The organism is Micromonospora marina (assembly GCF_900091565.1).
Classification (GTDB): Bacteria; Actinomycetota; Actinomycetes; order Mycobacteriales; family Micromonosporaceae; genus Micromonospora; species Micromonospora marina.
Genome location: NZ_FMCV01000008.1, coordinates 57,672 through 113,686, shown reverse-complemented (window position 1 = coordinate 113,686; position 56,015 = coordinate 57,672). Strand labels below are relative to the sequence as shown.

Genomic DNA, 56,015 nt, shown 5'->3' with positions numbered 1-56,015 from the left:
CTTCGACACGTACGTGACCGGCAGGTTGCCCGGCGCGCTGGCGCGCAGCCCCGGGTTGGCCATGTAGCGGTTCACCGAGTCGTCGGCGACCAGGTGCCGGGGCGGGTTCGCGCCGCACTCCTTGAGCGCCCGCATGAACCCGTCGAACTCCGACCAGCGGCCGGCGAAGAAGAGCATCCCGGGGTAGCCGCACTCCTGGGTGAGCCGCCGTCCACTGCGCCACTCGTCGAGCCGGGTGATCCGGTCGCCGAAGCGTTCCCGCAGGCCGTCGACGAGGGTGGCGACGTAGAGGTCGTCGGTGAGCGAGCTGCGGTCGCCGGTGGTCCAGTAGACGTGCGCCTCCCCCACCCGCAGCACCTGCCGGGCATACGCCTCGACCATCCGGGCCTGGTCCCGGTTCGGCGCCGACATGGCCAGGTAGAGGCTGGAGTTGGCGTCCATCCGGTCGGCCGACAGCGTGGGGGCGAGCACCGGCAGGCCGACCCGGTTGAGTTCGCGCAGTGCCGCCGCCGTACTGGTGCGGCTGTCCACCAGCCCGACCACGCCCAGCACCGTGGGGTCGTCGCGGGCCAGCCCCTCCAGCATCCGTACCGCGTCGCCGGCGTGCCGCATCTGCCGCCCGGCGTTCGCCACCACGATGTGCAGCAGCGCCGCGTCGTCCGCCGCCGCCGACTCCTGCAGCAGGGCGTACTGGGCGGTGGCCATGCCCTCCAGTTCCTCCCGCTCGGAGACGTAGGACTCCTCGTCCGCCCGGGTCCGGTTACCGGTGAGGCTGCCCAGGTAGACAAGCGTCAGGTAGGGGCGGCGGTGGTCGCTGCGCCGCCACACCTCCTCGGCGGCCCGGTTCTGGGCGAAGATGCGGCGCTGTACGGCGCGCAGCCGGTCCTGCCCGGGCTCGCTGTTGAAGACCTGCCCGGCGGTGTCGCTGTAGCCGACGCACTCCCCGCCCACGAGCCGGACGGAGACCCGGTCGGCGGGCCAGGGGCGGCAGTCCGGCGCCCACCGTCCGTGCGCCCACACGCCCAGCCCGGCGACGAGCGCCAGAGCCACCGCGGCGGGCAGGAACCGCCGCGCCCACCAGGGCGGGTCGGGCGCGACCAGGGCCGGCGGGACGCCTCCCACCGGGACGTCGACGTCCCGGTCGTCCGCCTCCAGCAGCATCAGCCAGGCGCCGGGGCGGCGCAGCCGGCGGTTCTCCGGCAGCGCCTCGGCCCACTCCTCGTACACCTCCTCGGCCTGGGTGAGCGGCCGGGCCGCGGCCGGTTCCGGCGGCGGGTCGGCGGCGACCGCGACGACGAGCAGCGGGTCGTTGCGGCCGGTCTCGTTGCGCACCTCGTCGACGAGCCGGACCAGCGTGTGCCCGACGTTGTCCGGGCGGGCGCCGTCGAGCACCAGCATCGGATAGGCGGTGCGGCGCCAGTCTCCCGGCCGCCAGAACCGCCGCCGGTACGCCAGGCGCAGGTCCTCCAGGAACGCGTGCAGCAGCAGCTTCTCCACCTGGGCCGGGTGTTCGCCGTCGCGCCACCCGGCGGTGAGCCGCTCGGCGAAGCCGAGGAACGTCACCGACTGCCGGGGCGCCAGGTACTGCTGACGCATGAACCAGCGGTACTGCCGGCCCACGAGCGGCACCCGGCCGGACACGGCGATCCGGAACACCACGCTGGGCACGGCCCGCCACAGCAGCCAGAGCAGCAGATGCACCGCGGTGCCGAGGCCGGAGTCGCCGCCGACCTGGGGGTCGTCCCCGGCCCGCCGTCCCCGCCAGTCCCGCAGGCGGCGCACCAGCGCGGCCCGGCCGCTGTCGGCGGCGTCCAGGTCCACGGCGAGCGTCTGGTGCATCAGCCAGTCGGCCAGCGGGTAGTGCCGGAACCGCAGCCGGGGAGCGCCAAACGCCTCCACCGAGAGCTGCCGGTGCAACTCGCGCAGGACGGCCGCGACGTCGTCGCCGGCGGGCCGGCCGGCCAGGTCCAGCACTGCGTGCGGCACCCGCCGCCCGGCCCGGCGCGCCGCGAACCGCCGCAGCAGGGCCGCTGTCGCACCGTCGGCGGCGGGCCGGACCAGCCAGAGCAGCGGCAGCCGGCGGTCGCCGCGGCGTGGGCGGCGCAGCAGCCGGGCCAGCAGGGTGAGAAGTTCCGGGCCGCCGGACGGGAGTTGCTCGCGGACCGGCCGCGGCCGGGTCACCGGTTCGCGCATCGTCACCTCCGGGTGGCACAGGGTGTCACACCATTGTCGACGCTCGATGCAACCGCAGGAGGGCCCCGCTCGACGGGTGCCGAGCGGGGCCCTCCTCGTCGTACGGATCAGCCGATCGCGGCGGTCAGCGCGGCCAGGTAGCCGTAGCGGTAGCCGCTGGCGTTCGGGTGGTACGCCTCGATGACGCCGCTGACGTCACGGATCCACGGATCGGCGGCGCACACGCCGTGGCCGGTGAAGACCGTCCGCGCGTCGACGAACGTACCGCCGGCCGCGCCGGCCCGGCCGGCGATGACGCCGTTGAGCGTGTCGGCGGCCTGGTTGAGGATGGTGCGCTTGTAGCTGCTCATCGCGAACAGTCCGCAGTAGCCGGTCTCGAACAGCCGCGGGTAGCCGAGCACCACCAGCCGGGCGTTCGGCGCCCGGTTGCGGATCGCGGTGTACGTGGCGTCGAGGCGGGCCGGCAGCGTCGTGGTGGCGAACGCCTTGGACTCGTTGACCGCGCTCTCGCAGCTGGACGTGCTGCCGAAGCGGCAACTGGTCATCACGTCGGCGAAGCCGGCGTCGTTGCCGCCGATGGTGATGGTGACGAGCGTGGTGCTGCTGCTGAGCTGGCCGACCTGGTTGTTCAGCACGTCGGCGGTGACCGCGCCGCCGCAGGCCGGGAACTTGAAGCTGGTGACCGAGTGGGCGGCGGCCCACAGCGGGGCGTACGACTTCTGGCTGCGCAGACAGGTGGACAGGTCGTACGGGCCGGCGCCGACACCGGAGGAGTAGGAGTCGCCGAGGGCGACGTAGTTGACGGTGGCCGCCCGGGCGACGCCGGGCAGGAGCACGGCGCCGAGGACGGCCGCCAGGACGGCGGCGAGCACGGTACGGACGCGACGGGGCATGGTAGAGCCTCCACGGGGCAGGGGTGGTGGAGCCCGTTGACCGCGCGCGTGGCCGAGGGATCGGTGCTGTTACTGGTCGGTAATGCTATCGAAACATTCACCGAAATAGAACAGGTGAGTTCGGCGAGCCGGGGAAGATTCGTTCACATGCGTCGACCCGGTTGCCGGTGACGCCGCAGCGCGTCCCGCCGTGCGACCGCCGCCGCCGTGCGGACGGCGATGTTAAGAAGGGCCCCCTCCTCTACCGGAGGCGTTAAGAGGGGGCCCTTCCTTCAGCGCGCGGCGAGTGGCTGGCGGGCCGGGTCGACCGGGGCGGGCAGCTCGCCCACCCCACCGAGGTACGCGTGGATCGCCGCCGCGGCGGCGCGTCCCTCCGCGATCGCCCACACGATCAGCGACGCGCCCCGGTGCATGTCACCGGCGACGAAGACGCCGTCGGCGGCCTGCCAGTCCCCACGGGCGTCGACCGCGCCCCGGCCGTTGCGGGTCACCCCGAACTGGGCCAGCAGCGGCTGTTCCTCGGTGCCCTCGAAGCCGATGGCGAGCAGCACCAGGTCGGCCGGGATCTCCCGCTCGGAGCCGGGCAGCGGCGTGACGATGCGGCGACCGTCCACCTTCTTCACTGTCACCTCGGCGATCCGGACCGCGCGGACCTGGCCGGTGCCGTCGTCCACGAACTCCTGCACGGCGACCGCGAAGACCCGCTCGCCGCCCTCCTCGTGCGCCGGGTAGTTGCGCAGCAGCCACGGCCAGGTCGGCCACGGGTCGCGGGCCGCGTCGCGCTCCGTGGGCGGCTGCGGGTAGAGGTCGAGCTGGTGTACGCCGGCCGCGCCCTGCCGGTGCGCCACACCGAGGCAGTCCGCGGCGGTGTCGCCACCGCCGATGATCACCACGTGCTTGCCGGCGGCGTCGATCGGCGTACCGTCGGGCAGCGCGGCGAGGGCGGGCCGCCCGTCCCCGGCGGCGGCCACCACGCGGTTCGCGGCGACCAGGTGCGACATCGCCTGGTGCACGCCGCGCAGTTCCCGGCCCGGCGTCTCCGGGGTGTCCCGGCCCTGCAACGCGCCGCAGGCCAGCAGCACCGCGTCGTGCTCGGCGCGGATCTGCTCGGCGGTCACGTCGACGCCGACGTGCACACCGGTCCGGAAGCGCACGCCCTCGGCGGTGAGCTGGGCCAGCCGCTTGTCGATGTGCTGCTTCTCCAGCTTGAAGTCGGGGATGCCGTAGCGGAGCAGGCCGCCGATCGCGTCGTCGCGCTCGTACACGGTGACCGTGTGACCGGCACGGGCGAGCTGCTGCGCGGCCGCCAGCCCGGCCGGACCGGAACCGACCACCGCCACCGACCGGCCGGTCGGCGTGGAGGCGGGCCGGGGTCGCAGGCCGTCGCGGGCCACCGCCGCGTCGGCGATCTCCACCTCGACCTGCTTGATGGTGACCGGCTGCTGGCCGCCCAGGCCGAGCACGCAGGCCGCCTCGCACGGCGCCGGGCAGAGCCGGCCGGTGAACTCGGGGAAGTTGTTTGTGGCGTGCAGCGACTCCACCGCCGCGTCCCAGTTGCCGGTGCGGACCAGGTCGTTCCAGTCCGGAATCCGATTTCCAAGAGGGCACCCGGCGGTGTCGCTGTGGCAGAACGGGATGCCGCAGTCCATGCACCGGGTGGCCTGCTCGCGGATCAGCTCCTCGCCGGCCGGCGGGTACACCTCACGCCAGTCGGAGATGCGCACCGGCACCGGACGGCGGGCCGGCAGCCGCCGGTCGTAGCGGAGGAAACCGTTCGGGTCAGGCACGAGCCACCTCCTGGGCGACCACCCGGGGCGCGGGTGGCAAGGACGCGGTCGGCTGAGCCGCCGGGGCGGCTGTCGCCGCCAGTGCACTCATCACCGCGTCGTCGACGTCTCGGCCGGCGGCTTCGGCGGCCCGCATGATCTCCATGACCCGGCGGTAGTCCCGGGGCACCACGGCGGTGAACTCCTCCACCGCCTGCGGCCAGCGCTTGAGCAGGTCCTCGGCGACCGCCGAGTCCGTCTCGGCGAAGTGCCGCTGGACCAGCTCGTGCAGCCGGTCGCGTTCCTCGTCGCGCAGCGGCGACAGGTCGACCAGCTCGGCGTTGACGAGCCGCTGGTCGAGCCGGTGCACGAACGCGGTGCCACCGGACATGCCGGCGGCGAAGTTGCGCCCGGTCGGCCCGAGCACCACGACGGTGCCGCCGGTCATGTACTCGCACCCGTGGTCGCCGAGGCCCTCGACCACGGCCACGGCGCCGGAGTTGCGGACCGCGAACCGCTCGCCCACCCGGCCGCGCAGGAACACCTCGCCGCCGGTGGCGCCGTACAGGATGGTGTTCCCGGCGATGATCTGGTCCTCGGCGCGGCGGCCCGGCTCGGCGTCGACGCCGACGAACGGCGCGGCGGCGTCCGGCCGGACCACGATCCGGCCGCCGGACAGTCCCTTACCGACGTAGTCGTTGGCGTCGCCGTACAGGCGCAGCGTGACACCGCGCGGCAGGAACGCGCCGAACGACTGGCCGGCGGTGCCGCGCAGCAGGAACTCGACGGTGTCGTCGGGCAGGCCGTCGCCGCCGAAGCGGCGGGTCACCTCGCCGCCGAGCATCGCGCCGACGCTGCGGTGCTCGTTGCGGACCTCGACCTCGACCCGGACCGGGGTACGGTCGCGCAGCGCCGGACCGGCCAGCTCGATGAGCCGGTTGTCAAGCGCCGCGTCGAGGCCGTGGTCCTGGGCGCGTACGCCCCGGCGGGCCGCGCCCTCCGGCAGCTCCGGCAGGTGCAGCACGCGGCTCAGGTCGAGCCCGTGGCCCTTCCAGTGGTCGATCGCGCCGGCCACGTCGAGCAGCTCGGTGTGGCCGATCGCCTCGTCGATGCTGCGGAAGCCCAGCTCGGCCAGGTAACCACGGACCTCCTCGGCGAGGAAGAGGAAGAAGTTCTCCACGAACTCGGGGCGGCCGGTGAAGCGTTCGCGCAGCACCGGGTTCTGGGTGGCGATGCCGACCGGACAGGTGTCCAGGTGGCACACCCGCATCATCACGCAGCCCTCGACGATCAGCGGCGCGGTGGCGAAGCCGAACTCCTCGGCGCCGAGCAGCGCCGCGATCAGCACGTCCCGGCCGGTCTTGAGCTGGCCGTCGACCTGCACCGTCACCCGGTCGCGCAGCTTGTTGAGCAGCAGCGTCTGCTGCGCCTCGGCCAGGCCCAGCTCCCACGGCGTACCGGCGTGCTTGAGCGAGTTGAGCGGGGACGCGCCGGTGCCGCCGTCGTGCCCGGAGATCAGGATGACGTCGGCCTTGAGCTTGGCCACGCCCGCCGCGACGGTGCCCACGCCCACCTCGCTGACCAGCTTGACGTGCACCCGGGCGGCCGGGTTGACGCACTTCAGGTCGTGGACGAGCTGGGCCAGGTCCTCGATGGAGTAGATGTCGTGGTGCGGCGGCGGGGAGATGAGGCCGACACCCGGGGTGGCGTGCCGGGTCCGGGCGATCCACGGCCAGACCTTGTTGCCCGGCAGCTGACCACCCTCGCCGGGCTTCGCGCCCTGCGCCATCTTGATCTGGAGGTCGTCGGCGTTGACGAGGTATTCGCTGGTCACGCCGAACCGGCCGCTGGCGATCTGCTTGACCGCGGAGCGCCGCGCCGGGTCGTGCAGCCGCTCGACGTCCTCCCCGCCCTCGCCGGTGTTGGACTTGCCGCCGAGCCGGTTCATCGCGACGGCGAGCGTCTCGTGCGCCTCCGCCGAGATCGACCCGTACGACATGGCGCCGGTGGCGAACCGCTTGACGATCTCGGTGGCCGGCTCGACCTCGTCCAGCGGCACCGGCGGGCGTGCACCGGTGCGCAGCGTGAACAGCCCGCGCAGCGAGCCGGCCTGCGCGGCCAGCTCGTCGACCTTGGCGGTGTACTGCCGGAACACGTCGTACTGGCGGCTGCGGGTGGCGTGCTGGAGCAGGAAGACCGTCTCCGGGTTGAACAGGTGCAGCTCGCCCTCGCGGCGCCACTGGTACTCGCCGCCGACCTCCAGCCGGTCCGTGGCCTGCGCGCCCGGCGCCGGCCAGGCCCGCGTGTGCCGGGCCGCCACCTCGGCGTGGATCTCGTTCAGTCCGATGCCGCCGATGGTGCTCGGCGTGCCGCGGAAGTATCTGTCGACCAGGCGGGTGTCCAGGCCGACGGCCTCGAAGACCTGCGCGCCGCAGTACGACGACACGGTCGAGATGCCCATCTTGGACATGATCTTCAGGACGCCCTTGCCGAGCGCCTTGACGTAGTTGCGGACGGCCTTCACCCGGTCCACGCCGGTCAGTACGCCGGTGGAGATCATGTCCTCCACCGACTCGAAGGCCAGGTACGGGTTGACCGCCGCCGCGCCGTACCCGATCAGCACGGCCGCGTGGTGCACCTCGCGGCAGTCGCCGGACTCGACGACCAGCGCCACCTGGGTACGGGTCTGCTCGCGGACCAGGTGCTGGTGCACCGCGGCGGTGAGCAGCAGCGACGGGATCGGCGCCAGGTCGGCGTTGGAGTCCCGGTCGGAGAGCACCAGGATGCGGACGCCGTCCTCGATCGCCTCGGAGACGTGCCGGCAGATCTCGGTCAGCCGCGTCTTGATGCCGGCGCCGCCGTCGCGCAGGCGGTAGAGCCCGGAGACCCGGACCGCCTTGAAGCCGGGCAGGTCGCCGTCCTCGTCGATGGACAGGATCTTGGCCAGCTCGTCGTTGTCGATCACCGGGTACGGCAGCACGATCTGCCGGCAGCTCGCCGGGCCCGGGTCGAGCAGGTTGCCCTCCGGCCCGATGGTGGACGCCAGGCTGGTCACCAGCTCCTCCCGGATGGCGTCCAGCGGCGGGTTGGTGACCTGCGCGAAGAGCTGATGGAAGTAGTCGTAGAGCAGCCGCGGCCGGGTGGACAGCGGGGCGATCGGCGTGTCCGTGCCCATCGAGCCGATCGGCTCGGCGCCGCTGCGGGCCATCGGGCCGAGCAGGATCTTCAGCTCCTCCTCGGTGTAGCCGAACGTCTGCTGGCGGCGGCGTACCGAGTCGTGGGTGTAGACGATGTGCTCGCGCGGCGGCAGGTCGTCCAGTTCGATCAGGCCGGCGTGCAGCCACTCCTGGTACGGCTGCTCGGCCGCCAGCTCCGTCTTGATCTCGTCGTCGGAGACGATCCGGCCGTTGACGGTGTCGACGAGGAACATCTTGCCCGGCTGGAGGCGGCCCTTGGCGACCACCGTGGCCGGGTCCAGGTCGAGCACGCCCGCCTCGCTGCCGAGCACCACCAGGCCGTCGGTGGTGTGCCACCAGCGGCCCGGGCGCAGGCCGTTGCGGTCCAGCACCGCGCCGACGACCTCGCCGTCGGTGAACGCGACCGACGCCGGGCCGTCCCACGGCTCCATCAGGCTGGCGTGGAATCGGTAGAACGCGCGCTTGTCGGCGCGCATGTCCGGGTCGTTCTCCCACGCTTCGGGGATCATCATGAGCACCGCGTGCGGCAGGCTCCGCCCGGCCAGGTGCAGCAGTTCGAGCACCGCGTCGAAGTTGGCCGAGTCGGACGCGGCGGGCGTGCAGACCGGGAAGACCCGGCGGATGTTGCCGGGGATGCTCGGACTCCGGAGCAGGGCCTCGCGGGCCTGCATCCAGTTCCGGTTGCCGCGGATCGTGTTGATCTCGCCGTTGTGCGCGATGAACCGGTACGGGTGCGCCAGCGGCCAGGACGGGAACGTGTTCGTGGAGAAGCGCGAGTGCACCAGCGCGATGGCGCTGACCACCCGCTCGTCGGTCAGCTCCGGGTAGAACGCCGGGAGCTGGTCCGGGGTGAGCATGCCCTTCCACACCATGGTGCGGCCGGACAGCGACGGGAAGTACGCCGGCACGCCCCGCTCGGCGGTCTCCCGCTCGACCTGCTTGCGCAGGCAGAACGCCACCCGGTCCAGGTCGAGCCCGGTCAGCGGGGAGCCGGCCGGGCCGTCCGGCGAGCCGGTCAGCCGGTTCGCGGCCACGAACAGTTGCCGGACCCGGGGCATCGCCGCGAGCGCGGTCTCGCCCAGGCCGGACGGGTCGGTCGGCACCTCCCGCCAGCCGAGCACGTCGGCGCCCTCGACCAGCGCGTACTTGTCGATCACCTGGCGGGCGCGGGCCTCGGCCGCGTCGTCGTCGGGCAGGAACACCAGGCCGGTGGCGTACTGGCCGGCCGGGGGCAGCGGGAAGTCGACGGTGGCGCGCAGGAACGCGTCCGGCACCTGGATCATGATCCCGGCGCCGTCCCCGGTGTTGTGCTCCGCGCCCCGGGCGCCCCGGTGGTCCAGCCGGCACAGCGCCCCGAGGCCGTTCGCGACGACCTGGTGCGAGCGCCGTCCGTGCAGGTCGGCCACGAAGGCCACGCCGCAGGCGTCGTGCTCGTACGCGGGGTCGTAGAGCCCGGTCGTCTGTGGGGCCGGCTGCGGGCTGTGAGGGTACGGAAAGGCCACCGGGCCTCCTGTCGTCACTCAGGTTCGATCATGATGGGGACGACGTCGGCCCTCTGCGGTTTATTGAGTCTACGTTAGGGCTTCCGGCGCAAGGCCAGTTCAGATTGATCACACTTCCAGATGCTGGGACGTGTAGTCTCGCGCGGTGGATCTCGCACGTGCTGACACACTCGACCGGTTGGAGCGGTTCTACGACGCGGTGCCCCGCGACGGGGCCCGGACCGAGGATTACGGCGCCCTGGTGCTGTTCGTCCGGGACGGGGCGGGCTGGCCGTTCTACGCCCGGCCCCGGCTCGACGCCACCGAGGCGCCCACGCTGGCCGACGTGACGGCGGTCCGCGAACGGCAACGGGAGCTGGGCCTGCCGGAAACGTTCGAGTGGGTGCACGAGCACCAGCCCGACCTGCTGGCGGTGGCCCGCTCGGCCGGACTCAGCGTGCTGGAGGCGCCGCTGATGCTGCTGGAGCCGGAGCGGCTGCCCGAGCCGGGGATGTTCAGCGCCGTACCGGTGCGGGTGCTGGACCCCGCCGGCCCCGGCTTCGCGGCGGACATCGCGCTGCGGCGGGCCGTCGCGGCGGTCGGCTTCGCCAACGGCGGCACCGCGCGCGGCGAAGCCGGACCGGCCGAGCGGGACGCCGCCCTCGCCCAGCTGGACGTGGCCGCGCTGGAGGAGGAGGCGACCCGGGTCGCCGACGGGCGGCGCATCTCGGTGCTCGCCGAGACGCCCGACGAGGGCGCGCTCGCCAGCGGAATGGCGATGCGGGTGGACGACGTGGCGGAGATCGCCGGCGTGGCCACGCTGCCCACCGCCCGGCAGCGCGGGCTCGGCGCGGCGGTGACCGCCACCCTCGCCCGGGAGCTGCGCGCCGCCGGTACCGACCTGATCTTCCTGAGCGCCGGCAGCGAGGACATCGCCCGCGTCTACCTGCGGGTCGGGTTCCGCCGGGTGGGTACCGCCTGCATCGCCGAGCCCACCGCCGTCATCTGAGCACCCGCCCGGCCCGCGTGGTCCCCGAGCCCGCACCACCGGGGCCGGGCCGCCGAGAGGCCGGCTCGCGGCGGCACGGTCAGGACGGCGGCTGCCAGGCGGCAGCCGCCGCGGCGGCGGTGTTGCGCAGCCGCGGGCTGATCGTGCCCAGCGCGGCGTCCCGGGCGCGCAGCGCCAGCCGGCCCCGGGCCTGGAGGACCGCCGACATCCGCCGGGTCTGCCGGACCATCGTGGCCGCGCGGGGGCGGCGCAACCTGTCGTACCCGGCCACCGCGTCCGGCAGCCGCGACTCCCGCAGCAGCCCGGCCAGCGTCGCCGCGTCCTCGAACGCCAGGCAGGCGCCCTGCCCGAGGTGCGGCGGCATGGCGTGCGCGGCGTCGCCGAGCAGCACCACGCCGCCCGGGCCGGCCGGGAAGCCGTACGCCTTGGGCAGCGGGCGCAGCTCGCGGATCTCCTGCTGCACCACGTCCTCCGGGTCGGTCGCCTCCAGCAGCGTGCCGATCGGGGCGGGCCAGCCCGCGAACCAGCGTTTGAGCAGCGCGAGCTGGATCTCCGGCGGTTCCGGGCGGGGCGCGCCGGCGGCCGTGGCGACCCAGTAGACGCCGCCCCGGCGGGACGCGCCCGCCGTGCCCCGCTCGCCGAGCGAGGCGGCCAGGAAGCGGTACCCGGCACCGAGCGTCTCGCCGTGCACCGGCTGGTCGTCGGGCAGTTGCGGGGCCCGGTACCAGGGGATGACCGCCCGCCAGGCGGCGCACCCGGAACTGACCACTGCGGTCTCCGGGGCGAGGTGCCGGCGGACCTCGCTGTCCGTGCCGTCGGCGGCCACCACCAGGTCCGCCTCGTAGGTGTGCCGGCCGTCGCCCACCGCCGGGCGCTCACCCGACACCGCGCGTACGGTCCGCACCGTCACGCCGGTCCGCAGTTCGACCCGGTCGCCCAAGCCGGCGATGAGCGCGTCGTGCAGGTCCTCCCGGTGCACCACCACCGGCATCCGCTCGGCCGGCATGGACCGGGCCTGCACCAGCCAGTGGCCGTCCGGGCGGCGCACGCCGCCGTCGGGCAGCGGGGTGGCGATCGCGTCCAGCCCGTCGCCCAGTCCGAGAGCGCGCAGCGCGCGTACCCCGTTGGGCCAGAGCACCACGGCGGTCGGCTCCGGACGGACCCGGTCGGCGCGTTCCAGCAGCGTGACCTGCCAGCCCGACCGGGCCAGCACACCGGCCGCCGCCATTCCGCCGAGGCCGGCGCCGACCACCACCGCGCTGCGCATGACTCCCCCGCTCAGCTGTCCCGGTCCGCCGGGCGCCCGCCGCCGTCGGCCCGGCCGGCGTTCGTGCGCTCCGCGTCCGCCCGCTCCGGATCGGTGTCGTCGCCGTCCGCCCGGTCGGCGTTCGCGCTGTCGCCGCCGTCCGCGCCGCCCGTCGCGTCGCCGTCGGCGGCGGACTCGGCCCGCGCCGGTTCGTCGTCGGCCGGGGGCAGCACACCGGTCGTCCGGTACGCGTCGAACTGCTCCTCGCTCACCACCCGGTATCCCTCGGGCGCGGCCGGCCGGGCGGTGGCCTCCCGGGCGGAGAGGTCGACCTGGGACACGTCGCCCGCCGGGGCCGCCGCGGGGGCCGGCTCGCCCACCGGCACCAGGTATTCGCGGGGTCCGCGGACCCGGACGAAGTAGGCGAGCGCGCCGAGGAAGACCAGCGCGGCCGTCCAGACGTTGAGGCGTACGCCGAGGATCAGGTTCGCCTCGTCGGTGCGCATCAGCTCGATCCAGAACCGGCCCGCCGTGTAGCCCATCACGTAGAGCGCGAACGCCCGGCCGCGGCCGAGCCGCAGCCTGCGGTCGAGGAACAGCACCAGCGCGGCGACACCCACGTTCCAGAGCGCCTCGTAGAGGAACGTCGGGTGGTAGAGCCCGGGCTGGAGCACCGGGTTGCCGGCGTCGTCGCGCAGCGCGTGACCCGGGTTGTCCGGGTCCATGACGTGCACCTCCAGGCCCCACGGCAGCGTGGTCCGCCCGCCGTACAGCTCGTTGTTGAACCAGTTGCCCAGGCGGCCGACGGCCTGCGCCAGGGGCAGCCCCGGCGCCAGCGCGTCGGCGACGACGGCGAACGGGATGCCGAGCTGCCGCGCGGCAAGCCACGCGCCGACCGCGCCACCGGCCACCGCACCCCAGATGCCGAGGCCGCCCTCCCAGATGTAGAGCGCCTTGATCGGCTCACCACCGGCGCCGAAGTATTTCTCCGGCGAGGTGATCACGTGGTAGATCCGCGCGCCGACGATGCCCGCGGGCACGGCCCAGACGGCGATGTCCAGCACCGCGCCCGGCGCCACACCGCGCCGACGCAGCCGGTACTCGGTGACCACGCAGGCCACCACGATGCCGAGGATGATGCAGAGCGCGTACGCCCGGATCGGAACCGGACCGAGCTGCCAGACAGCGGTGCTGGGGCTGGGCATGGCCGCCAGTGGGGTCATCGGGGCGAGGGTCACGGGTGCACACGGTACCGGTGCGGACCGTGTGTGCGGCACCCCGGGCCGCCTGCCGCGCGGGTGGGATGACTTCTGGTTTGCACGGTCGTAGGCTCTTTGTCCATGAGCCCGCTCACCTGGGCTGTCGCCGCCGTCGTCACCGACGGGTCCGGCCGGCTGCTGCTGTGCCGCCGGTCCGCGGGGGCCCGCCGCTGGGGGTTGCCGGGCGGGCGGCTGCGCCACGACGAGAGCCCGGCGGACGCCGTCGTCCGGGCGGTCCGCGCGGAGACCGGCTGGGCGGTGACGCCGGCCGACCTGGTGGGCCTCTACCGGGTCACCGATCCGCAGGCGCCCGCGCCGCCGGCCGGGCGGTGCGGCGGGCGGCCGGACGTGCTGGTGCACGTGTTCCGCGCCGCGCCGGCCGGCGCCGATCCGCCGGGTGAGCCGGTGGCCGGCTGTCTGGCGGAGTGGTGGCCCGCGGACGGGCTGCCCGGCGCGCTCACCCCCACGACGCGCGCGGCGGTCGCGGACGCGCTCGCCGGGCGCTCCGGCGTGCTGCGCCGCACCACCGCCGCCGACGCGTTCACGCCACCCGGCGACGGACCGCCCGGCGACGGGCGGCCCGCCCCGCCCGGCCAGCGCGCATCCGAGCAGGCCGACAGCAGTAGCCGCTGACCACCCGCTCGCGCATGATCGGCACCAGTTCGGCGAAGTGGCGGTCCTGGCGTCCATGACCACGCCAGGTCGGCGGAATGGAGTCGATCAAGCAGGTGGCCCCGGTGCGGCCGGGGCTGGACAGCGCAGCCTCGGCGAACCGGCCGTCAGCGGGCGGGGTTGCGGACGCCGTCGGCCAACTCGGCGCTGAGCTTGCGCAGCGCGGTCAGGCCGGCCGCCTGGTCCGGAGCGTCCAGCACGCAACGGACCAGCGCGCTGCCCACGATCACCGCGTCCGCGTACCCGGCGACGGTGGCGGCCTGCGCGCCGGTGCCCACGCCCAGCCCCACGCCGACCGGGATGTCGGTGACCTCGCGCAGCCGGGAGACCAGGACCGGTGCCGCCTCGGAGGTCTGCGCGCGGGCGCCGGTGACCCCCATGATCGCGGTGGCGTAGACGAAGCCGCGGCAGTGCTCGACAGTCATCCGCAGCCGCGCGTCGGTCGAGGACGGCGAAACCAGGAACGTGCGGTCCAGGCCGTGCGCGTCGGAGGCGGCCAGCCACTCGGCGGCCTCGTCCGGGATCAGGTCGGGCGTGATCAGGCCGGTGCCACCGGCGGCGGCCATGTCGCGGGCGAACGCGTCCACGCCGTACTGCTCGATGGGGTTCCAGTAGGTCATGGTGACCACGCTCGCCCCGGTCGCGGCGACCGCCTCGACGACGCGCAGCGCGTCGGCGACGCGGACGCCGCCGGCGAGCGCGATGTCGCTCGCCTTCTGGATCACCGGGCCGTCCATCACCGGGTCGGAGTACGGGATCTCCACCTCGATGACGTCCACGCCCGCCTCGACCATGGCCTTCATGGCGGCGATGCTGCCCTCGACGGTCGGGAAGCCCGCCGGCATGCAGCCGACCAGCACCGCCCGCCCGTCCGCCCGCGCCTTGTCGAAGGCGACCCCGATGCGGCTCACGCTGTCACTCCTTGTCGAGGATGCCGAAGTACGCGCCGGCGGTGTGCACGTCCTTGTCGCCCCGGCCGGACAGGTTGACCACGATCACCGGTTCCCGGCCCAGCTCCTCGGCGAGCCGGGGGGCGATCGCACGGGCGCCGGCGAGCGCGTGTGCGCTCTCGATCGCCGGGATCACGCCCTCGGTGCGGCAGAGCAACTCGAACGCGGCCATCGCGTCGGCGTCGTCCACCGGCAGGTAGGTGGCCCGGCCGGTGTCGTGCAGCCAGGCGTGCTCCGGGCCGACGCCCGGGTAGTCCAGGCCGGCCGAGATCGAGTGCGACTCGATGGTCTGCCCGTCGGCGTCCTGGAGGACGTACGTGCGGGTGCCGTGCAGCACGCCGGACGAGCCGCCGGTGATGCTGGCGGCGTGCCGGCCGGTGCCGACACCCTCACCGCCGGCCTCGAAGCCGTAGAGCCGGACCCCGGCGTCGGGCACGAACGCGTGGAAGATGCCCAGCGCGTTGGAGCCGCCGCCGACGCAGGCCGCCACCGCGTCCGGCAGCGCGCCGGTCAGGTCCAGGCACTGCCGGCGCGCCTCCTCGCCGATGCCGCGCACGAAGTCGCGGACCATCTCCGGGAACGGGTGCGGTCCGGCGGCGGTGCCGATCAGGTAGTGGGTGTCCTCGACGTTGGCGACCCAGTCCCGCATCGCCTCGTTCATCGCGTCCTTGAGCGTGCGCGAGCCGGTCGTCACCGGGACGACTGTGGCGCCGAGCATCCGCATCCGGGCCACGTTCAGCGCCTGCCGCTCGGTGTCCACCTGGCCCATGTAGACGACGCATTCCAGGTCGAACAGGGCGGCGGCGGTGGCGGTGGCGACGCCGTGCTGACCGGCGCCGGTCTCCGCGATGACCCGCCGCTTGCCCATCCGCTTGGTGAGCAGCGCCTGGCCCAGCACGTTGCGGACCTTGTGCGCGCCGGTGTGGTTGAGGTCCTCCCGCTTGAGCAGGATCCGCGCGCCGACCCGCGCGGAGAACCGCCGGGCCTCGTAGAGCAGCGAGGGCGTACCGGCGTAGTCGCGCAGCAGCGCGTCGAACTCGGCGAGGAAGTCCTCGTCGCCCATCGCCTTCCGGTACGCCGCGTCCAGCTCGTCGAGCGCGGCGACGAGCGCCTCGGGGACGAACCGGCCGCCGAACCGGCCGAAGTGACCGGCGGCGTCGGGAACCTGGCCGGTTGCGGGTGCGGCGCTCATCGCGGGCGTCCTCTCGGATCGGGTGCCCGGCGGCTCAGCGCACCGGGCGGGGCGTGGCCGGGTGGTTACCGGCGTTGACCAGCTCGGCGACCGCTTCGCGCGGGCTCTTCTGGGTGACCAGGCCCTCGCCCACCAGCACGGCGTCGGCGCCGGCGGAGGCGTACCGGATCAGGTCGTGCGGACCGCGCACCCCGGACTCGGCGATCTTGACGACGCTGCTCGGCAGGCCCGGCGCGATCCGCTCGAACACCGAACGGTCGACCTCCAGGGTACGCAGGTCGCGGGCGTTCACGCCGATCACCTGCGCACCGGCCTCCAGGGCGCGGTCCGCCTCCTCCTCGGTGTGCACCTCGACCAGCGCGGTCATGCCGAGGGACTCGATCCGCTCCAGCAGCCCGACCAGCGCGTTCTGCTCCAGCGCGGCCACGATCAGCAGCACCAGGTCGGCGCCGTGCGCGCGGGCCTCGTGCACCTGGTAGCTGGAGACCACGAAGTCCTTGCGCAGCACCGGCACGTTCACCGCGGCCCGCACCGCGGCGAGGTCGTCGAGCGACCCGCCGAACCAGCGGCCCTCGGTCAGCACGCTGATCGCCCGCGCGCCACCTGCCGCGTAGTCCCCGGCCAGGTCGGCCGGGTCGGCGATCTCGGCCAGCCGTCCCCTGGACGGCGACGAGCGCTTCACCTCGGCGATCACCGCGACGCCGGGGCGGCGCAGGGCCGCGTACGCGTCGAGCGGTGGCGGCGCGGCAGCGGCCAGTTCCCGGATCCGCTCCAGCGGAACCTGCTCCTGGCGCCGGGCGACGTCCTCCCGCACGCCGGCCAGGATCTCGTCGAGCACCCCTGCGGACGGCGCCGCTCCGGCGTCGTCCCCCTCCTCGTGCGCATGCTCAGCAGTCACCAACGGACTCCCCTCTCCGGGCGTCATGGGCCGATGCTAGGGGGCGCCACCTGGCGACGAGTGCCGGGGGGTATGGCGCACCTCACGACATGGGCTGTGGCATGATGGCCGACTTCCGGTGAACGCCATGTCACGCAGCGCCACCGCTGGCATCGACCGTCACCCATCCCCTATCTCACCACGATCGTTCCGGGCCCGCAGGACGGGTTCCGGGCGACCGCTGTGACCAAGCTCAAGGACCTCCGGCCCTGCCCAGGTCGCCCCCGGTGCGACAGCGTTGACCTGTGCTTCACTGCGGCGAAACGTCCGCCCGGGAGCATCGTCGTCGGGCACACTCGACGCCGGCGGCTGCCGACCGTCGCCAACGATCTCGGATGGGGTGACCATGAGCGCCAACGGGCCGACCCAGACCATCGGCTTGACCACCATCTCCCGCACCGTCGCCTCGCTCGCCGTCGGCGTGGTGCACACGCTCGAACGCGCGGCGGCCGGTGACGGCCGGATGCGTACCGCCCGGGGCAACGCCTGGGAGGCGGTCTGCGCCGACCGGGCCCGCGCCGCGCAGCGCCGCGAGCTGGAGCGGCTGGTGGCGGAGCTGGCCGCCGCACGGGCCGCGGCCCGGCAGCGGCGCGACGCCCGCGAGGCGCAGCCGGTCAGCTGACCGTCGGGTCCTCGCCCCGGTCCAGCGCGTCCCACGCGTCCCGGGTGCCACGCTCGACCGCCGGCCGGCCGGGCTCGTCCGCCGGGTCGGACCGCCGCTCGTACCGGGCACCCATCGCCGGCCAGCCGTCGCCACGCAGCGCGGTGAACGCGCCGCCGGCCGCCAGGGCCAGGCCCCCGGCCAGCACCAGCGCCGGCCACCGGAGACTCACCCCGGCCTCGGTCAGGCCGATCCCGCCGCCGGCCGCCACCGCCACGCCGACGCCCGCCAGCAGCACACCCAGCAGCCGGCGCAGCCGGCCCCGGGTGGCGAGCACCGCGCCACCGCCGGCGAGTCCCACGTAGGTCAGCGCCAGCACCCAGGGCAGCAGCTCCGTGCCGGTGCGCTCGGCCCGTCCGGACGGCAGCGACCCCCGCGCGGTCACCTCGACCGCCCAGGTCCGGGTCACCGCCCAGCCGGCCAGGCCCGCGCCGGCCAGGCAGAGCAGCACCGCGTACGCGAGTCCGCGCCGGCCGCGGGCGGCCGGCGCGGTGGTGCCGGGCGCGCTCACCGGGCCGCCCGCAGCGTCTCGGCGGCCGCGATGGCGGCGAGGACGGCGGCGGCCTTGCTGCGCGTCTCCTGGTCCTCGGCGGCGGGGTCGGAATCGGCCACGATCCCGGCGCCGGCCTGCACGTAGGCGCGGCCGTCGCGGATCAGCGCGGTCCGGATCGCGATGGCCATGTCCAGGTCGCCGCCGAACGCGAAGTAGCCGACGGTGCCACCGTAGACACCGCGCCGCACCGGCTCCAGCTCCTCGATGATCTCCATGGCGCGCACCTTGGGCGCACCGCTGAGCGTCCCGGCCGGGAACGTCGCGGCCAGCGCGTCGAACGCGGTGCGGTCGTCGCGCAGCTCCCCGACGACTGTGGAGACGATGTGCATGACGTGGCTGTAGCGCTCGATGGTGGCGAACTCGGGCACCTCGACGGTGCCCGGCCGGCACACCCGGCCCAGGTCGTTGCGGCCCAGGTCGACGAGCATCACGTGCTCGGCGCGTTCCTTCGGGTCGGCGAGCAGCTCGGTGGCGAGCTTGGCGTCGCCGTCCGGGGAGCCGCCACGCGGACGGGTGCCGGCGATCGGGTGCAGCAGCGCCCGCCGCCGCCCGTCCGGCCCGGCGCTGACCTTGAGGTGCGCCTCCGGTGACGAGCCGACGATGTCGAAGCCGTCGAAGCGCAGCAGGTACATGTACGGGCTGGGGTTCGTGGTGCGCAGCACCCGGTAGACGTCGAGCGGGTCGGCGTCGGTGGGGCGCTCGAAGCGCTGGCTGAGCACGATCTGGAAGCACTCGCCGGCCCGGATCGCCTCCTTGGCCGCCTCCACCGCCTCCGGGTAGCCGCCCTCGGGGGTGCGGCTGACCACCTCGCCGACGCCGGGGCGCCCGACGGTCGAGACCATGGGCGGAATCGGCCGGGACAGCGCTGTGGTCATCGCGTCGAGGCGCCCGACGGCGTGGTGGTACGCGGCCTCGACCCACTGCGCCCGGCCGCTGTCGTCGAGCGGCGGCAGCACCGCGTTGGCGACCAGGATCGCGGAGCCCTCGTAGTGGTCGAGGACCACCAGGTCGGTCGCGAGCATCATGCCCAGCTCGGGCACGTCCAGCTCGTCCCCGGTCAGCTCGGGCAGGCGCTCGAAGCGGCGGACCAGGTCGTAGGCGAGGTAGCCGACCAGGCCGCCGGTCAGCGGCGGCATGTCACCGGCCGGATCCCAGCCCGGCCCGGCGAGCGCGGCGACGGTCTCGCGGAGCACGGTGACCGGGTCGCCGCCGGTGGGCACGCCCGCCGGTGGTGTGCCGGTCCAGCTCGCCGCGCCGTCGCGCTCGGTGAGCGTGGCGCTGCTGCGGACGCCGATGAACGAGTAGCGCGACCAGGTGGTGCCGGCCGAGCCGACGCCCTGCTCGGCGGACTCCAGCAGGAACGAGCCGGGACCGCCGGCCAGCTTGCGGTAGACCCCGACCGGCGTCTCCGCGTCGGCGAGCAGCCGCCGGGTCACCGGCACGACCCGCCAGCGGGCGGCCAGGTCGGCGAAGGTGGACCGGTCCGGGCTGACCGCGCCGTCGGTCACGGGGTCACCTCCGGCGAGCTGACCGGCAGGTCGGTGAAGAAGCAGGTGCGCTGCCCGGTGTGGCAGGCGGCGCCGACCTGCTCGACGCCGACCAGCAACGCGTCGCCGTCGCAGTCGAGGGCCACCGAGCGCACGTACTGGTGGTTGCCCGAGGTGGCGCCCTTGACCCAGTACTCGCCGCGGCTGCGCGACCAGTAGGTGGCCCGCCCGGTGGTGAGCGTGCGGTGCAGCGCCTCGTCGTCCATCCAGGCGACCATCAGCACCTCGCCCGAGTCGTGGGCGCGGACCACGGCGGCGACGAGGCCGTCCGGGGTCCGGCGGAGCTTGGCCGCGATGGCCGGGTCGAGCCGGGACGGACGGGCCGGGCCGGGAGCGGGGGCGCCGGTCAGCGGCGCGTCAGGGGCGGGCACGGTTGACCATTCTCCCGCACGCGGCCCGGGCACCGCCGACGTGTCCCGGGAGGCGGGCGGCACCGTCCGCAGCACCCGGCCCAACTCGCCGAGGTAGCGGTCCACCCGGCCGTCGACCAGCGCCTCGGCCAGGTCCGCGCCGTGGGTGGCGGCGATCTCGTCCGCGTACGGGCGGATCAGCGGGAGGATGCCGGTGACCAGCCGTCCGGCGGCGGCGCCGACAGCGGCCGGGTCACCGGCGCGCAGCCCGAGGCAGAGCAGCATGTCGTGGCGGTAGCCGGGCGGGGCGACCGGCAGGTCCAGCGCGGCGGTCAGGGCGGCCCGGCGGGACACCACGCGTACCGACGGATTGGCCGGCCGCAGCACCGAGGGGCAGAGCCGGGCCAGGTCGGCCGCGGCGAGCCGGACCCCGACCGGGTCGTCGGCCACGCGGGCGGCGGCGACCTTGCCGAGCGTCGCGACCAGTTCCTCCAGGCGCGGCTCGTCGGCGGGCTGGCAGAGCACCGGCAGGTCGATCCGGCGGCGCCATTCCGGTACGGCCCACAGCAGCCGGGCGGGCGCGGTGACCGGGAGCCCGAACGCCCAGTCGGCGGGCTGGCCGAGGCGGCGTACCCAGGAGCGGACGTCGCGGGCCGCCACCGACACGTGCACGAGGCGACCACCGTACTCGGTCAGGTACGCCCGCCGGGCCGCGTACGGCGTGCCGCGGCGGGACGTGGCCGGCCGGATCCCCGGGCCGGCCGTCCGCCCGTCGTCGGCGACCACGAGCACGTCCACGTCCACGTCGCTGTGCTCGGTGGCGGCCCGCCGGGCGTGACTGCCGCGCAGCATGATCCCGACGACCGGCCGGTCGGCGGCCTGCCGCAGGCGGGCGGCCCAGTCGTCGAGGAATGCGGTGTCGGGCAACTGCGCTGGACCCACGGCGTCATGGTGCCCAAATCCGATCTTCACCGCAATGACCGTTGCCGGACCCGGTGTCCGGCGCTGGGGCGTTCAGGCTGATTCCTCCTCGGCCCGGCGGTAAGCGTCGATCTTGTGTTCGAGGATCTTCAGGTCCTCCTCCAGCTCGGCCATCCGGGCCAGTACGCGGGCCCGGTGCGCCTCGAACAGTGCCCGTCGCGCGCCGAGTGTGCTGTCGCCGTACCGGGCCAGTTCGGCGTAGCGGCGCATGTCGCGCACCGGCATCCCGGTGCGGCGCAGCCGGGTGAGCAGGAACAGCCAGTTGACGTCGGACTCGGTGTAGCGCCGGCGGCCCGACGAGTCCCGCCCGACGCGACCCACCAGGCCCTCCTGCTCGTACCAGCGCAGCGTGTAGGTGGTCAGGCCGACCCGTTCGGCCGCCTCACCCACGGTGAGGCTCGTCTCCCGCGTGCTGATGTCCACGCTCTCCAGGCTTCCAGTTCGAGCGCACTCGAAGTCAAGTCCCCGTTGCCGGGCGGACACAATTCACCTACCGTTGAGTTCAACGCATGGTGAATTGACGGAGGCGAGCATGGACGACGCGGTGTCGGTCCGCGAGCTGGTGGTCGACCGGGGCGGGCGGCGGGTGCTGCACGGCATCAGCTGCGGGGTGCCCCGGGGCACGGTGACCGGGCTGCTCGGGCCCAGCGGCAGCGGCAAGACCACGCTGATGCGCGCGGTGGTCGGCGTGCAGACGGTCGGTTCCGGCGCCGTCGACGTGCTCGGCCGCCCCGCCGGCTCGGCCGATCTGCGCCGCCGGGTGGGTTACCTCACCCAGGCGCCGAGCGTCTACGCCGACCTGACGGTGCGGGAGAACGCCCGCTACTTCGCGGTGCTCCAGGGCCGGGGCCGCGCCGAGGCCGACCGCGCGGTGGCCGATGTCGGCCTGGCGACCGCCGCCGACCAGCTCGTCGGCACGCTCTCCGGTGGCCAGCGCAGCCGCGCCTCGCTCGCCTGCGCACTCGTCGGCGAACCCGAACTGGTGGTCCTCGACGAACCCACCGTCGGGCAGGACCCGGTGCTGCGGGCCGACCTGTGGGCCCGGTTCCACGCCATGGCCGCGAACGGCACCACGCTGCTGGTCTCCAGCCACGTGATGGACGAGGCCGCCCGCTGCGACCGGCTGCTGCTCATCCGCGAGGGCCGCCTGGTCGCCGACGACACCCCGGCCGCGGTCCGCGCCGCCACCGGGACCGACGACCTGGAGGAGGCGTTCCTGCGCCTGATCCGCGACGCCGAGGGGGAGACGCGATGAACGGACGGATCCTGGCCGCCACCACCGGGCGCATCCTGCGCCAGCTCCGCCACGACCGGCGGACCGTGGCGCTGCTCGTGGTGGTGCCGTCGGTGCTGCTCACGCTCGTCTACTTCATGTACGTCGACCAGCCCGCCCCGCCCGGCGGGCCCAGCACGTTCGACCGGGTGGCCCTGATCATGCTGGGCTTCTTCCCGTTCATCATCATGTTCCTGGTGACCAGCATCGCCATGCTCCGCGAGCGCACCACGGGCACCCTGGAGCGCCTGCTCACCACGCCGCTGGGCAAGCTCGACCTGCTGTTCGGGTACGGCATCGCGTTCGGCCTGGCCGGGGTGCTCCAGTCCACCGTCTCCTCGGTCGTCGCGTACCGGGTGTTCGGCCTGGAGACCGCGGGCAGCGCCTGGCTGGTCGTGCTGATCGCCGGGGTGAACGCGGTGCTCGCGGTGGCGCTCGGGCTGTTCTGCTCGGCGTTCGCCCGCACCGAGTTCCAGGCGGTCCAGTTCATGCCGGTGGTGGTGGCCCCGCAACTGCTGCTGTGCGGCCTGTTCGTGCCGCGCGACCAGATGGCCGGCTGGCTCCAGGCGGTCAGCGACGCGCTGCCGCTGTCGTACGCGGTCGAGGCGTTGCAGGAGGTCGGCGCGCACGCCGAACCGACCGCGACCATGTGGCGCGACGTGGCGATCGTGGCCGGGGCGGCGGTGGCGGCACTGGTGCTGGCCGCGGCGACGCTGCGCCGGCGCAGCGGGTGAACGCGCGGCGCACCGGGCGGCGGCCCGGCAGCCCGGACACCCGCGAGGCCATCCTCGCCGCGGCGCGGGAGGCGTTCGCCGAGCGTGGCTACGACGCCGCCTCGATCCGGGCGATCGCCGCCGCGGCCGGCGTGGACCCGGCGCTCGTGCACCACTACTTCGGCGGCAAGGAGGAGCTGTTCCGGGCCGCGACGGCGTTCCCGGCGGACCCGGGACGGCTGCTGCCGGCGGTCCTCGCCGGCGGCCCGGACGCGGCCGGCGAGCGGATGGTCCGGGTGTTCCTGGAGGTCTGGGACTCCCCCACCGGCACGGCAGCGGTGGCGCTGCTGCGCTCGGCGGTCAGTAACGAGTGGACCGCCCGGCTGCTGCGCGAGTTCCTGGTCACGCAGGTGCTGCGCCGGGTGCTCGACCAGCTCGACATCGACCCGGGGCAGCGCGCGCTGCGCGGCGGCCTGGTCGCCACGCAGCTCGCCGGGCTGGCCATGATGCGGTACGTGCTCCGCCTCGACGCGGTCGCCGCCGCCGAGCCGGCGACGCTGGTGGCCGCCATCGGCCCGACGGTGCAGCGTTACCTCACCGGCGACATCACCTGAGCCGTCGCGGGCCCGGAGCGTCACCGGCCCCGGCGACTCGCGGCGACCCGTTCAGGCGGCGGCCCGGGGGCAGAGCATCGGGTGCAGCAGGTGGGACAGCTCCGCCACGTCGGCGACGGGCCGGGGGAAGGCGAGTCGGGCCCGCCGGGTCGCGCCGGGCCGCCCGTGCGCGACCAGCAGACCGTACCTGTCGATCCGGACCACCCGCGGGATCTGGTCGCCGGGCAGGTCCAGCCGCCGCCGCAGGTAGTCGCCGACCTGCTCGGCGTGGTGGTCGGCCAGGTCCGCCAGCAGGTCGGCCTCGACCGGGTGCAGCGGGTCCGGCTCGGCCTCCGCGTACGCCTCGGGGTCGATCCGGCGCACGCGCCCGGCGCGCTCCCAGCGGGCCTCGGCCACCTCGAAGCGGTGCAGGTGGAACCGCCTGCCCACGTCGAGCAGGTCGCCGGCCGGGTCGGTGGCGGCGAAGTCGACTGCGGCGTCGCGCCCCTCGTCCCTGTCCAGCCGCTCGGCCCAACCGGACACCCAGGCCCGGCCGAGCGAGGGCGCCCCGGCCGCCGGCGGCAGGTCGAGCACGTCGAGCACTGTCGCCACGTCGGTGTCGTCAGCCGGCGGAACGAGCGCCGCGGCGAGGTCACTGACCACCGGTACGAGCAGCAGCACCCGCCCGTCCGGGTCGACGGCGTGCCGGACCTGGTGCGGGCCGGGATGCCGGGCCAGGTGGACGAGGGCGGGCAACCGGCCCGCGACCAGGGTTCGCACGATCTCCGCCGGGCTGGGCCGCATGATCCCGTCCTCCTCAATGTAGGTTAGGCTTACCTAAGTGTCAGGTTAGACGATCGGAGACGTCCCCGTGAACCACCCCCGGCCCAAGGCCCGGCTCTCCCGCGCCCTCGGAATCCCGCTCACCCGCAAGTGCGTGCGGTACTTCGAGCGGCGCCCCTATCCCCCGGGCGTGCACGGCCGGTCCCGCCGCACCACCTCCGACTACCAGGTGCGGCTGCTGGAGAAGCAGCGGCTGCGCCACCAGTACCACATCAGCGAGGCCCAGCTGCGCCGGCTGTTCGACGAGGCCGCCCGCGGTGCCGGCAAGACCGGCGAGACGCTCGTCGCGCTGCTGGAGCGGCGCCTCGACGCGGTGGTGCTGCGGGCCGGCCTGGCGCGCAGCATCTACCAGGCCCGCCAGCTCGTCGCGCACGGCCACATCACCGTCGACGGGCGCAAGGTGGACCGGCCGTCGTACCGGCTGCGCCCCGGCCAGGTGGTCGGCGTACGCGAGCGCAGCCGCGCGCTGCCACCGTTCCAGCTCGCCGCCGCCGGCGCGCACGCCGACGCGCACCCCCGGCCGTACCTGTCGACGCAGCCGGGCGAGCTGCGCGCCACGCTGGTACGCGAACCGGCCCGACACGAGGTGCCGGTGATCTGCGACGAGCAGCTGGTGGTGGAGTTCTACTCCCGCTGACCGCCGCTTGCGAGCAGACCCGCCAGGATCAGCGGGTCTGCTCCAACCAGGAGGCGTACAGCAGCGCGTACACCGAGTCGGCGTCGCGGACCAGTTCCTCGTGCGGGCCACGCTGCACGATCCGGCCCCGGTCCACCACGATCACCTCGTCCGCCGCCTGCGCGGTGGACAGCCGGTGCGCGATGGCGAGCGTGGTCCGGCCCCTGGTCACCGCGTCCAGGGTCCGTTGCAGGCGGACCTCGGTGGCCGGGTCGACGGCGCTCGTCGCCTCGTCCAGCACCAGCAGGTCCGGGTCCGCGACGTACGCCCGGGCCAGCGCCACGAGCTGCCGCTCGCCGACGCTCAGCGCCTCCCCGCGCTCACCGACCGGCGTGTCCAACCCGGACGGCAGCCCGTCCAGCCAGTCGGACAGGCCCAGCTCGGCGAAGGCGGCGCTGAGCCGCTCGTCGGTCAGGTCGGGGCGGGCGAAGCGAACGTTCTCCCCGACCGTGGCGTCGAACAGGAAACCGTCCTGCGGCACCATCACCACCCGGGAGCGCAGCGAGTCGAAGCGCACCTGCCGCAGGTCGACCCCGGAGAGCAGCACCGCGCCCTCGGTCGGGTCCATCAACCGGGTGAGCAGCTTGGCGAACGTGGTCTTACCGCTTCCGGTCTCGCCCACCACCGCCACCCGGCTCTTGGCCGGGATGTCCAGCGTCACGTCGTGCAGCACCGGCGGGCCGCCCGGATAGGCGAACGTCACACCCGCGAACCGGGCGTCCAGCGGCCCCGGCGGCAGCTCCCGGCCCTGCTCGCCCGGGTCGGCCACGTCCGGGGAGACGTCCAGCACGTCCAGCACCCGCCGCCAGCCGGCGATCGCGTTCTGCGCCTCGTTGAGCACCTCGGTGGCGATCTGCACCGGCTGGATGAACAGCGTGACCAGGAACAGGAACGCGGTGAGCTGGCCGATCGACAGCGTGCCGCCGACGCCCAGACTGACCCCGACCACCACCACACCGGCCAGCGCCAGCCCAGCGGCCAGCTCCCCCACCGAGCTGCCCATGATGCTGATCCGGATCGCCCGCTGCTGGGCCGTCCGCTGCCCGTCGATGGCCGTGTCCAGTCGGCGCGCGGTGCGCCCGGCGATGCCGTACGCCCGGATCACCGGCGCGCCCACCACACTCTCGCCGATCGCGCCGAGCAGCGTGCCGGTGCGCTGCCGCACCAGCCCGTACGCTCCGGCCAGGCGGCGCTGCAACCGCCGGATCACCAGCACCGCGGGCGCGAACGCGACGAGCACCACGAGCGTCAACTGCCAGGAGTACGCCAGCATCACGGCGGTGGTCACCAGCAACTGGCCCAGGTTGACGATCAGGATCACGCCGCCCCACTGGAGGAACTGGGTGATCTGGTCGACGTCGCTGGTGACCCGGGAGACGAGCGACCCGCGCCGCTCCGACTGCTGGTGCAGCATGGACAGGTCGTGCACGTGCCGGAACGCCCGGGTGCGCACCCCGGCCAGCGCGGTCTCGCTGACGGTGAACAGCCGCCGCATCATCAGGTACCCGCAGGCGGTGGTGACCACCAGCACGCCGGCGGTGATCGCCACGGTGACCGAGATGACGTTCAGGTCGAGCCCGCCGACGATGCCGTCGTCGATGCCGCGCTGCACCGCCACCGGCACGGCCACCCGGCCGACCATGTAGACAAGCGCCAGCGCCAGCGTGCCGGCGAGGCCGGTGCGCAGCTCCGGGGAGAGCGCCAGCCCGCGCCGCAGCGTCCGCCAGGTCGACTCGGTGGCCTCGGGGCTCCGCTCCGCTGCACTCCTCGCGCTCACCGGGCCCCCCTGTCGTTCGCGACTGCGGGGCTCCGCTCCGCTGCACTCCTCGCGCTCACCGGGCCCCCCTGTCGTTCGCGACTGCGGGGCTCCGCTCCGCTGCACTCCTCGCGCTCACCGGGCCCCCCTGTCGTTCGCGACTGCGGGGCTCCGCTCCGCTGCACTCCTCGCGCTCACCGGTCCACCTCGATTTCCAGGCCCGAGGGCAACGGCGTGACCTCGTCGTACGTCCGACCCTGCTCGCGTTCCTGCTCGGCCTGCTCGTACGCGGTGACCAGGTCGGCGTAGCCGGGCACGGTGCCCAGCAGCTCGGTGTGGGTGCCGCGGGCGACCACCCGGCCCTGCTCCACGTAGACCACCTCGTCGGCGAGCGCGATGGTGGCCCGGCGGTACGCCACCACCAGGATCGACGCCGGGGCGCCGCCGTCGGCGGGCGCGCGCAGCCCGGCCAGGATGGCCGCCTCGACGCGCGGGTCGACGGCGCTGGTGGCGTCGTCGAGCACCAGCAGCCGGGGGCGTCCGGCGAGCGCCCGGGCCAGCGTCAGCCGCTGGCGCTGCCCGCCGGACAGCGAGGTGCCCCGCTCGCCGACCATGGTGTCCAGCCCGTCCGGCAGCGCGGCCACGAAGCCGTCCGCCTCGGCCAGCCGCAGCGCCGCCCACACCTCGTCGTCGCCGATGCCGGCGCGGTCCAACGCGATGTTGGCCCGGACCGTGTCGTCGAAGACGAACGGCACCTGCGCCACCAGCGCCACCGTCCCGGCGAGCGAGACGGCGGTCAACTCCCGCACGTCCACGCCGTCCAGCGTGACCCGCCCCGCGCCCGGGTCGACCAGTCGCACGGCGAGCGACGCGATCGTGGACTTACCCGCGCCGGTCGGGCCGACCAGGGCGACCGTCTTGCCGGCCGGGACGGTGAACGTCACAGCGCCGAGCACCTGGGCGCCGGGCAGGTGCGCCTCGGCCGGCTCGTACGCGAAGTGCACGTCGTCGAAGGCGAGCGTGGCCGGCTCGCGGGTCGCCGGGTCCAGGGTCGTCGTGCCGTACGGCATCTCGCCGGTGGCGTCGAGCACCCGGCGTACCCGGTCCCACCCGGCGACGCTGCGCGGCAGTTCGGCCAGCACCCAGCCGATGGCGCGTACCGGGAAGGCCAGCACGGTGAACAGGAACGCGACGCTGACCAGCTCGGTCACGCTGATCGCGCCCTGCCGCAGCCGGATCGCGCCGACCACCAGCACGGCGAGCGTGCCGAGGCTCGGCAGCGTCTCCAGCATCGGGTCGAACACGCCGCGCAGCCGGCCGACCGAGATCAGCGCGTCGCGCAGCTGACCGGCGCGGGCGGCGAAGCGGGCGGTCTCCTGAGCCTCGCGGCCCATCGTCTTGACCACCAGCGCGCCGTCGAAGCTCTCGTGCGCGATGCCGCTGACCTCGGCCCGCAGCCGCTGTGCCCGGGCCTGCCGGGGCGCCATCCGGCGGGAGTAGACCACGTTGAGCGCGAACAGCGCGGGGAACACGGCGAGGCCGACCAGGGCCAGCGCCCAGTCGGTGAAGAACAGCGAGGCCACCGCGCCGACGAGCATCACCAGCGTGCCGACCGCGAACGGCAGCGGGGCGATCGGGTACCAGGCCGCCTCGACGTCGGAGTTGGCGTTCGACAGCAGCGTGCCGGTGGAGTTGCGGTGGTGCCAGGCCAGCGGCAGGTCCAGGTAGCGGCGGGTGACCCGGCGACGGTAGGCGGCCTGGAGCCGGAACTGCATGTAACCGGCGCCGAGCCGCCGGCCGAAGATGCCGACGACCCGCAGCACGCTGATGCCGAACAGCGCCGTCGCGGCCAGCGCCAGCGCCCCGCCGGCCACCTCGCCGCGCTCCACGGCCGGTACGACCACGTCCCCGACCACCGCGCCGACCACGTACGCGCTGGCGATCACCAGGAGGCCGAACAGCACGCTGCCGCTGACCGCGACCGCGAAGATCCGTGGCTGTTCCCGGATGGCCCGGCCGAGCACCCCTAGCCCCCTGCCGAGCACGTCCCGACTTGTCCCGCCCGCCACGCTCTCCCCCGCCGTAAGCCACAGTTTTCTCCCCCATCCTTACCGCTCGCCGCTGCTCCCGCCGACCCGGCCGGGATATGTCCGCCGTCACGTTCCCGCCGGACCTGCCCGAGGGCGGCCGGAAGCGGCCAGCGGCGCGATTCCGCCGGGCGTGTCGCGCCGACCGGCCGGATCGGGCCTACGATCGGGCCATGCCGCGGTACGCCCGAGCGGAGCGCGAGGCGCTCGCCGACCTGATGCTGGAAGTGGGACCGGACGCACCGACTGTGAACGAGGGGTGGACGACCCGTGACCTGGCGGCGCACCTGCTGGTTCGGGAGCGCCGGCCGGACGCGGCCGGCGGGATCCTGCTGCCGCCGCTGCGCGGCTACGGCGAGTCGGTCCGCCGGCGGATCGCCGCCGCGCCGTACGCCGACCTGATCGCCCGGGTACGCCGTCCCCCGGTGTGGAGCCCGGTGAGCAACCCGCTCACCGACGAGGTGGCGAACGGGATGGAGTTCTTCATCCACCACGAGGACGTGCGGCGCGCCCGGCCGGGCTGGCAACCGCGTGACCTGCCGGCCGGGCAGGAGACGGTGCTGTGGAAGCGGGTCGCCCTGCTGGCCCGGATGGCGCTGCGGCGGTTCCCGGCGGAGGTGCTGGTGCAGGCGCCGGGACACGGTGAACTGCGCACCGGTGGCGGCGGCGAACGACTGCGGCTGGTGGGCGCGCCGGGCGAACTCGTGCTGTTCCTCACCGGACGGCAGCGGGTGGCCCGGGTCCAGGTGGACGGTCCGGCGGACCCCGCCGAACGGCTGCGGACCGCCGAACTGGGCTTGTGACAGGGGGTGAGTGACCGGCCACGGCCAGCAGGTCGGCTGCGGACACCCGCGCATCGATAACGGTTACGTCCTCCCGTACGCTCCTGCGAGCCGGCCCGACCCCGCGGGCGGCGGACAGGGGACGACGATGCGCGACTTCGCCCTCTCGGCTCTGCACGAGCCGCCCTTTCCCTCCCGGTGCCACCCCGCCGTCGACCTGGCGGCCGTCCAGAGCGACGCCTGGGTACGCGCCTTCGGCCTGGCGGGGGACCAGGCCGGGCACCGGCGTCTGGCCGGGGCGCGCGCCGCGGAGCTGGCCGCACGCGCCTGCCCCGAAGCGTCGCCGTCGGGCCTGCGCCTGCTCACCGACCTGATCAACTGGCTGTTCGTGGTGGACGACGCCTGCGACGACGACGGCCTCGGCGCCGCGCCCACACTGCTGGCGCCCACGCTGGCCGGCCTGCTGGCGGTGCTCGACCGGCACGGCGACCCGGAGGTGCCCGTGCCGCCCGACGGCGGCCCGGTCGCCGTGGCACTGCACGACCTGATCCGCCGGGCCCGCGACCGGAACCGGCCGGCGCACCTGCTGCGCCTGGTCAGCCAGCTGCGGGAGTACCTGCTGGCGCTGCTCTGGGAGGCCGCCAACCGGGAGCGCCGGCGGGTGCCGGGCGTGGCCGAGTACGTGCAGATGCGCCGCCACACCGGCGGGGTGCGTCCCAGCTTCACGGTGACCGACCTGGCCCGCCCGTCCGCGCCCCGCGCCGAGCAGCGGGTCGCGTCGGCGCTCACCGTGCTGGACGCCCTCGCCACCGACCTGGTCTGCTGGTGCAACGACCTGTTCTCCTACGGCAAGGAGCGCGGCACCGTCCCGGAGGCGCACAACCTGATCACCACGATCGCGGGCGAGACCGGGCAGGACGAGTCGGCGGCGCTGCACGCGGCGGCGAACCGGTTCAACAAGGCCCTCGCCACCTACGCGGAGCGGGACGCGGCGCTGAGCGCCGTGGCCGACGAGGGGATGCGGGCGTTCCTGGACACCCGCCGGGACTGGATCCGGGCCACCTACGACTGGTCCCGCGCGGCCGGCCGGTACGCCTGACCCGGTTCCAGCAGGCGGGACCGGTGGCGACTCGGCCGATCGGGACTAGCCGCTGGCCGGGTGCAGGCAATACCCTTCGGTAACCGCAGACCGGCGTGACCCCCGTCACGTCCCTCCACCCCTGAAGGCGGCTACCGCGATGGCTCTCGATGTACCGTACCGTTCCGTACCGGACATGTTTCTCAAGCGCGTGGCGGAATTCCCTGACCGGCACGCCTTCGCCCACCCCGCACCCGACGACTCGGGCCCGGTCTGGCTGACGTGGGAGCAGGTCGGGCAGCGCGCCAAGGCGATCGCCGCCGGGCTGCACGGGCTCGGTGTCGGCCTGGAGAACCCGGTGGCGATCCTGGCCAACACACGCCTGGACTGGGTGCTCGCCGACTTCGGCATCATGTGCGCCGGTGGGGCCACCACAACCGTCTACCCCACCACCGAACCCGAGGACGCGGTCTACATCATCGCCGACTCCGGCTCGAAGGTGCTGTTCGCGGAGAACCCGGCCCAGGCGGCGAAGATCGCCGGGGCGGACCTGCCCGCGCTGACCCACGTGGTGCTCTTCGACGGCACGCCCGACCCGGCGGCGACCGTCCCGCAGCTCACCCTGGCCGAGCTGGAGGAGCGCGGCGCCGCTGCGCTGAGCGCCGAGCCGGACCTGATCGACATGCTCGTCGCCGGCATCGGCCCGGACCACCTGGCCACGCTGATCTACACCTCGGGCACCACCGGCCGGCCCAAGGGCGTGGAGCTGCTGCACGGCGGGTGGTGCTGGGAGGGCGTGGCGCAGGCCGAGCTGGGCCTGCTGCGCGTCGACGACCTGCAGTACCTGTGGCTGCCGCTGTCGCACTCGTTCGGCAAGACGCTGCTCTGCGGCGCCACCCACGTCGGCCTGCCCACGTACGTCGACGGCCGGGTGGACAAGCTCGTCGACCTGCTGGGCGTGGTGCAGCCGACGCTGATGTGCGGCGCGCCCCGGGTCTTCGAGAAGGTCTACAACAAGGCGGTCACCACCGCCCAGGGCGCGGGTGGCGCCAAGGCCAAGATCTTCGCCTGGGGAGTCGCGGTCGGCAAGGAGAAGGTCGCCCTGGAGCAGGCCGGCAAGCCGGTCCCGGCCGGCCTGCGGATGAAGTACGCGCTGGCCGAGAAGCTCGTGTTCAGCAAGCTCCAGGCCCGGCTCGGCGGCCGGATGCGGGTGCTGGTCTCCGGCGCGGCGCCGCTGAGCAAGGAGATCGCCACCTTCTTCGCCGCCGCCAACCTGCCCATCTCCGAGGGCTACGGGTTGACCGAGACCAGCGCGGGCGCGTTCGTGAACCCGCCCGACGGCCTGAAGATCGGCAGCGTGGGCCGCGCCATGGGCGACCTGGAGTGCCGGATCGACACCGACGGCGAGGTCCTGCTGCGCGGCAAGCCGGTCATGCGCGGCTACCACAACCTGCCCGAGGAGACCGCCGCCGCGTTCACCGAGGACGGCTTCTTCCGCACCGGTGACATCGGCACCCTCGACGCCGACGGCTACCTGCGCATCACCGACCGGAAGAAGGACCTGGTCAAGACGTCCGGCGGCAAGTACGTCGCGCCGTCGTACATCGAGGGCATGTTCAAGGCTGTCTGCCCGTACACCTCGCAGGCGGTGGTGATCGGGCAGGCGCGCAACTACTGCACCATGCTCGTGACGCTGGACCCGGACGCGATCAAGGGCTGGGCCGCCGGCACCCCGCTGGAGGGCAGCGACTACACCACGATCGTCACCTCGCCGCAGGCGCGGGAGATGGTCGAGGGGTACGTGGCCGAGCTGAACGCCAAGCTCAGCCGCTGGGAGACGATCAAGAAGGTGGCGATCCTCCCCCGCGACCTCACGATCGAGGACGGCGAGGTCACGCCGTCGCTGAAGATCAAGCGCCGCAGCGTGGAGACGAACTTCGCCTCCGAGATCGACAAGATGTACGAGGGCACGCTGGCCGAACTGTAGCCCGCACCGCCCGAACGGTCGCGCCGGCCGTGCCCCACCGTCCCGGGGCACGGCCGGTCGCGTCGGCGCGGTCACAGATGCCGCTGCCGCCAGTGGCTCTGCTCGGCCTCGGCGGCGACCTGCTCCTCCAGCGCGAGCGCGCGCACCCGGCGCCGCCACCCGTCCTCGCCACGGGTCTCCCAGGCGATGCCGGCACCGGTGATCGCCGTCAGCACGACGAGCGCGATCAGCTCGTGGAGGCGGGCAACGGCCGGGACGGCGGCGACGAGCACCAGCACCGTCACCAGCAGCGGCGTCCGCACCCGGCGTTCCACCAGCCACCAGCACGCGGCGAGGCTGAGCAGATGGAGCCCGACGCCACCGAACAGGATCCCGGCCCAGAACGTCCCCAGCGGCGGACCCCAGGCGGGCGTCGTCGGCGACGTGGCCTCCGTCAGCAGATCTTTGAGGCCGAGGGCGAACAGGATGATCCCGGCGATCATCGGCAGGTGCAGGAACGTGTAGACGGTGCGGGCCAGCCGCAGCCGCGCGGCCGGGTCCCGGGCGTGGTGCAGGGCCTGCTCCGACGCGAACGCCAGAGTGTCGAAGTACGCCCACCACAGCGTCGCCACGATCACCACACCGAGCAGCGCGGCGATCACCACCGGGCCGGTGAGTGGCAGTCCGCGCCTCGGGCCCAGTCCGAGCGCGATGAGCGACTCGCCGAGCGCGACGAGCACGATCAGCGCATGCCGTTCCGCCCAGTGCCCGGCCGAGAGCACCACCCACCACTGCCTGCCCAGGATCATCCCGGCGGCGTACTCGACGATCAGCGCCAGCGTCCAGAGCGCCAGTTGCAACGCCACCGCGAGCCGCTCCTGCGGCAGCCGCGCGGGTAGGGTACCGGCGACGATCAGCAGCACCGTGGCCACGGTCGGAGCCGCGAGGCGTGTCCGCAGTCCCCGGCGCCGGGCCGGGTCGGCGCGGTCGGCCCAGGCGAAGACGGCCAGCTGGGCGGTCCGGATCACGAAGTAGCACCCGGCGAAGAGGAGCGGCCCGGGCAGCCAGCCACCGCGGTTGGCGAACGCGCTGGGCGTGCTGAGCACGAGCAGGAACGTCGCCCCCACGGTGACGACGCCGACCAGCGGCAGCATCCCCTGGTCGGCGCGGAACACGTTGCCCATCCGGGCGAAGCCGGTCCACGACCACCAGAGCAGCGCCAGCACCAGCAGGAAGCGGTACAGGTTGGCCGGGGTGAGCTCCGAGGCGGTGAGCGTGGTGACGCTCAGGAACGCGAAGACGAAGACCAGGTCGTAGAAGAGCTCCAGCCGGGTGGTGCGGGAACCCGGCGCGCCGCGCCGCACCGTCCACGACCATCGGACCCCGTTCCCCATCCGGGCAGTGTGCGGGTGCCGGTCCGGCCGGTGCCGGGGTTCGGGCCTCGCACCACCGGATCGGGCCGGTTCAGGCGATGACGGTCGGCTCGCGCCACTGCGGGCGGTTGGTCCGGTCCAGGTCGTAGCGGACCGCCGCGAGGCGCCCGACCGCCTCCACCAGTTCGGCGGCGGGCAGGGTGAAGGGCAGTCGCAGGAAGCGTTCCAGCGTACCGTCCAGGCCGAACCGGGGTCCGGGCGCCAGCCGCACGCCGACCTCCTCGGCCGCCCGGGCCAGCGCGCTGGAGATCGGGCCGTCCAGCTCGGCCCAGAGTGTGACGCCGCCGCTCGGTACCCGTACCCGCCAGTCGGGCAGCCGGTCGGCGAGCGCCGCGACCAGGGCGTCGCGCTGGGCGACGAGCTGGGCCCGGCGGTCGGTCACGATGGCCGGCGCCTCGGTGAGCAGGTGCACGGCGACGAGCTGGTCGAGCACCGGGCTGGCCATGTCCACCCCGACCCGGGCCGCGGCCAGCCGCTGCACCTGGGGTGCGGAGGCGCGCACCCAGCCGATGCGCAGCCCGCCCCAGTAGGGCTTGCTCATGCCGCCGATGCTGATCACCCGGGAGTGCCTGTCGAAGACGGCCACCGGCGGCGGCAGCGTGGTGTCGTCCAGCGGCAGGTCGACGAAGGACTCGTCGACCACCAGGTCGGTGCCGGCCGCGTGGGCCGCGCCGACCAGCCGCTCGCGCAGGTCGGCGGCCATCAGGTGGCCGGTGGGGTTCTGGAACTCGGGGATCACGTACGCGAGCTTCGGCCGGGTCTGCCGGAGGCTGCCGAGCAGGAGTTCGGCGTCCCAGCCGTCGTCGGACAGGCCGTGCGTGGCGATCCGGGCCCGCCGGGCGGACAGCGCGGCCAGCGCGTTGGGGTAGGTGGGCGACTCGACGAGCACCCCGCCGCCGGGCGACAGGGCCAGCCGCAGCACCAGGTCCAGCGCGTGCTGGGTGCCGCTGGTGACCATGATCTGCTCCGGGCTGGTGGGCAGACCGCGTTCGGTGTAGGCGCGGGCCACCGCCTCGCGCAGCTCGATGATGCCGGTCGGGTGGTAGCCGGCACCGCCGAGGTAGCGGGGCAGGTCCTCGGCCGCGGCCCGGGCGGCCGGGACGAGCTGCGGGGGCGCGGACAGCGCGGCCACGCCAAGATCGATCATGTCGCGGTCGTCGAGCGGCGTCCACAGCCCGGTGCTCGCCACCCGGTGCCCGCCGGGCAGCATGGTCCAGCTACCCGCGCCCCGGCGGCTGGCCAGGTGGCCGCTCTCCCGCAGTTCCCGGTAGGCGGCGGTGACAGTGGTCCGGCTGATCCGCAGCGCCTCGGCCAGCTCCCGCTCGGCCGGCAGGCGTACCCCGAGGGGCAGCCGCCCGTCGGCGAGCAACCCGCGGACGGCGCCGGCGAGCGCGGCGTAGTCGGGGCTGCGCCGGCGGCCCGGCAGGGCGTGCCACTGGCCGAGGAGTCGCGCCAATTGGACGCCGCGCACCTGGCTGGTCATGGCCACACCTCCGAAATTGGCACCCTTGAGGCCAGCGATTGGCCTCTAGGGTGGCATGCATGGCACAGCTTGGCAATCTCCGACACCGACCGGTGCGACGGCTCACCCAGCTCTACGCCGGCTTGGTCCTCTACGGCGTGAGCATGGCGCTGATGATCCGGTCGGAGCTGGGCCTGGACCCGTGGGACGTGTTCCACCAGGGGCTCGCCCGGCAGACCGGCCTGTCCTTCGGCACCGTCACCATCGCCGTCGGCACCCTCGTGCTGCTGCTCTGGATCCCGCTGCGGCAGCGGCCCGGCCTCGGCACGGTCAGCAACGTCGTGGTGATCGGACTGGTCGTCGACGCCACACTGACCGTGCTGCCGCCCGGCGAGGGCATGCCGGCGCGCGTCGCACTGCTCGTCGCCGGGATCGTCGCCAACGGCGCCGCCACCGGCCTCTACCTCGGTGCCGGGCTCGGCCCCGGCCCGCGCGACGGGCTGATGACCGGCTTCGTCGCCCGCCACCCCCGGTTCTCCGTCCGGCTGGTCCGCACGATCATCGAGATCACCGTGCTGGCGCTCGGCTGGCTGCTCGGCGGCACCGTCGGCCTCGGCACGGTGGCCTACGCGCTGACCATCGGCCCGCTGGCCCAGTTCTTCATCCCGGTCTTCGCGCTGCCCGCACGACCGGCGGCCGGTGCGTACGCAACGTGACCGCGGCTGGGCCGACCGCCACGGTCCGGCCCGGACCGCGACGCGCTGAGCTGCGACGACACACAACCGGGAAACCAGGTGTTTCCTCCGCCGTCGCGGCCGGGCATCATTCCTCCATGGGGGAGAACGAATGGCGCTGGAGCGACGCCTGGATCTTCGTCGCGTTGGTCATCGCCAGTGGCGCCGGCCGGCACCGGCGGGCCGCCGCGACACGCCGCCCCGAAGGCGTCCGGCTGACCGACGTCCTCTCCACCGCCGACCACCTCAACCAGGCCATCCCGGAGCGGCACGAGGTGGAGGGTGCGGTCCGGCGGCTCGTCGGCGCGGGCCTGGTCAGCGTCGCCGACGGCTGGTTCCGGGTCACCCCGGACGGTGAACGGCTCTGGCGCACCCGGCCCAGCGCCGGTCTCGGCACCACTGTGGACACGGTGCAGGGCGTGCTGACCCGGCGGCACCCGCCGGCCGAGTCCGAGTGGCACCTCGGCGAGGACGACCACGCCGCCGCCGTGCAGGAGTACGTGGTCCGGTCGATCCCGATGCCGCGCCGCTCCTCCGAGGGGCACTCCGGGCGGTAGTGACAGCCCGCCTCAGCGCACCGGGTGCCCGGCGCCGCGCAGCACGTCCTTGACCTCGCCGACGCTGAGTTCCCCGAAATGGAAGACGCTCGCCGCGAGCACCGCGTCCGCCCCGGCCCCGACGGCCGGCGGGAAGTGGGCCACCGCGCCCGCGCCGCCGCTGGCGATCACCGGCACGTCGACGACCTCGCGGACCGCCTGGATCAGCGGCAGGTCGAACCCGGCCTTGGTGCCGTCGGCGTCCATCGAGTTGAGCAGGATCTCACCCGCGCCCAGCTCGGCGCCGCGCGCCGCCCACTCGACCGCGTCCAGGCCGGTGCCCCGCCGGCCCCCGTGCGTGGTCACCTCGAACCCGCTCGGTGTCGTGCCGTCCGGGGCGCGGCGCACGTCCAGCGAGAGCACCAGGACCTGCCGGCCGAACCGGTCGGCGATCTCGGCGATCAGCTCCGGCCGGGCGATGGCCGCGGTGTTCACGCCGACCTTGTCCGCCCCGGCGCGCAGCAGCGTGTCGACGTCGGCGACCCGGCGGACGCCGCCGCCTACGGTGAGCGGGATGAAGACCGACTCGGCGGTGCGCCGCACCACGTCGAGCATCGTGCCCCGATCGCTGGACGAGGCGGTGACGTCGAGGAAGGTCAGCTCGTCCGCCCCGGCCCGGTCGTACGCCGCCGCCAGCTCCACCGGGTCACCGGCGTCGCGCAGGTCGACGAAGTTGACCCCCTTGACCACACGCCCGGCGTCCACGTCCAGACACGGGATGACCCGTACCGCCACCGTCATGCACCGAGCCTAACGAACGCACGGGCGGTGGTGACCCGCCGGTGAGGCCGGTCACCACCGCCCGCGGTGGAGTGCGTTCGCGCCGGTCAGAGACGGACCAGCATCTTGCCGAGGTTCTCCCCGCGCAGCAGGCCGAGGAACGCCTCGGGAGCCTGCTCGATGCCGTCGACGATCGTCTCGTCGTACGAGAGCCGGCCCTCGCGCAGCCAGCCCGCCATCTCCTGCACGAACTGTTCCCGCAGGTGACCGTGGTCACCGACGAGGAACCCGCGCAGCGTCAGCCGCTTGCCGATCACCAGCGCCAGGTTGCGCGGCGCGGCCTGCGGCTCGGTGGCGTTGTACTGCGAGATCATGCCGCAGATCGCGGCCCGGCCGTGCAGGTTCATCGCCCCGATCGCGGCCTCCAGGTGGTCGCCGCCGACGTTGTCGAAGTACACGTCGACGCCGTCCGGGGCGGCTGCCTTGAGCTGCTTGTACACCGGGCCGTCGTGGTAGTCGAAGGCGGCGTCGAAGCCGAGCGCGGTGAGCCGTTCCACCTTCGCCGCCGAGCCGGCGCTGCCGATCACCCGGCCGGCGCCGCGCAGCTTCGCGATCTGGCCGACCATGCTGCCCACCGCGCCGGCCGCGCCGGAGACGAACACGGTCTCCCCCGGCTTCATCGCCGCCACGTCGAGCAGACCGGCGTACGCGGTCAGCCCGGTCATGCCGAGCACGCCCAGGTACGCGGTGACCGGCGCCAGGCCGGGATCGACGGTACGTACGCCCTTGGCGTCCACCAGCGCGTACTCGCGCCAGCCGAGCCCGTGCAGCACCGTGTCGCCGGGCTTGACGCCCCCGGCCTCGCCGGCCACCACCTCACCGATCGCGCCGCCGTCCAGCGGGGCGTCGAGCGCGAACGGCGGCACGTACGACTTGACGTCGTTCATCCGCCCGCGCATGTACGGGTCGACGGACATGAACCGGTTGCGGACCACCACCTGTCCCGGGCCCGGCGTCGGCACCTCGGTGGTGACCAGCCGGAAGTTCTCCGGCGTGGGCCAGCCCTCCGGCCGGGACGCCAGGTGGATCTCCCGGTTCATCCCGCTCATCGGGCCTCACGGACCGTGCGCGTGACCTCGACGTTGCCGCGGGTCGCGTTCGAGTAGGGGCAGACCTGGTGGGCCGCGTCGACGAGCTGCTCGGCGGCTGCGCGCTCGACCGCGGGCAGGTCCACCACGAGCGTCACGGCCAGGCCGTAGCCGCCGCTGCCGTTCGGGCCGATGCCCACCTCGGCCTCCACGACGGAGCCGGAGACGTCCGCCTTGGCCTGGCGGGCCACCACGCGCAGCGCGGAGTGGAAGCAGGCCGCGTAGCCGGCCGCGAAGAGCTGCTCGGGGTTGGCCGCGCCGCCGGCGCCACCCATCTCCTTCGGTACGGCGAGGTCCAGCTCGACCGTGCCGTCGGAGGTCCGGACGTGACCGTCCCGGCCGTCGCCGGTGGCGCGGGCGGAGGCGGTGTAGAGCACCTGCATGTCACTGCTCCTTGTGTCGGTGGATCGTCTCGGTGACCCGGGTGAGGATGCCGTGGAGGAAGACCAGTTCGGCCTCGGTGAGCCCGGTGGCGGAACCCACCCGGCGCGGCACGTCGCCCATCCGCTCCCGCAGCGCCCGGCCCCGGCCGGTGAGGCCCACCTCGACCCGGCGCTCATCCGCCGCCGAGCGGGTACGCACCACCAGACCGGCCGCCTCCAGCCGCTTGAGCAGCGGGGACAGCGTGCCGGAGTCGAGCCGGAGCGCAGCGCCGAGCGCGGAGACCGTGAGGGCGTCGTCGTCGTGCTCCCAGAGCACCAGCAGCACCAGGTACTGCGGGTAGGTCAGGCCGTGCTCGTCGAGGATGGGCCGGTAGACGTCGGTCAGGGCGCGCGACGCCGCGTAGAGCGCGAAGCACACCTGCCGGCCCAGTACCAGATCCTCGGTCACGCCCTGAACCGTAGCGCGCAATCAAGTTGTGCACAACTCATCGGGCCGCGGAACGGCGCGACGCCGACCACCACGGCCACCGCTCAGCGGTCCGGCAGGTACGCCTCCAGCTCGACCTCGACCAGGAGATCCGGGTCGATCAGCCCGGCCACCACCACCATGGTGGCGACCGGGCGCACCGGACCGAACACCGCGTTGTGCGCCCGGCCCACCTCGTCGGCGTAGATCCGGTCCGTCACGTACATCCGCGTCCGCACCACGTCGGTCGGCCCGGCGCCGACCTCCGCCAGCGCGTCCAGGCCGATCCGGATCGCCTGCGCGGTCTGCGCCGCCGCGTCACCGGCGTGCGCCACCCGGCCGTCCACCGTGGACGTGCAGCCGGCCGTGATCGCCAGCGAACCGGCCCGGACCACCCGCGAGTAGCCGTACAGCGCCTCCCACGGACCACCCGAACCGAGCCGGGTCACCACCCCGGCGTCCACCGGCGTCCCGGCCGGCTCGGCCGTCACGCGCCGGCCCGCAGCGTCGCCAGCGCCTCGGCGACCGTGAACGCGCCCGCGTAGAGCGCCTTGCCGGCGATCACGCCCTCCACCCCCACCGGCTCCAGCGTGGCCAGCGCCCGCAGGTCGTCCAGCGTGGACACGCCACCGGAGGCGATCACCGGGGCGTCGGTCCGGGCACACACCTCACGCAGCAGGTCCAGGTTGGGCCCGCGCATGGTGCCGTCCTTGGTGATGTCGGTGACCACGTACCGCGCCGCGCCCGCGGCGTCGAGCCGGGCCAGCACCTCGTAGAGGTCGCCGCCGTCGCGGGTCCAGCCACGTGCCGACAGGGTACGGCCGCGCACGTCCAGCCCGATCGCCACCCGGTCGCCGTACTCGCCGCAGATCCGGTCGCACCACTGCGGATCCTCCAGCGCGGCGGTGCCGATGTTGACCCGGGCCGCCCCGGTGCCGAGCGCCGCCCGCAGCGACTCGTCGTCGCGGATGCCCCCGGACAGCTCCACCTTCACGTCCAGCTTGCCGACCACCTCGGCGAGCAGCGCGGCGTTGGAGCCCCGCCCGAACGCGGCGTCCAGGTCGACCAGGTGGATCCACTCCGCGCCGTCGGACTGCCAGGCCAGCGCCGCGTCCAGCGGATCGCCGTACGCGGTCTCGCTACCGGCGGCGCCCTGCACGAGCCGGACGGCCTGGCCGTCGGCGACGTCCACGGCGGGCAACAGGGTGAGGCTCAACGCTTCTCTCCTCGGATCCTCAACGACGGTCCAGCGCGATCACCACGATCGCGGGCAGGACCAGCAACAACAACACGACCAGCACCAGCCGCAGCGCGAGGTCGTCCACCAGACTCCAGATGGCGACCACCGCCACGGCGGTGAGCACCAGGATCGTCGCCCGCTCGCGGCGGGTGTGCCGGCGCAACCGGCCGGTACGGCCGCGCCGCGGCGACGGCGTGAGCCGGCGTACCAGCCAACGACGTCGTTCCCGGCGCGCCACCCGGCGGGCGCGGGCGGCGCGCGCCCGTTCCTGCTCGGCCTCGCGCTCCGCGCGGCGGCGGGCCCGCTCCTTGCTCACGCGGACGCCCGCGTGCCCGCCAGCGGCCCGCTCACAGCGTGCCGAGCCAGTTGCGCAGCAGCGCGGCACCGGCGTCGGCGGACTTCTCCGGGTGGAACTGCGCGGCCGACAGTGGCCCCCGCTCCACCGCGGCGACGAAGTCCGCGCCGTGGTGCGCTGTGGTCACCGTGGCACCCGCCCCGGCCAGCGCCGCCGGGTCGGTCACCGCATAGGAGTGGACGAAGTAGAACCGGGTGCCCTCGGGCAGGTCGGCGAACAGCGTCGAGCCGGCCGGCGGCCGCACGGTGTTCCAGCCCATGTGCGGCAGCCGCCGCGCGGGCAGCCGGGTCACGCCGCCGGGCAGCAGCCCGAGCCCCTTGGTGACCACGCCGTGCTCCTCGCCGTGCCCGAAGAGGATCTGCATGCCGACGCAGATGCCCAGCACCGGGCGGCCGGCGGCGACCCGGTCGGCGATGACCGGCCCGGCGCCCAGCGCCTCGACCCCGGCCATGCAGGCGGCGAACGCGCCCACGCCCGGCACCACCAGGCCGTCGGCCGACGCGGCGGCGGCCAGGTCGTCGGTGACAGTCACGTCGGCACCGGCCCGCGCCACCGCGCGCTCGGCCGAGCGCAGGTTGCCCGAGCCGTAGTCGAGCACCACCACCCGTGCCATCAGCTCTCTCCCGGCAGCAGCCAGAGCACCCCGGCGACGGTGGCCAGCACCGCCAGCAGGCCGATGATCACCACAGCGGCGCGGGGGGCGCCCTGCTTGAGCAGCGACCACGTCCCGCCGACCAGCAGACCGGCCAGGATCAACAGAAGTGTGGGCAGCACCTTCATCAGAGCCAGCTTTCATTCGCGACTGCGGGACTCCGCTTCGCTGCGTTCCTCGCGCTCATCAGAGCCAGCTTCCATTCGCGACTGCGGGACTCCGCTTCGCTGCGTTCCTCGCGCTCATCAGAGAGCGCCTTTCGTGGACGGCACCACGCCCGCGTTACGCGGGTCGAGCGCGGTGGCCTCGCGCAGCGCGCGGGAGACGGCCTTGAACTGCGCCTCGACCACGTGGTGGGCGTCCGGGTGGCCACCGGGACGGGCCGCGCGCAGCACGTCCACGTGCAGCGTGATCCGGGCCGACTGGCCGAACGACTCCCAGATGTGCCGGGTCATGCTCGTCGGATAGACCGGCCCGATGTACGGGGCCAGCGCCGGCTCGTCGTGCACCACGTACGGTCGCCCGGACAGGTCGACGGCGGCCCGGACCAGCACCTCGTCCATCGGGACGGTGGCCGAGCCGTACCGCCGGATGCCGGCCTTGTCGCCCAGCGCCCGGTCGAACGCGGCGCCCAGCGCGAGCGCCGTGTCCTCCATCGTGTGGTGCGCGTCGATCTCCAGGTCGCCGACGGTGTGCACGGTCAGGTCGAAGCCGCCGTGCCGGGCGATCTGGTTGAGCATGTGGTCGTAGAAGCCGACGCCGGTGGAGATGTCGGCCTTGCCGGTGCCGTCGAGGTCGATCTCGACGAGCACCTTCGTCTCGTTTGTGACCCGCTCGATCCGGGCGATCCGGCTCATGAAACTGTCTCCATCGCGGTGAGGAAGGCGTCGGTCTCGGTCGGGGTGCCGGCGGTGACGCGCAGCCAGCCGGGCAGGCCGACGTCGCGCACCAGTACGCCGGCATCGAGCAGGGTACGCCAGGCCACCGCCTGGTCCCCCTCGACGGCGAACAGCACGAAGTTGGCGTCGCTGTCGGCCACCCGGTGACCCCGGGCGCGCAGCTCGGCGACGATCCGGTCCCGCTGCTGCATGATCGCGGCCACGGTGCCGAGCAGGGCGTCCCGGTGCGCCAGCGCCGCACGGGCCGCTGCCTGGGTGAGCGCGGACAGGTGGTACGGCAACCGGACCAGCTGCACCGCGTCCACCACCGCCGGGTCGGCGGCCAGGTAACCGAGCCGGCCGCCGGCGAACCCGAACGCCTTGCTCATGGTGCGGGTCACCACCAGCCGCGGGTGGCCGGGCAGCACCGCGAGCGCACTCACCGTGCCGGGACGGGCGAACTCGGCGTACGCCTCGTCCACGATCACCACGCCGGGCGCCTCGTCCAGCACGGCCGCGACCACGGCCGGGTCGAGCGCGGTGCCGGTCGGGTTGTTCGGCGAGCAGAGGAACACCACGTCCGGCCGGTGCTCGCGGACCTGGGCCACCGCCTCGCCGGCGGTGAGCCCGAAGTCCTCGCCGCGCCGGGCGGGCACCCACCGGGTGCCGGTGCCGAGCGCCAGCAGCGGGTGCATCGAGTACGCCGGGGTGAAGCCGAGCGCGGTGCGCCCGGGACCGCCGAACGCCTGCAGGAGTTGCTGCTGGATCTCGTTGGAGCCGTTCGCCGCCCACACGTGGTCGGCGGTGAGCCCGTGCCCGAGGTAGGCGGCCAGGTCGGCGCGCAGCGCCACCGCGTCCCGGTCCGGGTAGCGGTTGAGGTCGCGCAGCTCGGCGGCGACCGCCTTGCCGATCGCCTCCACCACCGGCTCCGGCACCGGGTAGGAGTTCTCGTTGGTGTTCAGCCGCACCGGCACGTCGAGCTGCGGCGCCCCGTACGGCGTCCGCCCGCGCAGGTCGTCGCGGATCGGCAGATCGTCGAGCGTGGTCACGACGCGCCGCCCCCGCCGAACCGGACGCTGACCGCCTGGCCGTGCGCGGGCAGGTCCTCCACCGTCGCCAGGGTGACCACGTGCGGGGCCACGTCGCGCAGCGCTTCCCGCGTGTATTCGACCAGGTGCACGCCGCGCAGGAAGGACTGCACGGACAGCCCGGAGGAGTGCCGGGCGCAGCCGCCGGTGGGCAGCACGTGGTTGGAGCCCGCGCAGTAGTCGCCGAGCGACACCGGCGACCAGGCGCCGACGAACACCGCCCCCGCGTTGCGGACCCGCAGCGCCCACTCGCGGGCGTTGCGGGTCTGGATCTCCAGGTGCTCGGCCGCGTACGCGTCGACCACCCGCAGCCCCGCCTCCAGGTCGTCGACCAGGACCACGCCGCTCTGCTCGCCGCGCAGCGCGGTGCCGATCCGCTCGGCGTGCTTGGCCGCCGGCGCCTGCCGGGCCAACTCCGCGTCGACCGCGTCGGCCAGCGCGGTGGACGGGGTGACCAGCACGCTCGCGGCCAGCGGGTCGTGCTCGGCCTGGCTGATCAGGTCGGCGGCGACGTGCGCCGGGTCGGCGGTGTCGTCGGCCAGGATCGCGATCTCGGTCGGGCCGGCCTCGGCGTCGATGCCGACCACGCCGCGCAGCAGCCGCTTGGCGGCGGTGACCCAGATGTTGCCCGGACCGGTGATCATGTCGACCGGCTCGCAGCGCTCGTCCCCGGCCGGGTCGACGCCCGCGCCGTACGCGAGCATGGCGACCGCCTGGGCGCCGCCGACCGCGTACACCTCGTCCACGCCGAGCAGCGCGCAGGCGGCGAGGACCCGCCGGTCGGGCAGGCCGTCGTTGTCCTTCTGCGGGGGGCTCACCACCACCAGGGAGCGCACCCCGGCCGCCTGGGCCGGCACCACGTTCATCACGACCGTCGACGGGTACATGGCCAGGCCGCCGGGGACGTAGAGACCGACCCGGTCGACCGGCACCCACCGCTCGGTCACCGTGCCACCCGGCACCACGGTGGTGGTGTGGTCGGTGCGGCGCTGGTCGGCGTGCACCTTGCGGGCCCGGGTGATCGACTCCAGCAGTGCGGCGCGCACCTGCGGGTCCAGCTCGCCCTCGGCGGCGCGGATCGTCTCGGCCGGCACCCGCAGCCGCTCCGGGGAGACGCCGTCGAACCGTTCGCTCGCCTCCCGGATCGCCGGGTACCCATGGTCCCGGACCGCCTCCACGAGCGGGCGGATCCGCTCGACCGCCACGGAGACGTCGAGCTGGGCACGGGGCAGCAGGCGGCGCGGGTCACGGGCCCCGCCGCGCAGGTCGATCCGATTCAGCACGCCTGCGAGTCTAGGCCGCCGCCGGTGTCACCGGCCGGGCCCGTCCGGTCGCCGGGACGGTGAGCCGGGACACGCACGGGCGGGCGGGTTGGCGATACGCTCGATCACGTGAGCGCACGGCTGCCGGTGTTCCCGCTCGGGACCGTTCTCTTCCCCGGGCTGGTCCTTCCGCTGCACATCTTCGAGGAGCGCTACAAGGCGCTGGTGCGCCACCTCGTGGGGCTGCCCGAGGGCGCGCCGCGCGAGTTCGGCGTGGTGGCGATCCAGGCCGGCTGGGAGGTCGCGCCGGCCGGGCCGCCGGGGCGTTCCGGGCCGGCCGGCGGCGAGGTCACGCTGCACGAGGTCGGCTGCACCGCCGAGCTGCGGCAGGTCACCGAGCTGGCCGACGGGGGCTTCGACATCGTCACGGTGGGGCGGCGGCGCTTCCGGGTCGCCGAGGTCGACGACTCCGCCGAGCCCTACCTGACCGCCGAGGTGGAGTGGCTGCCGGAACCGGACGGCCCGGACGAGGTCGCCGACCTGCTGGCGGCCCGGGTGATCTCGCTGTTCCGGCAATATCTCGGTCTGATCCGGCCGGACCAGCAGGAAATCACCGAGCAGTTGCCGGAGGATCCCACGGTCCTGTCGCACCTGGTCGCCGCGACCGCCGCGCTGACCGTCGGCGACCGGCAGCGGCTGCTCGCCGTCGACGACACGGCCGGCCGGCTGCGCGCCGAGCTGCGCCTGCTCAACCGGGAGACGGCGTTGCTGCGGCAGGTACGCGCGGTGCCGGTGCCGCTCAGCGAGCTGGCTGGTCCCCCGGCGCCGAACTGAACCCGGGCGGGGGCGGCCAGGCCGCGCCGGACTCCGGCTCTGGCCGCAGCGACGGCCACCGCGACCAGCCCGCCAGCAGCGTGTACGTGACTGCCGCGCCGAACGCGGCGAGCAACAGGTTCCCGTGCGGCAACGGCAGCGGGCCGTACCAGTCGACGCCACCGGCGCGCAGGTCGACGGGCTTGGTGAACGCGGTGCCCGGCGGCGCGGTCTCCACCAGCCGCTGGAACGCCGACAGCCCGATCCGGCGGCCGACCTGCCAGGCCGCCACCGCCGCGCCGAGACCGCCGAGCGTCACCGCGAGCAGGCCGGCCGGGCCGCGCCGGCGGCGCAGCAGCACCCACAGAGCGACCGCGGCGAGCACGCCGAAGCCGAGCGTCAGGAGGCTGAACCAGCCGTCCGCGGCGATCGGCTGCTCCGGCTGGGTGGTCACGTAGACCGCGCCGGCCGGGGTCTGCCGCACCGGGGTGGCGGGCGCCGCCCACGCCCACAGCAGCCCCAGCGGGACGCCGAGCGCGGTGAGCAGCGCGACCACGCCGAGCGCGGTGAGCAGCGGGCGACCGGACCGGGTGGCGCCGGGCAGCTCCGCCACCACGCCGGGATGCCCGGCGAGAGGGTCCGCGCCGGGTGCGGTGACCGGCGTGCCGGCGGGCACCGGCAGGCCACCGGGCCAGCCGGGCGGCTGCTCGCGCTCGGGCGGCGGGCCGCCGGGGCGCGGAGCATCGCCCGGCCGTAGCGCCTCACCGGGCCGTGCGTCGGTGCCGTCGGTGCGCTCGCGCGCCCGCTCGGGCTCAGGGGTGTCCGGACTCACCCGTTGATCCTCTCAGGCCCGGGCACGGCGCCGGGGGGTGGTCGCCGGTCAGCGCGCGAACGGTTCCAGCATCACCGCTGCCGCCTTGAGCCAGGCGTCGCGGGTCTCGGCCTGGAGCTGGTGGTACTCGATCGAGGAGCCGGTCTCCAGCGCCGGGTCGTAGGGCACCACGGCGACCGCCCGGGTCCGGGTGGCGAAGTGCCGTTCCAGGTCGTCCTGCAACGACGTACGCCCCGGGGTGGGGCAGGAGATCAGCGTGACCGCGTTGTCGGCCAGCTCGCCCATGCCGACCTCGTGCAGCAGGTCGAGCATCCAGTCCGCGCTGAACGCCGCGTCCTCGCGCGGCACGGTGGTCACCACGAGCTGGTCGGCGGCCTGCATGACGGTGCGCCAGTTGGGGCTCTCCACGTTGTTGCCGGTGTCCACGCAGACCACCTCGTGGGTGCGGCGCAGCAGCTCCAGCACCCGCTTGACGGTGAACTGGTCGAGCCGCTGGGCGAAGCGCGGGCTCTCCTCGCCGGCCAGCACGTCGTACGAGCCGTCGGAGGCGTGCCGCAGGTAGTCGTCGAGGTGCGACAGCAGTGTGTCGCCCTCGAGGATCTCGATATGTGCCAGGTCGTGGATCAGGTGCCGGATGGTCCGGGCGTGCCGGGCGCTGCCGGCCCGCAGACCGAGCGTGCCGCGCAGCTCGTTGTCGTCCCAGGCGAGCACGCCGCGCCCGCGTACGCTGCCCACCGTCGCGGCGGCGAGCACCGTCGCGGTGGTCTTGTGCACGCCGCCCTTGGGGTTGGCGAAGGCGAGCACCCGGGGGGTGCCCAGCTCGCGGCGGAGCACGCCCGTCGCCCGTTCCAGCTCCGGGTCCGGCTCCGGGGCGCGCCACTGCACCTGGGCCGCGTCGGCCCGGCCGGACCGGCCCTCCAGCGGGCGGCGGGGCGCGGGCACCACCGGCTCCGGGGCGGGCGGCGTCTCCGGCCGGTAGCGGCCCCGGTCCAGCAGCGCGTAGCGGGACTCCGGCGGGGGCGGCGCGGGCCGGTAACCGCCGTCGAGAACGGAGTACCGGGACTCGGCCGGCGGCTCGGCCCGGCCGCGCGGCTCCGGACGGGCCGGCTCGGGCCGCCAGGACGGCTCCGGGCGTGGCTCGGCGGTGAAGGGCTGGTCGGGCGCGAACGACGGGTCGGCGCGCCAGGACGGGTCGGGCGGGTAGGGCTGCCCGCCACGCCGGGACGGCTCCGGATCGCTGCGGTACGCCGGTTCGGCCCGGTAGGCCGGCTCGCCGTCGTGCCGGGGATCGGCACGGAAGGCCGGATCGACCCGGAACGTGGCCTCGGCCCGGTAACCGGGCTCGGCGCCGTACGAGCCGTCCGGGGCGCGGCCGACGGCGGTGGCGCGGCCGGTCCATCCGGTGCCCGCGCCACGACGGGGCAGCGGGTCGGGCGGCGGCGCCGGTTGCTCCTCGACGTGCCGGTCGGCGTCGGCGTGCTCCGTGCCGCGACCGCCGAGCCGGGCCCGGTCGAGCAGCGCCCGCCACCGCGGTGCCGGCTCGCCCTGCCGACCCCAGCCGGTCTCGCTGCCGTCCAAGGATTCGCCCCTCCCCCAGCCCATCGATCTCCGCCTGACAGGCTACGAACGAAACCCTATTCGGACCACTCCCCGCGCCGCACATCGCCCGGTGGTCCGCCGCACCATGGGATCGGCCCGGTCGCCGCCCGCCCCGATGTCTCAGGAGGTGGGAGCGGGATTGGGCACCCCGGAGCCGCCGCCGGTCGCGGGGGCGGTGGGTGAAGGTCCGCTCACCGTCCGTGCGGCTTCCGACGAATCGCCCATTCCGCCTGCTTCGGCCGGTCCGGTGTCGGCCGGCGGCCGGACCACGTCACGCTGTTCGGGCAGCGGCGGGGTGAACACGGTCCGGTCCAGACGGGTCACCTCCGGCGCCGGGTCCACCACGCGCACGTTCCGGCGACCGGCGAGCGCGCGCAGGGCGTCCGGCACGGCACTGACGACCGCGGCGTAGACGCAGGCGCAGCCCGCCCGGTACGCCTCCGCCTCGCGGGCGGCGACCTCGGCGCCGCTGTCGTACACCCGGCGCAGCTCCGGGTCGGCGGTGGCCGCGGCGGCCCGGGACCGGTAGTCGGCGGTCTCCCGGTCCTTGCGGGTCGCGACGCCGGCCATCCCGGCCACCGCGTCCTGCGGCAGGCGCAGCGCCGCGATCCGGACGATCTCGGTCTGCCGGCCGGGCAGCGGCACCCGCGCCACCACCGCCGAGACCCGCGTGCCGTCCAGCGCGGCGGCCGCCCGGGCCGGGGTCAGGTAGCCGTCGAACGACACCAGCGCGTAGCCGTCGGGCGCGTCGAGGCGGGCCAGTTCCTCCCCGGCGGTGCGCAGGTACGCCGGGATGCTCGCGCCGCCGGTCACGCCGACCCGGGTCACCTCGCCGACCGTGCGGTCGCTCACCGGGCGGTCCCGCCGCTGCGCCACCGCCACCACCAGCACCACGAGCGCGCACACCAGCGCGAGCCAGGTCAGCGCGGCGGACCGGGACCGGCGCGGCGGCACGGGATCGTCGCTCACGTCAGTCGCGCAGGATCTCCAGCGCCCGGGCCAGGTCGTCCGGGTACTCGCTGACGAACGTCACCTCGTCGCCGCTGCCCGGGTGCGCGAAGCTCAGCGAGCGGGCGTGCAGCCACTGCCGGGACAGCCCCAGCCGGGCCGACAGCGTCGGGTCCGCGCCGTAGGTCAGGTCGCCCACGCAGGGGTGCCGCAGCGTGGAGAGGTGCACCCGGATCTGGTGCGTACGCCCGGTCTCCAGCCGCACGTCGAGCAGGCTGGCAGCGGGGAACGCCTCGATCGTGTCGTAGTGGGTGATGCTCGGCTTGCCGCCGGACACCACGGCCCAGCGGTAGTCGTGGTGCGGGTGCCTGTCGATCGGCGCGTCGACGGTGCCGCGCAGCGGGTCCGGGTGGCCCTGCACCACGGCGTGGTAGCGCTTCTCCACCTCGCGGAACTTGAACGCCCGCTTCAGCGCGGTGTACGCGCGCTCGCTCTTGGCCACCACCATGATGCCGGTGGTGCCGACGTCGAGCCGGTGCACCACGCCCTGCCGCTCCGCGGCGCCGCTGGTGGAGATCCGGTGACCGATGCCGGCCAGCCCGCCGATCACTGTGGGGCCGGTCCAGCCCGGGCTCGGGTGCGCCGCCACCCCGACCGGCTTGTCCACCACCACGATGTCGTCGTCGGCGTACACGACTGTCAGGCCGGGCACGGCCTGCGGCACCACGGTGGGCGGCGCGGCCGGCGCGGGCAGTGTGACCTCCAGCCACGAGCCCGCCCGGACCTTGTGCGAGTTGGCCCGGGCCACACCGTCGACGAGCGCGTCCCCGCCGTCGATCAGGCCGGCGGCGGCCGTGCGGGAGAGCCCGAACAGGCGGGACACGGCCTGGTCCAGGCGCATCCCGTCGAGGCCGTCCGGCACGGGCAGGGAACGGGTGTCGCCGCCGGCGGCGAAGGCGGAGGTCACGCGCTCTCCCGCTGCTCGGCCGGGGCGGCGTCGTCGCGCTTCTCGTCGCGCAGCCGGGAGCCGTCGCGCTGCCGGCCGGTCAGCTCCAGAAAGACCGCGAGCACCACGCCGCACACCAGCGCGCTGTCGGCCAGGTTGAACACCGGCCAGACCTGGCCGTACGGGTCGAAGAGGCTGATCATGTCGACCACGTGGCCGACGAAGTGGCCCGGCGCGCGGAAGAGCCGGTCGAGCAGGTTGCCGAGTGCGCCGCCCAGGACCAGGCCCAGCGACACCGCCCACGGCAGCGAGCGCAGCCGCAGCGCCATCCAGGCGATCCACCCGATCACCAGGAACGTGATGATCGGGAAGATCCAGGTGTGGTCGGAGCCGATGCTCCAGGCCGCGCCGCTGTTGCGGGTGAGGGTGAAGTAGACCGCGCCGCCGAGCACCGACACCGGCTCCCGGCCGGTCAGCTCGGCGAGCGCGAGCTGCTTCGTGCCGAGATCCGCCAGCAGCGCGAACAGGGACACGCCGAGCAGCAGGCCGACGGCCTTGCGGCGGGGCGCGCCGGCACCCGACTCGGTGGTGTCGGACCCGGCGGGCGGTGCTGCGGTCATCTGCTCCCCATCGACGCTCGCGACGGCGTGGTCACCGTCTGCCGTACGGCCGCCGGGGAGCGGTGCTCAGCGCCGCTCCTCCAGCTGCTTGCACGTCACGCAGAGGGTGGCCGACGGGAACGCGGCGAGCCGCTCCACCGGGATCGGGTTGCCGCACCGCTCGCACCAGCCGTAGCCGCCCTCGTCGAGGCGCTCCAGCGCGCGCTCGACCTGCGTGATCCGTTCTTTGATGCTGTTGGCGAGAGAGATCTCCTGCTCCCGCTCGAACGTCTTGGTGCCGGTGTCGGCCTGGTCGTCCCCGGCCGAGTCGGTCAGCCGGTCGCGCTGCAGCTCGGTGATCTCGCTCAGCGTCTGATCGTACTCGGCGTTGAGCTCGTCCCGCCGTGCCGCCAGGGCGGCCCGGATCTTCTCGGTCTCCGCCGCGCTGCGGGTGGCCTTCGCCACCGGTTTGCGACCGGCGGTCCTGGTGTCGGCCGGCTTCGCCATCGTCAGCTCCCTCAGCCGCGAGGCGCGGCGGTCAGCGGTGCGTGGGCGCGGACGCCGTCGTCGGCGCCGTCCGCGTACGGAAGGGTGCACGACGAGCGGGCCCGCCGTGCACTCCGGAGGTTGGCAAGGATACGGAACGTACAGGCGTCCGACAACGTGCCGCACCGTCGTCCCACGTATCCGCCCCGGACTGCCATCAATCGGGGCAAAAGGAACGGTAGCAGATCAGTGGGCCGGCTCCTCGCCGTACTCCCCGAACCACCTCGCCAGCCGGCCCCGGCGGCTCACCGCCCGCAGCCGCCGCTCGGTCTCGTCCCGCACCCCGGCGGTGGCGACGATGAGCAGGCTGTCCCCGACCTTGAGCCGGGTGTCAGCGCCCGGCACGAAACCGACGCCGTCGCGCAGCACGAGCGTCACCGCCGCGCCGACCGGCAGTCGCAGCTCGTCCACGTGCACCCCGGCCAGCCGCGACCCGGCCGGCACCTCCAACTGGAGCAGGTCCGCGCGCATCCGCTCCAGCGGGGCGGTCTCCAGCAGGATCTCGCTCGCCTCGGCCGGTGCCGTCACCCCCAGCCGGCGGGCCGCCGGCGCCAGCGTCCCGGCCTGGAGCACCGTGAAGATCACCACCAGGACGAAGACCGCGTCGAACAGCCGGTCCGCCCCCGGCACGCGCAGCGACAGCGGAATGGTCGCCAACACGATCGGCACCGCGCCACGCAGCCCGGCCCAGGACAGGAAGAGCTGCTCGCGCAGCTTCACCCGGAACGGCAGCGCGGACACCGCCACCGACAGCGGCCGGGCGAGCAGCAGCAGCGCCAGCCCGGTGATCACGGCCGGCAGCACCGCCGCGTCCAGCCGGCTCGGCGAGACCAGCAGGCCGAGCAGCACGAACAGGCCGATCTGGGCCAGCCAGGCCAGGCCGTCGGCGAAACCGAGGATGGCCTGGCGGTGCGGCAGCCGCGAGTTGCCGAGCAGGACGCCCGCGACGTACACGGCGAGGAAGCCCGAGGCGTGCAGCAACGAGCCGGCCGCGTACGCCAGCACGGTGAAGCCGACCACCGCGATCGGGTAGAGGCCGGCCGACGGCAGCGCGGCCCGGCGCAACGCGTACCGGCCGGCCAGCCCGGTGCCGACACCGACCGCCGCGCCGGCGCTCAGCTCGTAGCCGAGCAGCAGCACCTCGTACCACCAGGGGTGGGCCGCCTCGACCCCGGCGCGGGACAGCAGCAGCACGAGCAGCACGGCCGGCGCGTCGTTCACGCCGGACTCCGCCTCCAGCGTGGCCACCAGCCGGGGCGGCAGGCGCAACCGGCGCAGCGTGGCGAACACGGCCGCCGCGTCGGTGGAGGAGAGCACCGCGCCGTAGAGCAGCGCCAGCCGCCAGTCCAGGCCGAGCAGCAGGTGCACCACCACGCCGACGACCACGATGCTGACCACGACGCCGACCGTGGACAGCGCCGCGGCCAGGCCGAGCACCGGCCGCAGCATGCTCCACCGCGCGGTGAGGCCGCCCTCGGCGATGATCACGATGAGCGCGCAGAAGCCGAGCACCCGGGTCAGTTCGACATCGTCGAACCGGATGCCTATGCCGGCCTCGCCGAGCAGCACGCCGAGCGCCAGGTAGACCAGGAGACTCGGTACGCCGAGCCGGGTGGAGAACCGCACCGCGCCCACCGCGACCAGCAGCACGCCGGCGCCCACGAGCAACGCGACGTCGAGCCCCGGTGTCATCGCCGGCCGGCCCGACCGGACCTCACGCCGTGCTGCCGTCGCGCAGCCGGCGCAGCACCTCGGGCAGCCCGTCGTGCGGGCGCTCGATGCGGAACAGCTTGTCCCGGCTGGCCGCGCCGGACCGCAGCGACACGGTCGCCGGCCGGACGCCGAGCGCGTCGGCGAGCGCGCGCCGGGCCGCCTCGGTGGCGCGGCCGTCGACAGCGGGGGCGTGCACCGCGACGACGAGCGCCGGACCGTACGGCCCGTCGAACCGCCCGCCCACCCAGGCGCGGGCCGCCCCGGGCTTCACCCGCACCGCGACGGTGAGTGTGGTGTCCGCGATCGTCATGGTCAGCGCGGCCGGGCCTCGGCGAGCAGGGTGGTGGCGGCGGCGCATCGCGCGCACGGGGTGAAGCCCAGCGCGACCGCCTCGGCGACCGGCAGGGGTTCGTCCTCCCGGCCCACCAGGTGCGGGCAGCCGGACAGGTGGAAGCGGGGACGGCCGTCGATCACCAGGACCTCGCCGGGCAGCCGGACCAGCCGGGCGACCTCACCGGTGGTGAGGAACTCGGCCGGCGGATCGTCGTCGAACGCCTCGCCGGGTGCGGGCGAGGTGGGCCGGGTGGTCTCCGGCACGCGCGGGCCCGGCGGCGAGTAGGGCACCGCGTCCGCGACCACCGGATCCGACGGCGAGTACGCGGCCGGCGGCGGGGCGTCGTCCGGCTCGGTCACCGGCGACCCGGGCGGTTGCCGCCACCCGGATCCACCGGCGCCGACCGTGGACGTGTGGTGCGGGACCGGGCTCACCGGTTCGTCCGGGGACGGGACGGTGTGCGCGGTCCGTGTTCGCGGCCCGGCCTCCCGGCCGGCCGAGGCCCGCGTCGCGGCGGCCTGGCGGGCGAACGCGACGAAGGCGACGGCGGACAGCAGGCTGGCCGCGATCGAGACGATGAGCAGGAGGCTGGATCCGCCGGCGAGGCCGGCGATCAGCAGCACCACCGCGACGAGGATGAGCAGGATGCTGGCGGCTACCACGGCTCACCCCCGGCCGCGTCGTGTCGGTCTGGGCGGCCGGTGGCCGTCACGGGGACGGCCACCGACGCGGGATCAGCGGCCGGACTCGAGCGAGCCCGCGCGGCCACCGCCGTAGGAGCCGGCGAGACCGGCCGCGGCGAGACCGTTGCTGCCGGCGGCACGGGTGCCCTCGGCGCGGTTCATCTCCACCTCGAGGCCCTGGCCGCGACCGTCGAGGTCACGCAGCTGGCTTTCCAGGTACGCCTTGAGGCGGGTGCGGTACTCGCGCTCGAACTGCTTGAGCTCCTCGATGTGCTTCTGCAGCGCGGTGCGCTTGGCGTCCAGGCCGCCCATGGCCTCCTGGTGCCGCTGGCGGGCGTCCCGCTCCAGCGCGTCGGCCTTGGCGCGCGCCTCCCGGGTGACCTCCTCGGCCTTGGAACGGGCCTCGGAGAGCAGCTGGTCGGCCTCGCGACGGGCGTCGGAGACGTGGTCGTCGGCGGTGCGCTGGGCCATCATCAGCACCCGCAGCGCCTGCTGCTCGCCGTCACCGGTCACGCCGGCCGGGCCGCCCTGGGCGCGGACCTGCTCCAGCTCGGCCTGCATCGCGCGGGCTGCCTGCTCGGCGGCCGCCTTGTCGCGCTGCACGCGGTCGAGCTGGGCCTTGACGTCGTTGAGCTCCGCCGCGAGGCGGGCGTCGCCGCCGGGGCCGGCGGGAGCGCCACCCCGGCCGCCGCGCTCCACCTGGGCGCGCAGCTCGTTGTTCTCCTCGATCAGACGGGCCAGCTCACGCTCGACCTCGTCCAGGAAGGCGTCGACCTCCTCCTCGTCATACCCCCGCTTGCCGATCGGCGGCTTTTTGAAGGCGACGTTGTGAACGTCGGCCGGGGTCAGCGGCATCGAAACTCCTCGGGTCAGTTGCGGCCGCGAAAGCGCTCTGGTCAGGCAAACGCGAAGATCAGGCGCCTAAACACGAACTCCATCAGCACGAACAGGATAACCAGGAGCACAAGGGAGGCCAGGTCGATGCTCACGGTACCAATTCGCAGTGGTGGGATCACACGCCTCAACGCTCGCAGGGGCGGATCAGTGACGCTCCACACGACTTCCAGTCCGGCCGACGCTCCCCGTCCCGGTTGCCAGCGGCGACCATAGGCCAGCACCGCCCCGAGAACAAATCGCGCCAAAAGGACAATTAGGAAGATGTACAGCAGCAGGTAGAGCACCTGGAACAGGATCGACAACACGGCAGGCGACGTCCCTCGGTCGTGCGGCTCAGCTCAGGCTGAAGAAGCCGCCCTCAGCGATCTTGGCCTTGTCCTCCGCGGTGACCTGGACGTTGGCCGGTGAGAGCAGGAACACCCGGTTGGTCACGCGCTCGATCGTACCGCGCAGGCCGAAGGCGAGCCCGGCGGCGAAGTCGACGAGCCGGCGGGCGTCCGCCTCGTCCATCTCGGTGAGATTGATGATCACCGGTACGCCGTCGCGGAAGTGCTCGCCGATGGTCCGCGCCTCGCGGTACGTGGTCGGGTGCAGCGTGGTGATCTGGTAGCGCTGCTCGTCGTCCGGCACCACCCGCTCCCGCTCCCGCGGCTGGGCCTGCGGGGCGAGCGCGAGGTTGTCGCGGGTGTGGTAGGTCAGGGCGCCCGAGGTGTCACCGGCGGAGGACCGGGTGATCGACCGGACGCTGGAACGCTCGGCCCGCTCCGGGCGCTCGACCTCGGCCCGGTCGGCGTCGACCGCGCGGCTGGACGCGCGCTCGGACAGCCGGCCCCGGTCGCCGAGCCGGCTGCGCGTCGGCGGCTCCTCGGTCTCGTCGTCGTCCTCGTCGGCGAACTCCTCGGCGTACCGGCTCGACCGGTAGCGCGACGAGTCCCGGTAGCCACCCTTGTCGTAGCCACCGTCCTCGTACGCCCGCTCGTCGTCCTCCTCGACGAGACCGAGCCAGACCCCCGCCTTGCGCAGTGCACCCATCC

At 74.4% G+C, this 56,015-nt stretch carries 55 protein-coding genes and 1 pseudogene (1 of these 56 only partly in view); 13 read left to right on the top strand and 43 right to left on the bottom strand.

The genetic code is table 11. The annotated features are described in order from the left end of the window. From GA0070215_RS12430 to gltB, 4 genes are all read right to left on the bottom strand, one after another. On the bottom strand, window positions 1–2,193 hold the 5' portion of the coding sequence (locus GA0070215_RS12430) for a type 1 periplasmic-binding domain-containing protein (RefSeq protein WP_091045558.1). The gene continues 486 nt to the left of window position 1, outside the view; only the first 2,193 of its 2,679 coding nucleotides appear in the window; it begins with the start codon at window positions 2,191–2,193; the stop codon falls past the left edge of the window. A gap of 107 nt (window positions 2,194–2,300) precedes the next feature. Further along, a complete protein-coding gene (locus GA0070215_RS12425) occupies window positions 2,301–3,086 on the bottom strand; it encodes an SGNH/GDSL hydrolase family protein (RefSeq protein WP_026267830.1) in 786 nt (261 codons plus the stop codon). Window positions 3,087–3,358: 272 nt separating this feature from the next. Beyond that, complete coding sequence (locus GA0070215_RS12420) at window positions 3,359–4,873, bottom strand: glutamate synthase subunit beta (protein ID WP_091045414.1); 1,515 nt, start codon at window positions 4,871–4,873, stop codon at window positions 3,359–3,361. Further along, window positions 4,866–9,551: a glutamate synthase large subunit gene (gene gltB, locus GA0070215_RS12415; RefSeq protein WP_091045411.1), complete on the bottom strand. Its 4,686-nt coding sequence runs from the start codon at window positions 9,549–9,551 to the stop codon at window positions 4,866–4,868. Before gltB ends, GA0070215_RS12420 begins: the two co-directional genes overlap by 8 nt. 145 nt (window positions 9,552–9,696) lie before the next feature. Between gltB and GA0070215_RS12410 the strand changes: the two genes are divergently transcribed. After that, window positions 9,697–10,539, top strand: coding sequence for a GNAT family N-acetyltransferase (locus GA0070215_RS12410; protein ID WP_091045407.1), 843 nt, complete (start codon window positions 9,697–9,699; stop codon window positions 10,537–10,539). A 79-nt stretch (window positions 10,540–10,618) separates the two neighbouring features. Here the strand turns inward: GA0070215_RS12410 and GA0070215_RS12405 are convergent, their stop codons facing one another. Continuing rightward, window positions 10,619–11,806 carry an FAD-dependent oxidoreductase gene (locus GA0070215_RS12405; protein WP_091045404.1) on the bottom strand — a complete coding sequence of 396 codons (1,188 nt, stop codon included), beginning with the start codon at window positions 11,804–11,806 and terminating at the stop codon, window positions 10,619–10,621. A gap of 11 nt (window positions 11,807–11,817) precedes the next feature. Then, on the bottom strand, window positions 11,818–13,023 hold the full coding sequence (gene lgt / locus GA0070215_RS12400) for a prolipoprotein diacylglyceryl transferase (RefSeq protein ID WP_091045401.1): 1,206 nt from the start codon (window positions 13,021–13,023) through the stop codon (window positions 11,818–11,820). Between the two features lie 102 nt (window positions 13,024–13,125). Between lgt and GA0070215_RS12395 the strand changes: the two genes are divergently transcribed. Beyond that, a complete protein-coding gene (locus GA0070215_RS12395; protein ID WP_018785207.1) occupies window positions 13,126–13,677 on the top strand; it encodes an NUDIX hydrolase in 552 nt (183 codons plus the stop codon). Between the two features lie 146 nt (window positions 13,678–13,823). On the opposite strand, the gene trpA is transcribed toward GA0070215_RS12395, so the two are convergent. From trpA to trpC, 3 genes are read right to left on the bottom strand one after another with little or no spacing between them, the layout of a single operon-like run. After that, on the bottom strand, window positions 13,824–14,627 hold the full coding sequence (gene trpA, locus GA0070215_RS12390; protein ID WP_018785208.1) for a tryptophan synthase subunit alpha: 804 nt from the start codon (window positions 14,625–14,627) through the stop codon (window positions 13,824–13,826). 4 nt (window positions 14,628–14,631) lie between these two features. Further along, window positions 14,632–15,858 (bottom strand): tryptophan synthase subunit beta, encoded by a 1,227-nt coding sequence (gene trpB, locus GA0070215_RS12385; RefSeq protein WP_091045399.1) that lies wholly within the window; start codon window positions 15,856–15,858, stop codon window positions 14,632–14,634. Between the two features lie 34 nt (window positions 15,859–15,892). Next, complete coding sequence (gene trpC / locus GA0070215_RS12380; RefSeq protein ID WP_208600337.1) at window positions 15,893–16,696, bottom strand: indole-3-glycerol phosphate synthase TrpC; 804 nt, start codon at window positions 16,694–16,696, stop codon at window positions 15,893–15,895. A 445-nt stretch (window positions 16,697–17,141) separates the two neighbouring features. On the opposite strand from trpC, the gene GA0070215_RS12375 reads away from it, so the two are divergent. Beyond that, a complete protein-coding gene (locus GA0070215_RS12375) occupies window positions 17,142–17,417 on the top strand; it encodes a hypothetical protein (protein WP_026267833.1) in 276 nt (91 codons plus the stop codon). Here GA0070215_RS12375 and GA0070215_RS12370 read toward each other — a convergent pair. From GA0070215_RS12370 to GA0070215_RS12355, 5 genes and pseudogenes are all read right to left on the bottom strand, one after another. After that, window positions 17,410–17,967, bottom strand: a complete 558-nt coding sequence (locus GA0070215_RS12370) for a Trp biosynthesis-associated membrane protein (RefSeq protein ID WP_091045396.1) — start codon at window positions 17,965–17,967, stop codon at window positions 17,410–17,412. The two genes, GA0070215_RS12375 and GA0070215_RS12370, sit on opposite strands and share 8 nt — an antisense overlap. Continuing rightward, complete coding sequence (locus GA0070215_RS12365; RefSeq protein ID WP_091045393.1) at window positions 17,964–19,517, bottom strand: anthranilate synthase component I; 1,554 nt, start codon at window positions 19,515–19,517, stop codon at window positions 17,964–17,966. Before GA0070215_RS12365 ends, GA0070215_RS12370 begins: the two co-directional genes overlap by 4 nt. After that, window positions 19,514–19,927: a phosphoribosyl-AMP cyclohydrolase gene (gene hisI, locus GA0070215_RS29010; protein WP_026267834.1), complete on the bottom strand. Its 414-nt coding sequence runs from the start codon at window positions 19,925–19,927 to the stop codon at window positions 19,514–19,516. Before hisI ends, GA0070215_RS12365 begins: the two co-directional genes overlap by 4 nt. A gap of 195 nt (window positions 19,928–20,122) precedes the next feature. After that, window positions 20,123–20,758, bottom strand: a pseudogene (locus GA0070215_RS29005) (phosphoribosyl-AMP cyclohydrolase); the annotation flags it as partial. Window positions 20,759–20,920: 162 nt separating this feature from the next. After that, on the bottom strand, window positions 20,921–21,310 hold the full coding sequence (locus tag GA0070215_RS12355) for a MerR family transcriptional regulator (RefSeq protein ID WP_018785215.1): 390 nt from the start codon (window positions 21,308–21,310) through the stop codon (window positions 20,921–20,923). 109 nt (window positions 21,311–21,419) lie between these two features. Between GA0070215_RS12355 and GA0070215_RS12350 the strand changes: the two genes are divergently transcribed. The 3 genes from GA0070215_RS12350 to GA0070215_RS12340 are packed head-to-tail and all read left to right on the top strand — an operon-like array spanning window position 21,420 to window position 23,487. Continuing rightward, window positions 21,420–22,142, top strand: coding sequence for an ABC transporter ATP-binding protein (locus GA0070215_RS12350; RefSeq protein ID WP_091045390.1), 723 nt, complete (start codon window positions 21,420–21,422; stop codon window positions 22,140–22,142). Continuing rightward, window positions 22,139–22,894: an ABC transporter permease gene (locus tag GA0070215_RS12345; RefSeq protein ID WP_018785217.1), complete on the top strand. Its 756-nt coding sequence runs from the start codon at window positions 22,139–22,141 to the stop codon at window positions 22,892–22,894. The genes GA0070215_RS12350 and GA0070215_RS12345 overlap by 4 nt, the downstream gene beginning before the upstream one ends. Beyond that, the gene (locus GA0070215_RS12340; RefSeq protein ID WP_018785218.1) at window positions 22,891–23,487 is read left to right on the top strand and encodes a TetR/AcrR family transcriptional regulator; all 597 of its coding nucleotides are present in this window, start codon (window positions 22,891–22,893) and stop codon (window positions 23,485–23,487) included. The genes GA0070215_RS12345 and GA0070215_RS12340 overlap by 4 nt, the downstream gene beginning before the upstream one ends. A gap of 51 nt (window positions 23,488–23,538) precedes the next feature. Here GA0070215_RS12340 and GA0070215_RS12335 read toward each other — a convergent pair whose 3' ends face one another. Further along, entirely contained in the window at window positions 23,539–24,270 is a 732-nt protein-coding gene (locus GA0070215_RS12335) for a DUF2470 domain-containing protein (RefSeq protein ID WP_091045387.1), read from the bottom strand. A 67-nt stretch (window positions 24,271–24,337) separates the two neighbouring features. Between GA0070215_RS12335 and rpsD the strand changes: the two genes are divergently transcribed. Then, window positions 24,338–24,946 carry a 30S ribosomal protein S4 gene (gene rpsD / locus GA0070215_RS12330; RefSeq protein ID WP_091045385.1) on the top strand — a complete coding sequence of 203 codons (609 nt, stop codon included), beginning with the start codon at window positions 24,338–24,340 and terminating at the stop codon, window positions 24,944–24,946. 28 nt (window positions 24,947–24,974) lie between these two features. Here rpsD and GA0070215_RS12325 read toward each other — a convergent pair whose 3' ends face one another. Both GA0070215_RS12325 and GA0070215_RS12320 read right to left on the bottom strand, forming a co-directional pair. After that, a complete protein-coding gene (locus GA0070215_RS12325; protein ID WP_091045383.1) occupies window positions 24,975–26,762 on the bottom strand; it encodes an ABC transporter ATP-binding protein in 1,788 nt (595 codons plus the stop codon). Window positions 26,763–26,935: 173 nt separating this feature from the next. After that, window positions 26,936–28,810 (bottom strand): ABC transporter ATP-binding protein, encoded by a 1,875-nt coding sequence (locus GA0070215_RS12320; RefSeq protein WP_208600335.1) that lies wholly within the window; start codon window positions 28,808–28,810, stop codon window positions 26,936–26,938. Between the two features lie 191 nt (window positions 28,811–29,001). On the opposite strand from GA0070215_RS12320, the gene GA0070215_RS12315 reads away from it, so the two are divergent. The 3 genes from GA0070215_RS12315 (at window position 29,002) to GA0070215_RS12305 (ending at window position 32,675) form a co-directional block, all read left to right on the top strand. Further along, on the top strand, window positions 29,002–29,631 hold the full coding sequence (locus tag GA0070215_RS12315) for a TIGR03085 family metal-binding protein (RefSeq protein ID WP_091045554.1): 630 nt from the start codon (window positions 29,002–29,004) through the stop codon (window positions 29,629–29,631). Between the two features lie 127 nt (window positions 29,632–29,758). Beyond that, a complete protein-coding gene (locus GA0070215_RS12310; protein ID WP_091045378.1) occupies window positions 29,759–30,709 on the top strand; it encodes a terpene synthase family protein in 951 nt (316 codons plus the stop codon). A 139-nt stretch (window positions 30,710–30,848) separates the two neighbouring features. Then, complete coding sequence (locus tag GA0070215_RS12305) at window positions 30,849–32,675, top strand: AMP-dependent synthetase/ligase (RefSeq protein WP_091045375.1); 1,827 nt, start codon at window positions 30,849–30,851, stop codon at window positions 32,673–32,675. A 71-nt stretch (window positions 32,676–32,746) separates the two neighbouring features. Here GA0070215_RS12305 and GA0070215_RS12300 read toward each other — a convergent pair whose 3' ends face one another. Beyond that, window positions 32,747–34,048, bottom strand: a complete 1,302-nt coding sequence (locus GA0070215_RS12300; RefSeq protein WP_208600334.1) for a low temperature requirement protein A — start codon at window positions 34,046–34,048, stop codon at window positions 32,747–32,749. A gap of 70 nt (window positions 34,049–34,118) precedes the next feature. Then, window positions 34,119–35,570, bottom strand: a complete 1,452-nt coding sequence (yczR, locus tag GA0070215_RS12295; protein WP_091045368.1) for a MocR-like transcription factor YczR — start codon at window positions 35,568–35,570, stop codon at window positions 34,119–34,121. Between the two features lie 59 nt (window positions 35,571–35,629). Between yczR and yczE the strand changes: the two genes are divergently transcribed. After that, complete coding sequence (gene yczE, locus GA0070215_RS12290) at window positions 35,630–36,265, top strand: membrane protein YczE (RefSeq protein WP_091045364.1); 636 nt, start codon at window positions 35,630–35,632, stop codon at window positions 36,263–36,265. Between the two features lie 116 nt (window positions 36,266–36,381). Next, on the top strand, window positions 36,382–36,840 hold the full coding sequence (locus GA0070215_RS12285) for a hypothetical protein (protein ID WP_091045361.1): 459 nt from the start codon (window positions 36,382–36,384) through the stop codon (window positions 36,838–36,840). A 12-nt stretch (window positions 36,841–36,852) separates the two neighbouring features. Here GA0070215_RS12285 and hisF read toward each other — a convergent pair whose 3' ends face one another. From hisF to hisD, 12 genes are all read right to left on the bottom strand, one after another. Beyond that, complete coding sequence (gene hisF, locus GA0070215_RS12280) at window positions 36,853–37,620, bottom strand: imidazole glycerol phosphate synthase subunit HisF (RefSeq protein ID WP_091045357.1); 768 nt, start codon at window positions 37,618–37,620, stop codon at window positions 36,853–36,855. An 86-nt stretch (window positions 37,621–37,706) separates the two neighbouring features. Beyond that, window positions 37,707–38,708, bottom strand: a complete 1,002-nt coding sequence (locus GA0070215_RS12275) for an NADP-dependent oxidoreductase (RefSeq protein ID WP_091045353.1) — start codon at window positions 38,706–38,708, stop codon at window positions 37,707–37,709. After that, window positions 38,705–39,130 carry an organic hydroperoxide resistance protein gene (locus GA0070215_RS12270; RefSeq protein ID WP_091045350.1) on the bottom strand — a complete coding sequence of 142 codons (426 nt, stop codon included), beginning with the start codon at window positions 39,128–39,130 and terminating at the stop codon, window positions 38,705–38,707. Before GA0070215_RS12270 ends, GA0070215_RS12275 begins: the two co-directional genes overlap by 4 nt. 1 nt (window position 39,131) lies before the next feature. After that, window positions 39,132–39,578: a MarR family winged helix-turn-helix transcriptional regulator gene (locus GA0070215_RS12265; protein WP_018785233.1), complete on the bottom strand. Its 447-nt coding sequence runs from the start codon at window positions 39,576–39,578 to the stop codon at window positions 39,132–39,134. An 83-nt stretch (window positions 39,579–39,661) separates the two neighbouring features. Next, window positions 39,662–40,087 carry a RidA family protein gene (locus GA0070215_RS12260; RefSeq protein ID WP_091045347.1) on the bottom strand — a complete coding sequence of 142 codons (426 nt, stop codon included), beginning with the start codon at window positions 40,085–40,087 and terminating at the stop codon, window positions 39,662–39,664. After that, a complete protein-coding gene (priA, locus tag GA0070215_RS12255; RefSeq protein WP_018785235.1) occupies window positions 40,084–40,812 on the bottom strand; it encodes a bifunctional 1-(5-phosphoribosyl)-5-((5-phosphoribosylamino)methylideneamino)imidazole-4-carboxamide isomerase/phosphoribosylanthranilate isomerase PriA in 729 nt (242 codons plus the stop codon). The genes GA0070215_RS12260 and priA overlap by 4 nt, the downstream gene beginning before the upstream one ends. Before the next feature lie 19 nt (window positions 40,813–40,831). After that, window positions 40,832–41,152, bottom strand: coding sequence for a hypothetical protein (locus GA0070215_RS12250; RefSeq protein WP_018785236.1), 321 nt, complete (start codon window positions 41,150–41,152; stop codon window positions 40,832–40,834). Between the two features lie 31 nt (window positions 41,153–41,183). Continuing rightward, on the bottom strand, window positions 41,184–41,804 hold the full coding sequence (gene hisH / locus GA0070215_RS12245) for an imidazole glycerol phosphate synthase subunit HisH (RefSeq protein ID WP_018785237.1): 621 nt from the start codon (window positions 41,802–41,804) through the stop codon (window positions 41,184–41,186). Then, window positions 41,804–41,971 carry a hypothetical protein gene (locus tag GA0070215_RS28425; RefSeq protein WP_018785238.1) on the bottom strand — a complete coding sequence of 56 codons (168 nt, stop codon included), beginning with the start codon at window positions 41,969–41,971 and terminating at the stop codon, window positions 41,804–41,806. The genes hisH and GA0070215_RS28425 overlap by 1 nt, the downstream gene beginning before the upstream one ends. A gap of 117 nt (window positions 41,972–42,088) precedes the next feature. Beyond that, complete coding sequence (gene hisB / locus GA0070215_RS12240; protein ID WP_018785239.1) at window positions 42,089–42,700, bottom strand: imidazoleglycerol-phosphate dehydratase HisB; 612 nt, start codon at window positions 42,698–42,700, stop codon at window positions 42,089–42,091. Further along, on the bottom strand, window positions 42,697–43,770 hold the full coding sequence (locus tag GA0070215_RS12235) for a histidinol-phosphate transaminase (protein WP_091045342.1): 1,074 nt from the start codon (window positions 43,768–43,770) through the stop codon (window positions 42,697–42,699). Before GA0070215_RS12235 ends, hisB begins: the two co-directional genes overlap by 4 nt. Continuing rightward, window positions 43,767–45,092 carry a histidinol dehydrogenase gene (hisD, locus tag GA0070215_RS12230; RefSeq protein ID WP_018785241.1) on the bottom strand — a complete coding sequence of 442 codons (1,326 nt, stop codon included), beginning with the start codon at window positions 45,090–45,092 and terminating at the stop codon, window positions 43,767–43,769. Before hisD ends, GA0070215_RS12235 begins: the two co-directional genes overlap by 4 nt. A gap of 108 nt (window positions 45,093–45,200) precedes the next feature. On the opposite strand from hisD, the gene GA0070215_RS12225 reads away from it, so the two are divergent. After that, window positions 45,201–45,905, top strand: coding sequence for an LON peptidase substrate-binding domain-containing protein (locus GA0070215_RS12225; RefSeq protein ID WP_018785242.1), 705 nt, complete (start codon window positions 45,201–45,203; stop codon window positions 45,903–45,905). Here GA0070215_RS12225 and GA0070215_RS12220 read toward each other — a convergent pair. The 12 genes from GA0070215_RS12220 to GA0070215_RS12165 all read right to left on the bottom strand — a co-directional run bounded on the left by GA0070215_RS12220 (window position 45,871) and on the right by GA0070215_RS12165 (window position 56,013). Then, window positions 45,871–46,716: a DUF2567 domain-containing protein gene (locus tag GA0070215_RS12220; RefSeq protein WP_018785243.1), complete on the bottom strand. Its 846-nt coding sequence runs from the start codon at window positions 46,714–46,716 to the stop codon at window positions 45,871–45,873. The genes GA0070215_RS12225 and GA0070215_RS12220 overlap by 35 nt on opposite strands. A 48-nt stretch (window positions 46,717–46,764) precedes the next feature. After that, on the bottom strand, window positions 46,765–48,318 hold the full coding sequence (locus tag GA0070215_RS12215; RefSeq protein ID WP_167361510.1) for an ATPase: 1,554 nt from the start codon (window positions 48,316–48,318) through the stop codon (window positions 46,765–46,767). A 117-nt stretch (window positions 48,319–48,435) separates the two neighbouring features. Further along, on the bottom strand, window positions 48,436–49,284 hold the full coding sequence (locus GA0070215_RS12210; protein ID WP_026267842.1) for a hypothetical protein: 849 nt from the start codon (window positions 49,282–49,284) through the stop codon (window positions 48,436–48,438). Window position 49,285: 1 nt separating this feature from the next. Then, the gene (locus tag GA0070215_RS12205) at window positions 49,286–50,230 is read right to left on the bottom strand and encodes an RluA family pseudouridine synthase (protein WP_091045336.1); all 945 of its coding nucleotides are present in this window, start codon (window positions 50,228–50,230) and stop codon (window positions 49,286–49,288) included. Continuing rightward, complete coding sequence (lspA, locus tag GA0070215_RS12200) at window positions 50,227–50,829, bottom strand: signal peptidase II (RefSeq protein WP_091045332.1); 603 nt, start codon at window positions 50,827–50,829, stop codon at window positions 50,227–50,229. The genes GA0070215_RS12205 and lspA overlap by 4 nt, the downstream gene beginning before the upstream one ends. A 66-nt stretch (window positions 50,830–50,895) precedes the next feature. Next, on the bottom strand, window positions 50,896–51,315 hold the full coding sequence (locus tag GA0070215_RS12195; RefSeq protein WP_018785248.1) for a TraR/DksA family transcriptional regulator: 420 nt from the start codon (window positions 51,313–51,315) through the stop codon (window positions 50,896–50,898). A gap of 225 nt (window positions 51,316–51,540) precedes the next feature. Then, the gene (locus GA0070215_RS12190; RefSeq protein WP_018785249.1) at window positions 51,541–53,046 is read right to left on the bottom strand and encodes a potassium/proton antiporter; all 1,506 of its coding nucleotides are present in this window, start codon (window positions 53,044–53,046) and stop codon (window positions 51,541–51,543) included. Window positions 53,047–53,068: 22 nt separating this feature from the next. Next, complete coding sequence (locus GA0070215_RS12185; protein ID WP_091045328.1) at window positions 53,069–53,377, bottom strand: DUF167 domain-containing protein; 309 nt, start codon at window positions 53,375–53,377, stop codon at window positions 53,069–53,071. A 2-nt stretch (window positions 53,378–53,379) separates the two neighbouring features. After that, window positions 53,380–54,063, bottom strand: a complete 684-nt coding sequence (locus GA0070215_RS12180) for a hypothetical protein (RefSeq protein ID WP_091045325.1) — start codon at window positions 54,061–54,063, stop codon at window positions 53,380–53,382. Window positions 54,064–54,135: 72 nt separating this feature from the next. Next, window positions 54,136–54,939: a DivIVA domain-containing protein gene (locus GA0070215_RS12175; RefSeq protein ID WP_091045322.1), complete on the bottom strand. Its 804-nt coding sequence runs from the start codon at window positions 54,937–54,939 to the stop codon at window positions 54,136–54,138. Window positions 54,940–54,980: 41 nt separating this feature from the next. Then, window positions 54,981–55,286 (bottom strand): YggT family protein, encoded by a 306-nt coding sequence (locus tag GA0070215_RS12170; RefSeq protein WP_013287596.1) that lies wholly within the window; start codon window positions 55,284–55,286, stop codon window positions 54,981–54,983. A 28-nt stretch (window positions 55,287–55,314) separates the two neighbouring features. Further along, complete coding sequence (locus tag GA0070215_RS12165) at window positions 55,315–56,013, bottom strand: cell division protein SepF (protein ID WP_018785254.1); 699 nt, start codon at window positions 56,011–56,013, stop codon at window positions 55,315–55,317. Window positions 56,014–56,015 lie beyond the last annotated feature (2 nt).

Bases quoted from the DNA above. Each gene is read 5' to 3' on its own strand.
- GA0070215_RS12425 (WP_026267830.1), bottom strand. From the start codon at position 3,086: ATGCCCCGTCGCGTCCGTACCGTGCTCGCCGCCGTCCTGGCGGCCGTC.
- GA0070215_RS12405 (WP_091045404.1), bottom strand. From the start codon at position 11,806: ATGCGCAGCGCGGTGGTGGTCGGCGCCGGCCTCGGCGGAATGGCGGCG.
- GA0070215_RS12395 (WP_018785207.1), top strand. From the start codon at position 13,126: ATGAGCCCGCTCACCTGGGCTGTCGCCGCCGTCGTCACCGACGGGTCC.
- trpB (WP_091045399.1), bottom strand. From the start codon at position 15,858: ATGAGCGCCGCACCCGCAACCGGCCAGGTTCCCGACGCCGCCGGTCAC.
- GA0070215_RS12375 (WP_026267833.1), top strand. From the start codon at position 17,142: ATGAGCGCCAACGGGCCGACCCAGACCATCGGCTTGACCACCATCTCC.
- GA0070215_RS12350 (WP_091045390.1), top strand. From the start codon at position 21,420: ATGGACGACGCGGTGTCGGTCCGCGAGCTGGTGGTCGACCGGGGCGGG.
- GA0070215_RS12345 (WP_018785217.1), top strand. From the start codon at position 22,139: ATGAACGGACGGATCCTGGCCGCCACCACCGGGCGCATCCTGCGCCAG.
- GA0070215_RS12335 (WP_091045387.1), bottom strand. From the start codon at position 24,270: ATGCGGCCCAGCCCGGCGGAGATCGTGCGAACCCTGGTCGCGGGCCGG.
- GA0070215_RS12315 (WP_091045554.1), top strand. From the start codon at position 29,002: ATGCCGCGGTACGCCCGAGCGGAGCGCGAGGCGCTCGCCGACCTGATG.
- GA0070215_RS12310 (WP_091045378.1), top strand. From the start codon at position 29,759: ATGCGCGACTTCGCCCTCTCGGCTCTGCACGAGCCGCCCTTTCCCTCC.
- GA0070215_RS12305 (WP_091045375.1), top strand. From the start codon at position 30,849: ATGGCTCTCGATGTACCGTACCGTTCCGTACCGGACATGTTTCTCAAG.
- GA0070215_RS12300 (WP_208600334.1), bottom strand. From the start codon at position 34,048: ATGGGGAACGGGGTCCGATGGTCGTGGACGGTGCGGCGCGGCGCGCCG.
- yczR (WP_091045368.1), bottom strand. From the start codon at position 35,570: ATGACCAGCCAGGTGCGCGGCGTCCAATTGGCGCGACTCCTCGGCCAG.
- yczE (WP_091045364.1), top strand. From the start codon at position 35,630: ATGGCACAGCTTGGCAATCTCCGACACCGACCGGTGCGACGGCTCACC.
- GA0070215_RS12285 (WP_091045361.1), top strand. From the start codon at position 36,382: ATGGGGGAGAACGAATGGCGCTGGAGCGACGCCTGGATCTTCGTCGCG.
- hisF (WP_091045357.1), bottom strand. From the start codon at position 37,620: ATGACGGTGGCGGTACGGGTCATCCCGTGTCTGGACGTGGACGCCGGG.
- GA0070215_RS12275 (WP_091045353.1), bottom strand. From the start codon at position 38,708: ATGAGCGGGATGAACCGGGAGATCCACCTGGCGTCCCGGCCGGAGGGC.
- GA0070215_RS12270 (WP_091045350.1), bottom strand. From the start codon at position 39,130: ATGCAGGTGCTCTACACCGCCTCCGCCCGCGCCACCGGCGACGGCCGG.
- hisH (WP_018785237.1), bottom strand. From the start codon at position 41,804: ATGGCACGGGTGGTGGTGCTCGACTACGGCTCGGGCAACCTGCGCTCG.
- GA0070215_RS28425 (WP_018785238.1), bottom strand. From the start codon at position 41,971: ATGAAGGTGCTGCCCACACTTCTGTTGATCCTGGCCGGTCTGCTGGTC.
- hisB (WP_018785239.1), bottom strand. From the start codon at position 42,700: ATGAGCCGGATCGCCCGGATCGAGCGGGTCACAAACGAGACGAAGGTG.
- GA0070215_RS12215 (WP_167361510.1), bottom strand. From the start codon at position 48,318: ATGGGCTGGGGGAGGGGCGAATCCTTGGACGGCAGCGAGACCGGCTGG.
- lspA (WP_091045332.1), bottom strand. From the start codon at position 50,829: ATGACCGCAGCACCGCCCGCCGGGTCCGACACCACCGAGTCGGGTGCC.
- GA0070215_RS12195 (WP_018785248.1), bottom strand. From the start codon at position 51,315: ATGGCGAAGCCGGCCGACACCAGGACCGCCGGTCGCAAACCGGTGGCG.
- GA0070215_RS12190 (WP_018785249.1), bottom strand. From the start codon at position 53,046: ATGACACCGGGGCTCGACGTCGCGTTGCTCGTGGGCGCCGGCGTGCTG.
- GA0070215_RS12185 (WP_091045328.1), bottom strand. From the start codon at position 53,377: ATGACGATCGCGGACACCACACTCACCGTCGCGGTGCGGGTGAAGCCC.
- GA0070215_RS12175 (WP_091045322.1), bottom strand. From the start codon at position 54,939: ATGCCGCTGACCCCGGCCGACGTTCACAACGTCGCCTTCAAAAAGCCG.
- GA0070215_RS12165 (WP_018785254.1), bottom strand. From the start codon at position 56,013: ATGGGTGCACTGCGCAAGGCGGGGGTCTGGCTCGGTCTCGTCGAGGAG.